At 43.2% G+C, this 57,671-nt stretch carries 46 protein-coding genes (2 of these 46 running past the window's edge); 28 read left to right on the top strand and 18 right to left on the bottom strand.

The features are described 5' to 3' along the window. The 3 genes from HRQ85_RS10665 to HRQ85_RS10655 all read right to left on the bottom strand — a co-directional run. Positions 1-872, bottom strand: partial view of an amino acid ABC transporter permease gene (locus tag HRQ85_RS10665; RefSeq protein WP_017066317.1) — the 5' portion only. 226 nt of this gene lie to the left of the window's left edge; 872 of the gene's 1,098 nt are visible here — the first part of the coding sequence; it begins with the start codon at positions 870-872; the stop codon falls past the left edge of the window. Between the two features lies 1 nt (position 873). After that, a complete protein-coding gene (locus HRQ85_RS10660) occupies positions 874-2,079 on the bottom strand; it encodes an amino acid ABC transporter permease (RefSeq protein ID WP_048612143.1) in 1,206 nt (401 codons plus the stop codon). 71 nt (positions 2,080-2,150) lie between these two features. Continuing rightward, positions 2,151-3,179, bottom strand: a complete 1,029-nt coding sequence (locus HRQ85_RS10655; protein WP_048610904.1) for an amino acid ABC transporter substrate-binding protein — start codon at positions 3,177-3,179, stop codon at positions 2,151-2,153. Between the two features lie 480 nt (positions 3,180-3,659). On the opposite strand from HRQ85_RS10655, the gene HRQ85_RS10650 reads away from it, so the two are divergent. Beyond that, positions 3,660-4,601, top strand: coding sequence for a precorrin-2 dehydrogenase/sirohydrochlorin ferrochelatase family protein (locus HRQ85_RS10650; protein WP_048610906.1), 942 nt, complete (start codon positions 3,660-3,662; stop codon positions 4,599-4,601). A 185-nt stretch (positions 4,602-4,786) separates the two neighbouring features. Here HRQ85_RS10650 and HRQ85_RS10645 read toward each other — a convergent pair whose 3' ends face one another. Together HRQ85_RS10645 and HRQ85_RS10640 are read right to left on the bottom strand one after the other, a co-directional pair. Beyond that, on the bottom strand, positions 4,787-5,269 hold the full coding sequence (locus tag HRQ85_RS10645; RefSeq protein ID WP_004733632.1) for a YajQ family cyclic di-GMP-binding protein: 483 nt from the start codon (positions 5,267-5,269) through the stop codon (positions 4,787-4,789). Positions 5,270-5,281: 12 nt separating this feature from the next. After that, positions 5,282-6,340, bottom strand: coding sequence for a 3-deoxy-7-phosphoheptulonate synthase (locus HRQ85_RS10640; RefSeq protein ID WP_172379575.1), 1,059 nt, complete (start codon positions 6,338-6,340; stop codon positions 5,282-5,284). Between the two features lie 207 nt (positions 6,341-6,547). Here HRQ85_RS10640 and HRQ85_RS10635 point away from each other — a divergent pair, with 207 nt between their 5' ends. Beyond that, positions 6,548-7,435 (top strand): putative PEP-binding protein, encoded by an 888-nt coding sequence (locus HRQ85_RS10635; protein WP_048612141.1) that lies wholly within the window; start codon positions 6,548-6,550, stop codon positions 7,433-7,435. A 176-nt stretch (positions 7,436-7,611) separates the two neighbouring features. Beyond that, positions 7,612-8,097 carry a PaaI family thioesterase gene (locus HRQ85_RS10630; RefSeq protein WP_172379574.1) on the top strand — a complete coding sequence of 162 codons (486 nt, stop codon included), beginning with the start codon at positions 7,612-7,614 and terminating at the stop codon, positions 8,095-8,097. Positions 8,098-8,198: 101 nt separating this feature from the next. Here HRQ85_RS10630 and HRQ85_RS10625 read toward each other — a convergent pair whose 3' ends face one another. Then, positions 8,199-9,554 (bottom strand): hypothetical protein, encoded by a 1,356-nt coding sequence (locus HRQ85_RS10625; RefSeq protein ID WP_172379573.1) that lies wholly within the window; start codon positions 9,552-9,554, stop codon positions 8,199-8,201. A gap of 28 nt (positions 9,555-9,582) precedes the next feature. Between HRQ85_RS10625 and HRQ85_RS10620 the strand changes: the two genes are divergently transcribed. Further along, entirely contained in the window at positions 9,583-10,491 is a 909-nt protein-coding gene (locus HRQ85_RS10620; RefSeq protein ID WP_172379572.1) for a CvfB family protein, read from the top strand. Between the two features lie 298 nt (positions 10,492-10,789). Here the strand turns inward: HRQ85_RS10620 and rsmF are convergent, their stop codons facing one another. The 4 genes from rsmF to HRQ85_RS10600 form a co-directional block, all read right to left on the bottom strand. Beyond that, complete coding sequence (rsmF, locus tag HRQ85_RS10615) at positions 10,790-12,211, bottom strand: 16S rRNA (cytosine(1407)-C(5))-methyltransferase RsmF (RefSeq protein WP_172379571.1); 1,422 nt, start codon at positions 12,209-12,211, stop codon at positions 10,790-10,792. Positions 12,212-12,360: 149 nt separating this feature from the next. Continuing rightward, positions 12,361-15,018 (bottom strand): MlaD family protein, encoded by a 2,658-nt coding sequence (locus HRQ85_RS10610; protein WP_172379570.1) that lies wholly within the window; start codon positions 15,016-15,018, stop codon positions 12,361-12,363. Beyond that, positions 15,005-16,288 (bottom strand): paraquat-inducible protein A, encoded by a 1,284-nt coding sequence (locus HRQ85_RS10605; protein ID WP_172379569.1) that lies wholly within the window; start codon positions 16,286-16,288, stop codon positions 15,005-15,007. Before HRQ85_RS10605 ends, HRQ85_RS10610 begins: the two co-directional genes overlap by 14 nt. A 54-nt stretch (positions 16,289-16,342) precedes the next feature. After that, positions 16,343-18,139 (bottom strand): ABC transporter ATP-binding protein, encoded by a 1,797-nt coding sequence (locus tag HRQ85_RS10600; RefSeq protein WP_172379568.1) that lies wholly within the window; start codon positions 18,137-18,139, stop codon positions 16,343-16,345. Between the two features lie 89 nt (positions 18,140-18,228). Between HRQ85_RS10600 and HRQ85_RS10595 the strand changes: the two genes are divergently transcribed. The 14 genes from HRQ85_RS10595 (at position 18,229) to rmf (ending at position 39,700) form a co-directional block, all read left to right on the top strand. Continuing rightward, a complete protein-coding gene (locus tag HRQ85_RS10595; RefSeq protein ID WP_017630025.1) occupies positions 18,229-18,720 on the top strand; it encodes a GAF domain-containing protein in 492 nt (163 codons plus the stop codon). A gap of 97 nt (positions 18,721-18,817) precedes the next feature. Further along, positions 18,818-19,441: an RNA chaperone ProQ gene (gene proQ / locus HRQ85_RS10590; protein ID WP_017057223.1), complete on the top strand. Its 624-nt coding sequence runs from the start codon at positions 18,818-18,820 to the stop codon at positions 19,439-19,441. A gap of 17 nt (positions 19,442-19,458) precedes the next feature. Next, on the top strand, positions 19,459-21,453 hold the full coding sequence (gene prc / locus HRQ85_RS10585; protein WP_048612134.1) for a carboxy terminal-processing peptidase: 1,995 nt from the start codon (positions 19,459-19,461) through the stop codon (positions 21,451-21,453). A 274-nt stretch (positions 21,454-21,727) separates the two neighbouring features. After that, positions 21,728-22,411, top strand: a complete 684-nt coding sequence (locus tag HRQ85_RS10580) for a hypothetical protein (protein WP_019823244.1) — start codon at positions 21,728-21,730, stop codon at positions 22,409-22,411. A 217-nt stretch (positions 22,412-22,628) separates the two neighbouring features. Then, on the top strand, positions 22,629-25,235 hold the full coding sequence (gene pepN, locus HRQ85_RS10575) for an aminopeptidase N (RefSeq protein WP_172379567.1): 2,607 nt from the start codon (positions 22,629-22,631) through the stop codon (positions 25,233-25,235). A 191-nt stretch (positions 25,236-25,426) separates the two neighbouring features. Further along, entirely contained in the window at positions 25,427-25,645 is a 219-nt protein-coding gene (locus HRQ85_RS10570; RefSeq protein WP_004733645.1) for a DUF2835 domain-containing protein, read from the top strand. Positions 25,646-25,873: 228 nt separating this feature from the next. Then, positions 25,874-30,715, top strand: coding sequence for an NAD-glutamate dehydrogenase (locus tag HRQ85_RS10565; protein ID WP_172379566.1), 4,842 nt, complete (start codon positions 25,874-25,876; stop codon positions 30,713-30,715). 330 nt (positions 30,716-31,045) lie between these two features. Next, positions 31,046-32,056, top strand: a complete 1,011-nt coding sequence (gene pyrD / locus HRQ85_RS10560) for a quinone-dependent dihydroorotate dehydrogenase (protein WP_017063847.1) — start codon at positions 31,046-31,048, stop codon at positions 32,054-32,056. Between the two features lie 205 nt (positions 32,057-32,261). Further along, entirely contained in the window at positions 32,262-32,810 is a 549-nt protein-coding gene (locus tag HRQ85_RS10555; protein ID WP_017059680.1) for a cell division protein ZapC, read from the top strand. Between the two features lie 508 nt (positions 32,811-33,318). Continuing rightward, positions 33,319-35,439: a bifunctional 23S rRNA (guanine(2069)-N(7))-methyltransferase RlmK/23S rRNA (guanine(2445)-N(2))-methyltransferase RlmL gene (gene rlmKL, locus HRQ85_RS10550; RefSeq protein ID WP_172379565.1), complete on the top strand. Its 2,121-nt coding sequence runs from the start codon at positions 33,319-33,321 to the stop codon at positions 35,437-35,439. Positions 35,440-35,464: 25 nt separating this feature from the next. Beyond that, entirely contained in the window at positions 35,465-35,725 is a 261-nt protein-coding gene (locus HRQ85_RS10545; protein WP_019823251.1) for a glutaredoxin family protein, read from the top strand. Next, a complete protein-coding gene (locus HRQ85_RS10540) occupies positions 35,703-37,619 on the top strand; it encodes an ABC transporter ATP-binding protein (RefSeq protein ID WP_172379564.1) in 1,917 nt (638 codons plus the stop codon). Before HRQ85_RS10545 ends, HRQ85_RS10540 begins: the two co-directional genes overlap by 23 nt. A gap of 9 nt (positions 37,620-37,628) precedes the next feature. Then, complete coding sequence (locus tag HRQ85_RS10535) at positions 37,629-39,365, top strand: DUF3466 family protein (RefSeq protein ID WP_172379563.1); 1,737 nt, start codon at positions 37,629-37,631, stop codon at positions 39,363-39,365. 161 nt (positions 39,366-39,526) lie between these two features. After that, positions 39,527-39,700, top strand: coding sequence for a ribosome modulation factor (rmf, locus tag HRQ85_RS10530; protein ID WP_017059676.1), 174 nt, complete (start codon positions 39,527-39,529; stop codon positions 39,698-39,700). A 253-nt stretch (positions 39,701-39,953) separates the two neighbouring features. On the opposite strand, the gene fabA is transcribed toward rmf, so the two are convergent. Continuing rightward, positions 39,954-40,469, bottom strand: a complete 516-nt coding sequence (gene fabA, locus HRQ85_RS10525) for a bifunctional 3-hydroxydecanoyl-ACP dehydratase/trans-2-decenoyl-ACP isomerase (protein ID WP_017059675.1) — start codon at positions 40,467-40,469, stop codon at positions 39,954-39,956. A gap of 70 nt (positions 40,470-40,539) precedes the next feature. Next, positions 40,540-42,192, bottom strand: coding sequence for an AAA family ATPase (locus HRQ85_RS10520; RefSeq protein WP_048615970.1), 1,653 nt, complete (start codon positions 42,190-42,192; stop codon positions 40,540-40,542). A 189-nt stretch (positions 42,193-42,381) separates the two neighbouring features. On the opposite strand from HRQ85_RS10520, the gene matP reads away from it, so the two are divergent. The 4 genes from matP to HRQ85_RS10500 all read left to right on the top strand — a co-directional run bounded on the left by matP (position 42,382) and on the right by HRQ85_RS10500 (position 44,951). Then, a complete protein-coding gene (gene matP / locus HRQ85_RS10515) occupies positions 42,382-42,837 on the top strand; it encodes a macrodomain Ter protein MatP (protein ID WP_017059673.1) in 456 nt (151 codons plus the stop codon). Positions 42,838-42,860: 23 nt separating this feature from the next. After that, positions 42,861-43,169 (top strand): DUF3634 family protein, encoded by a 309-nt coding sequence (locus HRQ85_RS10510; RefSeq protein ID WP_172379562.1) that lies wholly within the window; start codon positions 42,861-42,863, stop codon positions 43,167-43,169. A 105-nt stretch (positions 43,170-43,274) separates the two neighbouring features. After that, positions 43,275-43,586, top strand: a complete 312-nt coding sequence (locus HRQ85_RS10505) for a hypothetical protein (RefSeq protein WP_172379561.1) — start codon at positions 43,275-43,277, stop codon at positions 43,584-43,586. A 144-nt stretch (positions 43,587-43,730) separates the two neighbouring features. After that, positions 43,731-44,951: a hypothetical protein gene (locus HRQ85_RS10500; protein ID WP_172379560.1), complete on the top strand. Its 1,221-nt coding sequence runs from the start codon at positions 43,731-43,733 to the stop codon at positions 44,949-44,951. A 94-nt stretch (positions 44,952-45,045) separates the two neighbouring features. Here the strand turns inward: HRQ85_RS10500 and HRQ85_RS10495 are convergent, their stop codons facing one another. The 6 genes from HRQ85_RS10495 to HRQ85_RS10470 form a co-directional block, all read right to left on the bottom strand. Then, positions 45,046-45,648, bottom strand: a complete 603-nt coding sequence (locus HRQ85_RS10495; protein ID WP_172379559.1) for a DUF2971 domain-containing protein — start codon at positions 45,646-45,648, stop codon at positions 45,046-45,048. 345 nt (positions 45,649-45,993) lie between these two features. Continuing rightward, complete coding sequence (locus HRQ85_RS10490) at positions 45,994-46,596, bottom strand: porin family protein (protein WP_172379558.1); 603 nt, start codon at positions 46,594-46,596, stop codon at positions 45,994-45,996. 729 nt (positions 46,597-47,325) lie between these two features. Continuing rightward, a complete protein-coding gene (locus HRQ85_RS10485; RefSeq protein WP_172380054.1) occupies positions 47,326-48,672 on the bottom strand; it encodes an ISNCY family transposase in 1,347 nt (448 codons plus the stop codon). A gap of 282 nt (positions 48,673-48,954) precedes the next feature. After that, positions 48,955-50,676: an ATP-binding protein gene (locus HRQ85_RS10480; protein WP_050645569.1), complete on the bottom strand. Its 1,722-nt coding sequence runs from the start codon at positions 50,674-50,676 to the stop codon at positions 48,955-48,957. Further along, positions 50,676-51,860 carry an FIST signal transduction protein gene (locus tag HRQ85_RS10475; RefSeq protein ID WP_050645568.1) on the bottom strand — a complete coding sequence of 395 codons (1,185 nt, stop codon included), beginning with the start codon at positions 51,858-51,860 and terminating at the stop codon, positions 50,676-50,678. The genes HRQ85_RS10480 and HRQ85_RS10475 overlap by 1 nt, the downstream gene beginning before the upstream one ends. A 115-nt stretch (positions 51,861-51,975) precedes the next feature. Beyond that, positions 51,976-52,341, bottom strand: a complete 366-nt coding sequence (locus HRQ85_RS10470) for a hypothetical protein (protein WP_048610975.1) — start codon at positions 52,339-52,341, stop codon at positions 51,976-51,978. 252 nt (positions 52,342-52,593) lie between these two features. Here HRQ85_RS10470 and ccoN point away from each other — a divergent pair, with 252 nt between their 5' ends. The 6 genes from ccoN to HRQ85_RS10440 form a co-directional block, all read left to right on the top strand. Further along, positions 52,594-54,027: a cytochrome-c oxidase, cbb3-type subunit I gene (ccoN, locus tag HRQ85_RS10465; protein WP_009846707.1), complete on the top strand. Its 1,434-nt coding sequence runs from the start codon at positions 52,594-52,596 to the stop codon at positions 54,025-54,027. An 11-nt stretch (positions 54,028-54,038) separates the two neighbouring features. Continuing rightward, a complete protein-coding gene (ccoO, locus tag HRQ85_RS10460) occupies positions 54,039-54,659 on the top strand; it encodes a cytochrome-c oxidase, cbb3-type subunit II (protein WP_017059643.1) in 621 nt (206 codons plus the stop codon). 9 nt (positions 54,660-54,668) lie between these two features. Continuing rightward, positions 54,669-54,842, top strand: coding sequence for a CcoQ/FixQ family Cbb3-type cytochrome c oxidase assembly chaperone (locus HRQ85_RS10455; protein WP_004733679.1), 174 nt, complete (start codon positions 54,669-54,671; stop codon positions 54,840-54,842). Beyond that, the gene (gene ccoP / locus HRQ85_RS10450) at positions 54,842-55,816 is read left to right on the top strand and encodes a cytochrome-c oxidase, cbb3-type subunit III (RefSeq protein WP_017063857.1); all 975 of its coding nucleotides are present in this window, start codon (positions 54,842-54,844) and stop codon (positions 55,814-55,816) included. Before HRQ85_RS10455 ends, ccoP begins: the two co-directional genes overlap by 1 nt. 108 nt (positions 55,817-55,924) lie before the next feature. After that, positions 55,925-56,404 carry a FixH family protein gene (locus tag HRQ85_RS10445; RefSeq protein WP_017059641.1) on the top strand — a complete coding sequence of 160 codons (480 nt, stop codon included), beginning with the start codon at positions 55,925-55,927 and terminating at the stop codon, positions 56,402-56,404. Between the two features lie 5 nt (positions 56,405-56,409). After that, positions 56,410-57,671: the 5' portion of a heavy metal translocating P-type ATPase gene (locus HRQ85_RS10440; RefSeq protein ID WP_172379557.1), read on the top strand. The gene runs 1,111 nt beyond the window's last position; the window shows 1,262 of its 2,373 coding nt (coding positions 1-1,262); the start codon lies at positions 56,410-56,412; its stop codon lies off the right edge, out of view.

The following is a 57,671-nucleotide window of genomic DNA, read 5'->3' as shown; positions in this document are numbered from 1 at the left end:
ATTGAAGGAATCGTGATTTTAAGAGCTTGAGGTAGAATGATAAGCCCAGTCTTTTTCCAGTAGCTTAACCCCAGAGCATCAGCCGCTTCGTATTGGCCTTTTGGTATTGCTTGTAAACCACCACGAATTACTTCGGCCATGTAGGCTGCACTGAATAGTACTACCCCAACAAGTGCTCGAATCAGCTTATCGGTTTCTGTCCCTTCTGATAAAAAGAGTGGCAGCATTACTGAAGCCATGAATAGAACTGTAATGAGCGGTACGCCACGCCAAATTTCGATGTATACGGTACACATACTGCGAATGATCGGCATCTCTGAGCGACGCCCAAGAGCAAGTGCAACACCAATAGGGAGTGACACTACAATACCAACAAGTGCGATGACCAGTGTAACCAGTAGGCCGCCCCATTTATGGGTATCAACAACTTCTAGCCCAAAGACGCCACCGTATAGCAAGCCGGCAATGATAAATGGGTAGATGTTGACGAAGAACAACCAAATCCACGTGCGTTTAGGTGTTTTTTCATAAGCCAGTAAGGCTACAAAAATGGCCAACGTTGCGTAGAAGAGGCGAGGTCGCCACAGTTCAGCTTCTGGGTAGAAGCCATACATGAATTGGTCCCAACGAACGCTGATAAAAACCCAACAAGCGCCTTCGCTAGTACAGGCATCACGTGTAGTTCCTATCCAGTCGGCACTGATGAATGCCCAATCCGCTATTGCCCATAATAGGGTGAAAGCAAAGTAAGCAAGAATCACAGTGACGACGCTGTTAACAGGTCCATTAAATAGATTTTTTCTTAACCAACCGACTGGCCCAACGGTATTCGCTGGAGGCGGAAGATCAGGTTGAAATTGATGTGTACTCATCTTATCTCTCCACCAACGCTACTTTGCGGTTGTATATGTTCATTAGAGCGGACGTTAATAGGCTCAAGGTTAGGTAGACGCCCATTGTCATCGCGATTACTTCGATAGCTTGTCCAGTTTGGTTCAGTGTTGTTCCTGCAAATACAGAGACAAGATCAGGGTAACCAATGGCCATCGCAAGTGATGAGTTTTTAGTCAGGTTTAGGTACTGACTGGTTAGTGGTGGGATAATAATTCTTAATGCTTGTGGAATAATGACAAGCTTTAGAGTTCTAGAACGTGGGATGCCTAGAGACATCGCAGCCTCAGTTTGCCCATGGTTTACCGCGTTAATACCTGAACGAACAATCTCAGCAATGAACGCTGCTGTGTAGATACTTAAAGCGAGCATCAATGCAGCAAGCTCAGGGATTATGCTAACACCACCCTTGAAGTTAAACCCTTTCAACACAGGGTAATCTGCAGAGATAGGCATGCCCATAACAAAGTAAGTTACCAACGGTAAGCCTAAAATCAACGCAGCGGCAATTCGCAACATCGGTGTTTGTTGGCCGGTCAGTTTCTGTCTGTTCTTAGCCCAGATGTTGATAATAAACGTAGCGATAATACCGACAATCAATGATGCGATGACAATGCTACTGCCTTGCTCAAACACGGGTGCAGGGAAGTACAATCCACGTACGTTCAAGAAAATTGCTTCACCTAGACTCATACTTTGACGAGCAGAAGGCAAGGCTTGTAGAACGGCGAAGTACCAGAAAAAGATTTGTAATAGAAGAGGGATATTTCGGAATATCTCAATGTAGACAGCTGCAAATCGGCTAACTAGCCAGTTTGAAGAGAGTCTAGCGATACCCATACTAAAGCCCAGCACTGTCGCTAGCATGATGCCGAGTACTGAAACCAAAGCGGTATTGAGAAGACCGACAAAGAACGTACGACCGTATGAGAAGGTCTCGTCGTATTCAATCAGTGTTAAGCCGATACCAAAACCAGCTTCTTGGGAGAGAAAATCAAAACCAGTGGTGATACCACGGGAATCTAAGTTTGTGAGTGCATTATTTACAATCGTGTAAAAGAAAGCACAAAGCGCCCCGACGGCGATAATTTGGAAAATGATGGAGCGAAAAGTGGGGTTGTAAAATAAGTTGGCACTTTTGGGCTGTGGCTTTGCCTGAGCTGGAGAAATAGTTTCATTAGGTTTCATACTACTATAACCTCAAATCCATTTAATAAATAGGGCGGAAAACTCCGCCCTAATTGATGCTTGAAAATTTATTAACGGATTGGTGGAGCGTACATAAAGCCGCCCGCATTCCATAATGCATTTACACCACGAGAGATCTGAAGTGGAGAACCTGTACCAACAGTACGCTCAAAACTCTCACCGTAGTTACCAACTTGCTTAATTACTTGGTAACCCCAGTCGTCGCGAATGCCAAGACCTTTACCTTTAGGACCGTCTACACCAAGAATACGTTTGATGTTTGGATCTTTTGACTTAAGCATTTCGTCTGCATTTTTAGAAGAGATGCCGTATTCTTCCGCGTTAATCATTGCTGAAAGTGTCCACTTAGCAACGTTAAACCATTTATCATCATCTTGACGAACAACAGGGCCTAGAGGCTCTTTAGAGATGATTTCAGGAAGTACTTCTGCAGATTTAGGATCAGCTAGGTTTAGACGAAGTGCGTATAGACCAGATTGGTCAGTCGTTAGCACGTCACAACGACCAGCGTCGAAACCTTTAGATGTTTGTGCTGCCGTATCGAATACCACTGGCTTGTAAGACATGCCACTGTTACGGAAGTAATCGGCTAGGTTAAGTTCAGTTGTTGTACCTGATTGAACACATACAGAAGCGCCATCAAGCTCTTGAGCACTTGTTAGGCCAAGTTCTTTCTTAACCATGAAGCCTTGACCATCGTAGTAGTTAACGCCTACGAAGTTCAGACCTAGAGCAGTGTCACGATGTAATGTCCATGTTGTGTTACGAGATAGTACGTCGATTTCGCCAGATTGAAGCGCAGTAAAACGCTCTTTTGCTGTTAGAGGTACATACTTAACTTTAGTCTTGTCACCGAGTACAGCCGCTGCAAGAGCTTGACAATACTCAACATCAATTCCTTCCCATTCACCTTTTGAGTTAGGGTTAGAGAACCCTGGAAGACCGGTACTTACACCACAAGTTAGAAAACCTTGAGATGTGACTTTGTCCAGAGTGCTTTCTGCCGCTGATGCCGATGTTGCCATCATCGCAGTTGATGCAGCTACTACTGAAGCAAGAAGTGTTAGTTTATTTGTCATTTGTATCCTTCCTTGTTAACCAGGTGACACCTGATACTCGTGCTCGTTTGAGTTTCTCTTATGTGTTGCGTTTTCTATGACCTTGTTGTTCAAATTAAACGAGTTGCATTTTGCAAATGAAACTGTGTGCGATTTAAACAACTGTTTATAAGGTTAGGAAAGGATCCGTAGTTTCACAAATGTATAATTTAAAAAGAATTTTGAATGAAATCACAAATCCGAACACAATTAGAATGACCAAATGTTAAGTGAATGTAAATAGTGCAACGGTTCACACTGTTGGTGCAACGAGATTTAGATTTTTATATTGATAATCGACTAGATAAATATTCTGAATCAATATCACAATGATGAAATATTAAACTTAAGAAATGTTGAAATTTGGTCAATAAATATTTTTATTACACTTCGATAGTTATGAATATGCTCCAAATTTGGTAGCATGGCTGAATAGTTATTGAAGTCGTCTCAAGGAAGAACATGCGTTATTTCCCAATGTTTTTGGATGTAGAAAATAAGCCAATCTTAGTGGTTGGTGGGGGTGAGGTTGCTTGCCGTAAAGTCGATAGCTTACTACGAGCTGGGGCGGATGTGACGTTGGTGTCTCCCAAGGTAGCGCCTTACTTAAAGCAGCTTGTCGACGAGAACAAACTTCACTGGGTTCAAAACTTTTATTCGTCACAGATCATATCGAAAAATTACTTGCAGGTTTGGGCCACAACAGACAACCCGAGTTTGAATCACCAAGTGTATAATGATGCGAAAAAACTGGGTATTTTAGTCAATGTGGTTGACGATCTTCCTTACTGCGATTTCATCACACCTTCGATGATAAATCGCGGCAGAATCCAAATTGCCATCTCTAGTGGCGGTGCATCACCTGTTTTAGTAAGAAATATCAGAGAAAAACTCGAAACCGTATTACCACAAAACATAGGTTTGATAGCAGACTTCGGTGCATCAAAACGCAATTCAATCAAAGAGTCATTCCCAACCGTCGACGAGCGTCGTAAGTTTTGGGAGCGATTCTTGTCATCCAGCTTTATTGAGCAGGTGACTGACAGAGAGCAGTTAGAGTCTTACTACCAGCAAGCGTTAACCGAAGGCATTGATAGCGAAGGGCAGGTCACTTGGATTGAATTTGAGCAAGACGTCGAGTTGTTGTCTATGAAGGCTTTACGTTTGATGCAAGAGGCTGAACTCGTACTTTCACCGAGCGATTGTCCATTTGAATTTATAGACCTGTGCCGCCGAGATGCAGAAAGAGAGAGCTACGCCAACAGTGGAGAGCTATCAACCAAGCTTGAGCAAGCAAGAGCAGAGAAATTACGAGTGTGTGTGTTTATTCCACCAGCAAGCGTAGAATTTAACCTGTTGGTCGGCAAAGATCTAAAATTGTCAGCAGCCCAAGTACTCAGTTAAGGTAGTTGCTTCTAGTTGAAATGAGAGCTTTCTGGTTGTTTGAAATCGGCTAGAGGCTCGGAATAAAACTAAAGCTGGACCAGATAATTAAAAAGCCACTTCAAAAAGTGGCTTTTTGCTATTTCAAACACGACATCGTGCTGATGAGTGAGCTACCCAAATAGGCGGTCGCTCAAACTCAATAATTAGTCGCGGAAGTTGTCAAACTGGAAAGGTTGACCAAGTTCACCGCTGCGAACTAGAGCCATAACAGCTTGTAGGTCATCACGCTTCTTACCAGTAACACGAACTTTGTCGCCTTGGATAGAAGCTTGAACTTTAACTTTGTTGTCTTTGATTAGCTTAACGATCTTCTTAGCGACATCAGTTTCAATGCCTTGCTTAAAGATAACCGTTTGGTGCCAAGTGCGACCTGTTTGGTCTGCGGCTTTCGCTTCCATCGCGTTAGGATCAACATTACGCTTCGTTAGGTTGCTGCGAAGGATATCGCGCATTTGCTTCAGTTGAAAATCGTCTTGAGCAGTCAATTTTACTGATTCATCTTTGTAATCAAAGCTTGCTTCAACGCCGCGGAAATCGAAACGAGTCGATAGCTCACGGTTTGCGTTGTCTACTGCGTTACGCAGTTCTACTGCTTCTACTTCAGAGATAATGTCAAATGATGGCATTGTGTTGTTTCCTTAAGCTAAGTTTCTATCTTTAATTGCTGTTGCAAGCATGTCTAGCATTGTTGCAGTATCTTCCCAGCTTAGGCATGGGTCAGTAATCGACTTGCCATATTCTAGGTTGTTGATATCTGTCATTGGCTGGTTGCCTTCAATAATGAAGCTCTCTGCCATAATGCCTGCAATTTGGTTCTTGTTAGATTTAATTTGCTCACAAATGTCTTGTGCAACTTCCAACTGCTTACGGTGCTGTTTCTGACAGTTAGCGTGGCTAAAGTCTACAACCAAACGTTGAGGTAGGTCGAATTCAGCCAGTTGCTTACATGCAGTATCTACAGATTCAGTGTCGAAGTTAGGGCCTTTATCACCACCACGTAGAATAACGTGACCGTATGGGTTGCCAGAAGTACGGTAAACCGTCATGCGGCCGTTCTTATCTGGAGAGTAGAAGTAGTGTGAAGCATGTGCTGCACGAATTGCATCGATAGCAATCTTGATGTTGCCGTTGGTCGCGTTCTTGAAGCCAACTGGGCAAGACAGTGCAGAAGCCATTTCACGGTGAATCTGAGATTCAGTCGTACGAGCGCCAATCGCGCCCCAAGTGATAAGGTCCGCAATGTACTGACCTGTGATCATATCAAGGAATTCAGTCGCGGTAGCTAGGCCAAGCTTGTTGATATCGAGCAGAAGCTTACGAGCTTTGTTCAAGCCTGTTTCAAGTGCGTAAGAACCATCAAGGTTAGGATCGGTAATCAAACCCTTCCAACCTACAACAGTACGAGGTTTCTCGAAGTAGGTTCTCATTACAACGAACAGTTCATCTTTGTACTGGTCTTGAATTTTGCTTAGGCGCTCAGCGTAATCAAGTGCCGCATCTGTATCGTGAACAGAGCAAGGGCCTACGATAACCAATAGGCGGTTATCACGACCAGTTAGGATATCTTCGATTTGGCGGCGAGAATTTTTAATGCGCTCAGCAACGTCGTCAGTAATAGGGTGTGCATTGCCTAGCTCGGCAGGAGTTGGCATAGGACCCAGAGCTTGGGTTCTCAACTCATCAGTTTTTAATGGCATGTGATGGCTTTTTTATTCTATTGCGAAGTGGTTAAGATAACGGAATTGAACAGAGGAATAAACTCTATTGAGTCAAAGTTATCTCAGTTATTGCTAATATTCTTATTTTTATCAGCAGGCCAGCGTCAAATAAGGGATTTTCACTTGTATTAACAGGCAGCTATCGGTATTTTCGTTTGAACACAACATAAAAATGCTGGAGCAGCAATGACTCAAGAAAATCAAAGCACTTTGCACCCAGAACTTGTCTTAGGTGATGTGCTGCCTTCTTATAACGATAATAATAATTCCAACCACTTATACGTTTCATTATCAGAATTAGTGATGGATCGTGTCTTCTACCACCCAAGTATCGAAAGTCACTTAGATACACTGACTGATATTGAAAAAACGTCTTTAGATGCGATCCTTGGCGATAAAACAGTCGATGAGCATTTTGTTTCGACCTTAGTGATTGCCATCCAAGCTGCCGTTCAACCAAATCACACTTCTGTTCGTATCGCATTAAGTAGTGCAGACAGCTATGGCTTCCGTTCGCTACTTGGCGGGAACTGTGAAGCTGAAGAGATTAACCCAGCACTAGGCGTTCGTGGCGTTGCTCGCTATGCAACACCAGAATACAGCAAGGCTTTCGCTTTAGAGTGTCAGGTCATTAAAACATTGCGTGAGCAGGGTATTAACGTTGAAGTGGTTGTGCCTTATGTACGAGCATTAAGCGATGCCGCTAAGATTATTGATTTGCTAGCCGAGCAAGGGCTACCACGTGGCCTTAATGGTTTGAAAGTACTGTTCTCGTGCGATGTGCCGTCTGCAGTGCTACTGAGCGAACGTTTACTGCATTACTTCGATGGTGTTGTTGTGAATGTAGATAGTTTAGCGTCTTTCACTTTAGGCGTAGATAAGCACAATGAAGCTCAGCAACACGCTTTTGATCCACAAAACGAAGCGGTTATTACCTTGTTGGATATGATTGTTAAAGCAACCCTGAACGCGAAGAAGCCAGTGTTGCTAGTAACTCAGGGCTTAGTGGATTACCCGCGTCTACAAGGTTACATAGCTGATCTTGAAGGCGTAGAAACGGTCGTGACTGCATAAATCGGTTTGTTGTCTTAATAAATCAACTGGCTGTATCCGTTTATTTGAAGCGCTAAAGCTTTGAGAATGAAAGAGATATCATTATGCGATGATATCTCTTTTTTGTAACATTTTTTTGACATCTCTATCGCTAATCGATTAACTGGTCTGATGACTGATTTGACTAGGTAATTCGAATGTTGACCCCTCTACAAAAAGCAAATTTCTACTTGAGCATGTTTGGTTTTTTCAAAGTGCCTCTGATTTGGTTATGCAGACCAAAATTGCTCGCACTGGACAACCAACATGTTGAGGTCAAAATCCCTCTTAAAAGGCGAACGAAGAACCACCTTAATAGTATGTACTTTGGCGTTTTGGCTGTCGGTGCGGATGTGGCGGGTGGCTTTCTTGCGATGAGCAAATCTCAGCAGCAAGGTGAAAAGATTTCGCTGGCATTTAAAGAGGTGACGGGCAACTTCTTAAAGCGTCCAGAAGGCGATGTACACTTCACTTGTAATGATGGTGAGTTGATCAACACTATGCTAGAAGAAACTATGTCTACTGGGGAGCGTGTAAACCAACCTGTAACCATTATCGCGACTTGCCCATCTTTGCATGGCGACGAGCCAATGGCCGAGTTCACGCTAACGCTTTCGATTAAGAAAGTCCCGTCTAAGAAATAGCTTGGAAGTAGATGGAAGCTTGAATAAGTGAATAAGTGAATAAGTGGAAGAGCGGTATGTGAATTGATTATCCACATACCGTGCCGCAAACCGTAGAAAAGTTAAGATTCTTGAGTGATTTGCTCGATGTCGACGATCTTTGAACGGTTCATTACGATTTTCCAACGGTAATAGGTCGGTTCGTTATCGTGATTGTTCTCTTTAATGATCAGGTTGAGCAAGTGGCGCTTTTCTACCGATTCACGGCTAACTTGCCCTTCATTCAAGCGATACACCTTATTTGACCCCTTATCCATCAATCGTGTCAGCGCTCTTAGGCTGATGGATAACGTTTCACGAGTCTCTTCATAACCACTCATGAACGTCGATGTCGACATCTCAGTGTGCGAACGATAGTGCAGGATCTGCTCTTCACGTTGAACGACACGCTTCTTACGAATTGATTGAATACGATCTGCTAACTTAGAGAAATTCGCATAGTCCAGCCACTCAAGCTTGTGACCGACAGATTTATTAGTCGTCGGGTCGAAGTAACGACGCTTCCATTTCGGTTTGCCTTTACGCAGCCAGCGCCAAAGGATGTCTCTCAAATCATCTTTGAAGATTTCGCGTAATGCATAGATGAATGACATCGCCACGATGAAGGAAGCGGTAATCTCACCAAGAAAGTCACGAGCCAAGATCACAGTAGTAGTCACGACAACCATCACCAAACCGGTCGCAATGCCTTTCACGGCACGCTTAACGTTCTTACCCATGGAGGTGGTCTTCTCCTTGAGTACGATAGGGTGTTCAATCAAACGTCTCAGCAGTCGCATCTTGTTACTCAGGCGGGTGACGTCTTCACGTACCTTAGCTGAGTTGTAACGGTTGAGCTTGCGGTGAGCGGTTTCTTTATCACAAAGCGTTAAGAGTCGTTCTTTGATGGTGGAGTACTCGCTGCCACGTGGCATGTGTGAAACCAGCGATAAGAACTTTTGCTCTGTGTACCATGAAAGATAGTTATCAATGTTTGCGTAGTAGCGCTTAAGGTTCTCTTCATAAGGAATACTACGACGAAGCTTCTTGAGGATATCTAAAGCCAGTTCAATAACTTCATCTACTTCATCAGCCGTTACGTCGTCACTATCATTCTTATTCAGGCTACTTACTGCTTTATCTAACGCGATAACATATTGGTAGGCGAACAAACTCAAACTGACACGATACTGCGTAATCGACAATCGTCCACGCTTAGCTAAGCGACTGTGTACCAAAGGTAAAAGTGTCTTGTCACTGTAGTAGGCACGTTTTTGAGTGATTGAGCTGTAGAAAAAGGCACTTTCAGAAAGCACTTCAGGAGTCAGTCCAAGTTCACCGGGAATGAATAGATAAACGTCCATGTCGAGCTTTTTTGTCTTAGCCATGGCATGGTTAATTTTAAGTGTTATCGCATCTTGTTTATCAACGGTGATCAACGATGTCTCCTAGAATGTAAAAATATGAATGAAACTAGCGAAAGCATATCAGAGATCACGTATAATCTCCGCCAAATTTAAAGTAGAGACAATCTTGATGATTAATATTGGTCAAATAAACAACTTAGAAGTAGTAAAACAAGCAGACTTCGGTGTATTCCTTGACGCTAGCGACTATGGAACCGTGTTGCTGCCGAAACGATTTACTCCTGAAGGTGTTGAAATTGGTCAAAAGCTAGATGTTTTCTTATACATTGATTCTGACAACCAGATCGCTGCAACCTCTGAAAAACCGATCGCTCAAGTAGGCCAGTTTGGTTTGATGACGGTTGAAGGTGTTAACAGCACTGGTGCATTCATGAGCTGGGGCGTGAAAGGCAAAGACCTTCTTGTTCCTTTCAGCGAGCAGCGTGGCCGTTTAAACGAAGGCCAGTCAATCTTAGTATATGTGTATATCGATAAAGCATCGAGCCGTATCGTTGGTACAACGAAGTTCAACAAATGGTTAGACAACACGCCTGCGACTTATAAGCAAAATGAGCAAGTTGATCTCATTATCGCTGAGCGCAGCCAATTGGGTTACAAAGCGATCGTGAACGGTGAACACTGGGGTATGATTTTCCCATCTGACATCATCGGTAAGCTGTTCATTGGTAAAACACTAAAAGGCTACATTAAAAACGTTCGTGAAGAAGACGGTAAGATTGATTTGTCTCTTCAGAAAGTTGGTGTCGCTAAGATGGATGACCTAAGCACTAAGGTTCTTGATCTGCTTGAGAAGAAAGGCGGTTACTTGCCTTTGAATGATAAGTCTTCTCCTGAAGTTATTTTCTCTGCATTCAGAACCAGCAAAGGTACGTTCAAGAAGACAATTGGTGGTCTGTACAAATCTGGCAAGATCACTATCGACAAAGAAGGTATCAGCTTAGTTAAATAAGCGATCCTCTCGGTCAAAAAAAAGCCCAAACCTTCCTGTTTGGGCTTAGGGGAAAGGGCTCCGAAGAGCCTACGCTAATCGTTTTAATCTTTTGACTATTAGATTGAAGTCTAGTTTAGATTCCCTAAAGTGCGATTTTTCTTTTTGGAAATAGTGACTTGAATTGATATTTATGTAATTAGTTGTTGATTTACAAGCGCTCGCACACTGAGTTACATGGCCGATAGAATAGAAAAAGCCCAAACAATTAACGTTGTTTGGGCTTTTTGTTTATCTAGCTGTATACAGGGAGAAAGCTTTAGAATAGGTTCTTATCGCGCACTAACTCGCGTGGTAAACCGTTCTTCACTCGGTTGCCAACCCACTTACCAAGGCCGATGATTGCACCGTTGTACTTCACTAGTACTTCACCTTTGCCAGACAAGCCTTCAGGGCGAACATCGCGTCCCATGAACCATTCACGAGCATCTTCAATGCTTAGCTCGACAACATTAGCTTCATTACCTGTTGCGAGCGTTGTCGCCACTTGGTGCTGCCAGCGGTAACCTTTTTTATGGGTTTCGGCGATCTTGATTCCCATGCGAGAGAAACGGAATTCACCAATCATAGGTTCTAGCGCTTCTGGGAATAGCCAGACATCTTTGTCACGAATCCAAACCTGAGTATCGCTTGGCAATTCGATATCGAGAGTATCCATTAATTGTTCAGCAACTTCTTGCTGAGATTTCTTTGAGGCTTTTTCAAATGGGAATTTACCCATACGCTTTTTAACTTCTGGTGGAGTCACAGATGCTAGCTTGCGAATACGAGCAACGAAGAAGCCTTCAGAGTCATAAACTTGAGGGAAGATGTGTAGAAAGCCTTCTTCTGTCGTGGTTGCTTTTGCGTTGTCGAATAGTGATTCCAGAGATTCGAATTCAACCGCATCACCAAAGGTTTCTTTTAAGTGATGGCACACTTGTTGGTTCTCTTCAGTGCTAAGCGTACACGTTGAGTAAACCAAAACACCATTAGGTTTAAGAGCATGGAATGCACTTTCAATCAGATCTTTTTGCGTATCGGCAATGTCGACCACAGATTGATACGTCCAGTTCTTCATCGCATCAGCGTCTTTGCGAATGGTACCTTCGCCAGAGCAGGGCGCGTCTAGCAACACTGCATCAAACTGTTCTGGTAACCAACCACCGAAAACTCGACCGTCAAAGTTACTTAGAGCGGCATTACGAACACCACAACGTTCGATGTTAGCGTGTAGGACTTTCACACGGCTTGCAGCGTACTCATTGGCAACCAATACACCGCGATTATTCATTAGTGCAGCGATTTGCGTTGTTTTAGAGCCGGGTGCAGCCGCAGTGTCTAACACCGCTTGGTAATCAGCTTCACCTTGGAAAAGTGCCGAGGGTGGCATCATCGAGCTGGCTTCTTGGATGTAGAAAAGACCAGACATGTGTTCTGCCGTATTACCTAGTGGCGCTTCACTTTCATCAGCTGTAATCCAAAAGCCCGTTCCACACCAAGGTACAGGTTCCAGTTCCCAGCCTTTCTCTTTTGCTCGTACTAGGAAGTCTTCAACACTGATTTTCAATGTGTTGACTCGAATACTTTTACGAAGTGGTTTTTGGCATGACGCAACAAAAGAAGCCATATCTAGATGACTAGGCATGATTGCTTCGATGTGCGTTAGGAATTCTTCAGGAATATATACGTTAGCGTGCAAAAGAGTATCTCGATTTATTGCATTAATGCGGGGAGTTTAAAGCAAAATGAGGCCGCCCTAAACCATATTTATAGCAAACAACAAAAATGCAGCCGAATGGCTGCATTTTGATGAAGAATTAATCTTCCGGAAACGTCAGGGGGTTCACTCTATGGGCGAGGAATTGCGGTTCTCCATGATTTCCACTCATCTTCGGCTTTAGGATAGAGATAGAAAGACTGATCTTCGTTTGCCACTGGCTGAAGTTCATTAGTCGGCGGTGTTGAGAATGTAATTCCGCCTCTTAACAAGCTGTCTACCGTACCGGCTTTGATGTTTGCGCCAGACAGGCCGATAGAGACATCGACGCCCGACACGTTCCAGAACACGGTGTTTGCGCGGATTAGATACGCGTAATCAGGTTCTATTTGAATCGTAGAGATGATGCGGTCAGCAAACTCGCCCAGCTGAACATCGATAACACTGCCGATTTCTAGCTCACGGAATAGGATAGGCGTGCCTTCAGATACCGAGCCTCGCGTTTCGCTTTGCAGTTGGAATATCTTGCCTTCAGGCTGCACGGGTCCTTTGCTAAGCTCAAATTTCGTGTTTCTTTCACCTTTCCCCGGATCTACGTTGATGTGCTTAGAGAGCAGCGCAGAGACGTTTTTGATGCCGTTAAGGCCAATCTCAGGTTCTGCCAACCAGAAGTGGCTGTTTGCCACGGCAATCTTGTCGACGTATTCAGGTAAAATTCGCGCAGTAATTTCAATACCGCCCTTGTTGAAGTTCGGAATCACCAAAGTAACCTCACCAACAGTGACACCTTGATATTTGATCGCCATGCCTTTGCTGACTTCTTGATCGCCAGAAGAGGTGATGGTAATCGCGCGGCCAAATTTTCGAGCGGATTTCGAATCTTTATATAGCTTCCACACATCGCCGAGTTTGTTGTCGATTCCCGGCAGAGAGTCAAAAGCAATACCGCCTTGGATAAGGGTTTTAACTGGTGCCGCTTTAATGCTGATACCCGATAGCGATGCATCAACCTCAACGCCTGAACGGTTCCAGAAAACAGTGTGCTTGTTGAGTAAGTGCGTGTAACGATTTTCGATTGTGACTTTGATTCTTACGCCACCGTCGGCAAGCTGAAAATCAGAAATACTACCCACTTGTAGGTTACGGTAGAGGAGTGGGCTGCCTTTAGAAATTGAAGGTAACTCACTCGCAAACAAAGAAAGTGTCTTTGAACCCGACTGATTAAACTTAGCAATTTCTGCTAACGACTTACTTTGGAAAAGTTGATAGTCCGTTCGAGCTTCAGATTTACCTACACTTACAAAGCTAATCGAGCCAGTAAGAAGCTGTTTTGCTGGTGGGACCGTAACACTCAAGCCTGATTCGGTTAGCTCTGCGGTCGCACTGCCTGTCACGAAGAAACGGTTGTGACTTTTGATAAGATGCGCGTACTCGTTGTCGATAAGCGCATCCATGAAGACTTCGTGTTTCTCAGAGCCCGTACCAACACCATCAACTAATCCCACATGGATGATAGAACCAACGGCAATGCCTTTGTAGAGAAGTTGTGTACCGACATCTAAACCGAACGAATTGTTTGACGTTAAGCGAATCGCAACGGATTTCTCTTGTTGCTGACTGAATTCATTTTTGCGGATCGCAGTAAATCGACGTGCTTTTTCACCTTCGCCCGGTACCAAGGTTAAAAAGTTACCTGTCACTAAATTGGCAATGTTTTTCATGCCAGTAAGCGACAGTTCAGCCTCTTCTAAAACGAATTTACTCCCACTATTTAAAAAGTCACTGAATGCCGGTTGAATAGCAGCAGATGCGACGACGTTTTCACGCCCTTCACTTAGCGATAAATCAGTGATTTGACCGATTTCGATGCCGCGATACATGATCGGAGCACCCGTTGCACTGATCTTGTTGTCATCTGGTACGGCGATCTTGATAGAGATACCTCGACCCGCTGTTTTCAGATCTGGGTAGAGTTTGAACTTAGTATTCATCTCAACCGGTTGGCCTTCTCCCGGAGAGTCAACCGCAATTGAACCGCCAAGTAATGCACTTAGGCTCTCTAGGCGAACATCAACACCAGAAAAACCAATACTGGCACCTAAACCACTGACATTCCAAAAACGGCTTTGGTCGGTGATTATATGGCTGTACTCATCTTTAATTGACGCTTGAATCGTAACGGATTTAGCGTTGTCGTTTAACTGGTAGTTGTAAACCTCACCAATTGGGATTTTACGGTAAACGATTTGAGAACCAACAGACACACCGCCCAGATCTTTGGTCGTCAGTGAAATATTCAAACCTTCAGAAGCCAGTAAGTCAGAAGGGGATGATTCTAAGGCTTGGAAAACGGTTTCTGGGTCTTGTTTGGTTTCGCTCGGGTGGATAGCAATATAGTTACCTGAAACAAGTGCGTCTAATCCTGAGATACCCGACAAACTTGCTGTCGGTTTTACAAGCCAGAAACGAGTGCCTTTTGAGAGTAGCTTCTTCGCTTCTGGGTAGATGTCAGCATCGACATAGATACTCGATAGATCTTTGGATAAAGTGATGTCGCGCACCATACCCACCTCTAAGCCTTGGTAACGAATCGTTGTTCGACCTGCGACTAAACCTGCGGCATCTGAGAAGTATATTTGCACACGTTGCCCAGCATCGTGTATCGATTTCATGACCAACCAACCGGCTAAGGCGACGGTTAATATCGGCAGAATCCACAAAGGTGAGATGCCTTTGTTTTTCCTTACTTCTGGTGAATATGACGTTTGTGATTGGTTATCGTTGTTCATTCACTGACTCATCTTTAGAGGTGTAGTTATCCCAAATTAGCCTAGGATCTAAGCTTTCCGCTGCTAGCATCGTGAGAACAACTACGACGCCAAAAGCGACTGCACCATAACCTGGTGTAAAGTTTAAAATTTGTCCACGGTCGACCAAGGTCATCATGATCGAAATAACGAACAGATCCATTACCGACCATTTCCCCACCCATTTTACGATGAAATAGATGGTCATACGTTGCCTGTGGTAAACGGCACGCTTCATCTTGATACAGATTAAGATGTACGCGAGGCCCAGTATTTTCGCGACTGGCACGACGATACTGGCAATGAAAATGATCGCAGCGATGCCATACATATCGCTATTAATCAGCGAAGCGACACCGGAAATAATGGTGTCTTCTAGCCTTTGACCGTTGGTAATAAGAATAGAAATAGGAATGACATTGGCTGGCACGATAGCCACGGATGCGGCAAATAGCAGAGCCCAAGTCTTCTGTATAGAGTAGGGCTTGCGGTGATATAAGTCATGGTGACAACGCACACAAGTATGACCGTCAGGCTGAGATAGGTGACAGTTTTGACAGTGTACGTTCTTAGTTTCAGCAAAAGAGTATTCAGATTCTTTTGCCCAAGCTTCCCAGTAGCGACGCACACTGATACGGCTTACCAGTAATACGCTGAAAAGCTGCAGAAGAATCAGGCCAATCAAACCAGGGCCGACGAAAATGTCTGAATAATCTTGCAGTTTAAAACACGAGACCGCCAAACTTACCAGAAACACATCCAACATCATCCAATGTTTGAGAGTCTGAATAATGGCTAATGAATAACGAAAGGGTGTGAAGATCTTAAAACGCAGTGAAGCATGAGTGATGAGTACCGAGGTACAGACCAGCAACGGAGCGATCGAACTGCAGAACAGGATCAGCAAACCAAGTAGAGGAAAGCCTTCGCCCATTAAGGTAAAAACACCCGATGGTAACGTCGCGGGTATCATGACGCCAATCAGGCGAATACTGATGAATTCAAAAAAGTGAGATGGAATAAACAGCAATAAGCAGGTAATTGCAATTGCTAGGTTTCCAGAGAGGCTAGGGGTACCGCCTCTATAAAGCTGAGTTCCGCATCTTGGGCAGTAAGCGGATTTCCCTAAAGGGATGTCCATTTTATCTACGGGAAGTTCGCAGCCCTGGCAAAGACGCACTGAGCTGCTGTCGCATTGGTGTTTTGTTGATAAAGGGTTGGTTACGGATGGGGAGGTCACGCGACCTCCCAAATTGAAACGTAAGTTAGGTGAGCAACCCGACTTAAAGACTCAGAGCCACAAACATCAGGCGTGCGATTGCACACTGCCGTAGAGTGTTTGATAGAGTCCTTGTTGTTCAACCAATTCACCATGTGTTCCCGTCTGTGTGACTTGTCCATCTTCTAAAACATAGATTAGATCGGCTTGTTTCACCGCTGATAATCGATGAGCCACTATCAAAGTTGTGCGATCTTTCAAAAACTCGCTCAACGCTTTATGCAGCGCTGACTCTGTTGCTGTATCGAGTGCAGATGTCGCTTCATCAAGAATAACAAACTTAGGATTGCTCAGCACCATACGAGCTATTGCTAAGCGTTGTCGTTGACCACCAGACAGTCGAACGCCGTTCCTACCAATTTGTGTATCTAAGCCATTACTCAGTTGCTTGATGACATCTTGCATTTGAGCGACTTCAAGCGCGCGCCACAACGACATTTCATCGTATTCAGCACCAAGGGTCAGATTATGCCTTAATGTATCGTTAAAGAGTATAGGTTGTTGTAAAACCACGGCAATTTGATTGCGTATTACATCAAAGCTGATGTCATCGGTTGTTTCACCGTTATAGCGAATGCAACCCGAGTCTGCTTGGTAAACCCCAATCAGCAACTGGATTAACGTAGATTTACCACCGCCACTTGCGCCCACCAAAGCGACTTTCTTACCTGCAGGGATGTGCAGCGATAGCCTATTTAAAACAGTGTTTTCCAATGTGTAAGAGAATGTAACGTCTTCGATGTCGACTGTCACTTCTTGATCTTCAGTGAATGGGTTTACTTTACTAATAGGACGCTTCTCTTCTTCTAACTGAAGAAGATCGTTGATGCGTTGCAGGGCAGCTTTCGCGCTATACCAAGAGAATTGAATCCCTAGCAGCTCTTGAACTGGGCCTAACATGAACCACAAGTAACCAAATACCGCAAAAATCTGACCAATGGTTAAGTCACTGAATAACACCATTAGCATAGCGACGGCACGGAAAAGCTCGAAACCTAATAAGAAGAGTAGAAACGAAACACGGCCAGCAGCTTCAGATTGCCAAGCGTATTTGTCGGCATCGATTCTTACTTGGTTTGCTTGAACCTTAAGTTCATCGAGAAAGATACGTTCTTTATTCGCCGCACGCAGTTGGTAAATGCCGTCTAAGGTTTCCACCAAGCGATTCTGAAAGCGTTCGAAAGATTGGTTCTCGTACTTTTTAAGGTGCTTAACCTTGCTGCCTAGTTTACGAGAGAAATAAATAACAACAGGATTGACCAGTAGAATGAACAGTCCTAAACGCCACTCTAACCATAACAGCACGATTGCGGTACCGAACACAGTTAAGAAGCTGATGAGGAACTTAGAGAGCGTTGAGCCAATGAACTTATCGATTGTCTCTATGTCTGTTATTAGGTGAGCATTAATACCGCCGCTGCCTTTAGTCTCGTATTGTCTAATACTGATACGGCCAAGCTTATCTATCATCTTGCTACGCATTTGATAGGTGATTGTTTTGGAGACGAGTGTAAATTGACGCCCTTGTAGAATGTTCAGCGCTTGGCTAACCGATCGCATGATAATCACTAACAACAAGGTTAGTGCTATGTAGCCAGTCGGTGTTTGTAATGAAGATGGAAGTAGATGGTTCATCATATCTAAGCCAGAAGCGGGCTTATCAAGTAATACTTCATCAACCATTAATGGCATGAGCAACGGGATAGGGACACTAATGAGAGTTGCAAATATGGCAATAATGTTAGCAAACAGTAATTTGGACTTGTGTTTTTTTACTTGAGTTATTAACCAAGAACGGCTAATAGTGTCTTCTGAATTGTTCATTGTAATGAGAATAAGTCCTATTTAGTTTGATGGCCGCATTCTACTGCGTTCTCTTGATAATGGAAGTCTCAATTTAATTGGAAGTTAATATGAAAATAGAACATTACCAACGCTTAACCAAACAAGCCGTTGCATTAATTGAATCAGAAACCGATCTAACTGCTAATCTTGCTAATATCAGTTCTTTATTATTCATGGAATTGGATGATTTGAATTGGGCGGGTTTCTATTTAATGAAGCAGGACCAAGCTAAGGAAAAAGACGAACTTGTACTGGGTCCTTTCCAAGGTCAACCTGCTTGTGTGCGAATTCCGGTAGGGCGTGGAGTGTGTGGAACTGCGGTTGCGACGAATACAGTTCAGCGCATTCATGATGTTCATGAGTTCGAAGGTCACATCGCTTGTGACGCTGCAAGTAACTCAGAAATCGTTATTCCGTTCTCGATTGGCGGAAAAATCGCGGGTGTTCTTGATATCGATAGCCCAAATGTTGGCCGTTTTTCTCAAATTGACGAGGACGGATTAACATTTTTCATGGCAGAAGTGGAAAAGCTGCTTAATTCGCACGCGAACAAGGCATAAATTATTCTCTTACTGTGGTTTTTCCCAAGCATCTCTCTATAATACGTAAAAATATTTTCTTAATGCTCGCGGAAAACCGCAAAAACCAGGAACCCACATGGAAAACACTGAAAAGTTAAAAAACAGCAAAGAAGTTATCGCATATATTGCTGAATGTTTCCCTAAATGCTTTACTCTAGAAGGTGAAGCGAAGCCACTTAAAATTGGTATTTTTCAAGATCTTGCTGAACGTCTAAATGAAGACGAAAAAGTAAGTAAGACTCAGCTTCGTGCAGCGTTAAGACAGTACACATCATCATGGCGTTACCTGCACGGCGTAAAAGCTGGCGCAGAACGTGTTGACCTAGACGGCAACGCGTGTGGCACACTAGAAGAAGAGCACGTTGAACACGCTAAAGCTACACTTGCAGAAAGCAAAGCGAAAGTTCAGGCTCGTCGTAAAGAACAAGCACAAAAAGCTCGTGAAGAAGGCAAAGCAAAACCTAAGGCGAAGAAAGCTCAACAGCCTCGTCGTCAAGCGCCTAAAGCACCAAAAGTAGAAAAGCCTGTAGAAACACGCGCTTTGAACGCTGACGAATTCATCGCTGGCAAAGAAGTAAATGTGAACATGGGTAAAGGAAACATGGCTGCGACCATTGTTGAAATCAATAAGGAAGATGTGCGTGTTCAGTTAGCAAACGGCCTACAAATGGTTGTTAAAGCGGAGCACTTGCGCGCTTAAAGGAGATACTCCTACGCATGAAATGCCGTTCAAAATTGACACTGATTGCTGCTAGCTTTTGGCTAGCAGCTTCAGCTCAGGCTCTTGAAGCCAAATTAGATCAGGACGATTTACCTCTACTCGCTCCTGAGGTCCAACACGAAACTGCTAGTAAACGTGTTACTTCTCGATTTACTCGTTCTCACTATAAACACTTCAATCTCAACGATGATTTCTCTCAAGCTATCTTTAATCGTTACTTAGAGATGCTGGATTATAATCGTAATATCTTCACTCAAGCTGATATTGACTCTTTCGCTGCGTCATCTACACAAATTGATGATCAACTGAAAGCAGGCAATAACCAGATTGCATTCGATGTTTATAATTTGTCTATGCAGAAGCGTTTTGAACGTTTTCAATATGCATTGTCTTTGCTAGATACAGAGATTAAGTTTGATACTGATGAAAGTATTGAGCTCAATCGTAGTGAAGCAGAGTGGCCAAAAGATATCGCTGAAGTGAATGAGCTTTGGAGAAAACGCGTTAAATACGATGCGTTGAATCTAAAACTTACTGGCAAAGAGTGGCCAGAGATTCAAGAAGTTTTGGAAAAGCGTTACAACAATGCGATGAAGCGTATTACGCAATCGCATAATGAAGATGCTTTCCAAATCTACATGAACGCATTTGCGCGTGAAGTTGATCCTCACACCAGTTACCTTTCTCCAAGAAACGCAGAGCAATTCCAATCAGAGATGAATCTATCTCTAGAAGGTATTGGTGCTGTACTTCAGATGACAGACGACTACACCGTTATTCGATCTTTAGTTGCTGGTGGCCCTGCGTCAAATAGCAAACAATTGAGCGATGGCGACCGTATTGTTGGCGTTGGTCAAGATGGCGAAGAGATTGTTGATGTTATCGGCTGGCGTTTAGATGATGTAGTGCAATTAATTAAAGGACCGAAAGGGACTAAAGTTAAGCTACAAATCTTGCCAGATGGTAAAGATGCAAAAAGTCACGTTGTCACAATTGTCCGCGACAAGATTCGTCTAGAAGACCGCGCTGTTAAGTCAGAAGTTATCGAGAAAGATGGCAAGAAGATTGGTGTACTAGAAGTGCCTAGTTTCTATGTTGGTCTTTCTAAAGATACCGATAAACTGATCACCGAGCTTAAAGAGCAAGGTGTTGAAGGTATTATTGTTGATCTGCGAAACAACGGTGGTGGTGCACTAACGGAAGCAACCGAACTCTCTGGTTTGTTTATCAAAGAGGGGCCTGTTGTTCAGGTTCGTGATAGTTACGGTCGTGTCAAAGTGAACAGTGATACTGATGGTGAAATCAGTTACCAAGGCCCGTTAACGGTATTGGTGAATCGCTACAGTGCTTCGGCATCTGAGATCTTTGCAGCAGCGATGCAGGATTACGGTCGTGCAATCATCCTAGGTGAAAACTCTTTCGGTAAAGGTACGGTACAACAGCATCGTTCTTTGAATCATATTTATGATTTGTTCGACAAAGAGTTGGGCTATGTTCAATACACAATCCAGAAATTCTATCGAATCAATGGTGGCAGTACACAAAACAAAGGTGTAGTACCTGATATTGCTTACCCAACGCCAATTGACCCGGCAGATACTGGTGAAAGTGTTGAAGACAATGCTCTACCTTGGGACAGCATTGATAAAGCAAACTACTCAGTGTTACAGCGTAACGATGAGCAAATTGCTGCTTTAACGGCTCAACACCAAGCTCGTATTGCGACAGATATGGAATTTGGCTTTATCGCGCAAGATATTGAAAAATATAAGGCAGATAAAGACGATAACGACCTTTCTTTGAATGAAAAGGTACGTCAGCAAGAGAGTGATGATGCGGATGCGCTTCGTCTAGATCGTATTAATCAACGTCAAAAAGCCGCTAAGTTAGAGGCGTTTAAAACGTTGGATGATATTCCTAAAGACTATGAAGCCCCGGATGCTTATCTTGATGAGTCTGTTGCCATCATGCTGGATATGATCAAGAAATAGAGCAAACGCCTGTTATAAGGTGATTGTTTAAAGATACGCAATTAAAAAGCGAGCCTAGGCTCGCTTTTTTTGTGTCTATGTTTTGACAAGAATATCTGATTGTAACCGTTGAGATTGTCGCAAAGAACACTCAATATTCAGGGTGATTTAGCTCCATTTTGCGTTGGATAATGACACTTAAGTTACTTCGCACTTAAAATTTAGTGACTTGGATCATATTTTTTCGCTTTCTAATCATTACGTGCCTAAGCTTAAAGAAAATGAGGGGGCGCGTATGAAATGGATTCTACTAATTTTATCTTGTTTAAGTTTTGTTGCTTTTGGGAGCGAGGTCGCTTCGAGCAGCCAACAATCAAAAAGTGATAGTAATCTATCTCATTTTGACCTTCCTCTGCTGCTTGGTGATTGGTATTTGATGAATCCAGATCCTGAGCAAGGTACTGAAAACTTTAGAGCAATCAAACTCACTCTCGATTCAAATTACTCATTCACTATCGATATCCAAAAGAAAGACTACAGTGTGGATCATTGGGAAGGTTTGTATAACGCCAATGAAGACACCATTATTTTAGGTTTGAATACTTCTGAGCCTCAGGTTTACGCATACAGCAGTAACCATAATATGCTGAATCTTAACGGTGTTATGTTCACCAAAGCCTTGCCCAACGCCCTGGCTGGAATATGGTCAAGCGCCGAACTGTCTGGAAGCGACTTGCGAGCCAGCAACATTCAAAAAATGGATTTAGTGCTTCAACCTGATTTTATCTTCATGTTCCGAGTGTCCGATGAAGAAGGGGGTGAAGTCATTCGTCGTGGTGTGTATTACACCGAGGGCGACCAATTAGTGCTGCTTTATGAGAACGGTGAGCACGGCACTCGTTACACATTGAATAGTGATGTTTTGACGCTTCAAGGTGAAGAGGGAGACATGTTCGCGGTGCTTAATCGTATACGTTAAGGACGAGTTTTAGCCATAAAATCGGTTCGTTGAAAATATGGCACACAGTTCATTTCTTAGCCGTTCCTTTCTGATTTGATTGATAAAATAGCAAAACATGGAGGCATTTTCCTACAATGCCTCCTTTTTTTAATATTCCCCTTGTGTTCTTGGCGCTCAACCTTTAGATATATACAGTTAACAAATAATTACGTATAACGATCAAAAGGAACCCGTCATGGCACATACACCTCAAGCCAAGTATCGTAAAGATTATCAATCACCATCTCACACTATTTCTGAAATCGATCTTACCTTCGATTTGTACGATTCAGCATCTATCATTACGGCGGTGTCTAGTGTTAAGCAAGAGAAAGATAGCTCGACCTTAGTACTTGATGGTGAAGGCTTGAAGCTGGTTTCTGTTTTGGTAGAAGGTAAAGAGTGGACTCAATATGAACAGTCTGAAACTCAACTGACACTGAACGATTTACCACAAGAATTCACATTAACGATCGTGACTGAAGTTGATCCTGAAGGGAACAGTGCACTTGAAGGCCTGTACAAATCAGGTGGTGCTTTCTGTACGCAATGTGAAGCAGAAGGTTTCCGTCGTATCACTTACTACATGGATCGCCCAGACGTCTTGGCAAAATTCACCACCACGGTTATCGCCGACAAAGCAGAAAATCCATTCTTGTTAAGTAATGGTAACCGTGTTGATGAAGGTGAAGCTGAAAATGGACGTCACTGGGTGAAGTGGCAAGATCCACATCCAAAACCAGCATACCTATTTGCTTTGGTTGCGGGTGACTTTGATGTACTTCGTGATGCTTACACTACGCAATCAGGCCGCAAAGTTGATCTAGAAATCTTTGTCGACAAAGGCAACCTAGACAGAGCTAACCACGCGATGGTTTCTTTGATTAACTCAATGAAGTGGGACGAAGAGCGTTTCAACTTAGAGTACGACTTAGACATCTACATGATTGTAGCCGTTGATTTCTTCAATATGGGTGCGATGGAAAACAAAGGTCTGAACGTATTCAACTCTAAGTTTGTTCTCGCGAACGACCAAACTGCTACGGATACCGATTACCTAGGCATCGAAGCGGTAATCGGTCATGAATATTTCCATAACTGGACCGGTAACCGAGTGACTTGTCGTGATTGGTTTCAACTAAGCTTGAAAGAAGGCTTAACCGTATTCCGTGACCAAGAGTTCTCATCTGATCTTGGCTCTCGCGCAGTAAACCGCATCAACAATGTTCGTATTATTCGCGGGCCGCAATTCGCTGAAGACGCAAGTCCAATGTCTCACCCAATTCGTCCAGAAAAAGTGATAGAAATGAATAACTTCTACACATTGACTGTGTACGAAAAGGGCAGTGAAGTGATCCGAATGATCCACACATTGTTGGGTGAAGATGGTTTCCAAAAAGGAATGAAGCTTTACTTTGAACGTCACGATGGTACGGCTGCAACATGTGAAGACTTCGTCGCGGCAATGGAAGATGCGTCGGGCGTCGACCTATCTCAGTTCCGTTTATGGTACAGCCAGTCTGGCACACCGACGCTGTCTGTTAAAAGCCACTACAACGCAGAGAAGAAACAATACACGTTAACAACTCGCCAAGTAACAGCGCCAACTCATGAGCAAACGGAAAAGCAGGCTCTGCATATTCCTCTTGATATCGAGTTATACACGGCTACGGGTGAAGTTGTTGAGTTACAATGTAACGGAAAGCTGGTTCATAACGTGTTAGATGTGAAAGAAGCAGAGCAAACATTCGTGTTTGAGAACGTTTCTGAGCAACCGATCCCATCATTACTTCGTGAATTTTCTGCGCCAGTGAAACTGGAGTACAACTATTCAGATGAAGAGCTTATCTTCCTAATGGTAAATGCACGCAATGAATTCTCTCGTTGGGATGCGGGTCAAATGCTTTTAGCGAAGTACATCCGCAGTAACGTTGAGAAGGTTCAACAGGGTCAAGCGTTTGAGCTTTCTGATTCTGTTGTTGATGCATTCCGTGGCGTACTGTTGAGTGATTCACTAGAGCCTGCGTTTATTGCAGAAATGCTTTCACTGCCAAGCCACAATGAAGTATCGGGTTGGTATGAGCGTGTTGATATTGATGCGGTCGCATTAGTTCTCAACTCAATGAAAGTCACACTAGCTGCAGAACTTGAAGATGAGTTAGCGGCGGTTTATCACAGCCACGCACTAGCGGAATACACGATCGATCACGATTCGATTGGTAAGCGTACTCTACGTAGAGTTTGCCTAAGTTACTTAGCTCATACTGAGCAGGGCAATGACTTGGTTGTTGCGATGTACCAGCAAGCAAACAACATGACAGACACCATGGCAGCAATGGGCGCGGCAAACAGTGCACAACTCGCGTGTCGTGAAACCTTGATGGCGGACTACAGTGACAAGTGGAAACACGATGGTCTTGTTATGGATAAGTGGTTTGCATTGCAAGGTACAAACCCAAGTTCAAACGCACTTGAAGTGATCAAAGCGTCTATGTCACATCAAGCGTTCAGTTTGAAAAACCCGAACCGTACCCGTAACTTGGTCGGTTCATTCTTAAACATGAACCCGGTTCAATTCCACGACAAGTCTGGTCAAGGCTATGCATTTTCTGGCGAGATCTTACGTGAGCTAAACAGCAGCAACCCGCAAGTGGCTTCACGTTTGATTGACCCGCTACTTAAGTTCCGTAAGTACGACGATGTTCGTCAAGCTCTTATCAAGCAGGAACTAGAGACGTTAAAGAACATGGACAACCTAGCAAAAGACTTGTTTGAGAAAGTGACTAAAGCACTAGAAGCTTAAGTTAAACGCTCAATAAGATAAGCTGTTTGCTATAACGAAAGGCCATCAGTGGTAGAGAATATCTGCCACTGATTTTTTGTTTCTGGTTCGTCGAATTTTCGATAAGCTAGAGCAGTTTCAAGTTCAGTTTCACCGTCAGACATATAAAAGTGCCAAAAAACACCGGCACTGTATATTTATACAGGCATCGTATGAATCGCTATATTTTCCAACTTAACATCTCATATCAGCAGTTTTTGGCCAGCTATTCTGGCGCCGCAAGTAAAGTTCAAGTGATAACCACAACAGGTTTACGTTTACAGTTACCTGCAACTCGGTTCAGACCATTTCTTACACAAATAGGGGTTAGAGGGCAGTTTAGGCTGACAACTGACCAAAAAAATAAGTTTATTAAGTTAGAAGCTCTGTAAACCTTGGCGTGCCTAGTGAGTTAAAAGGAATCTTAATCACATAATCAAACATTTCACCTCTTACCACCTCCAAAACAATTAACTATTTTTCAATAATGCTTTTACAATAAATGAATGCATTACCTTTGCTTAACTCGTTAGTAGAAAAGCGCTCAACGGCACGTTTCAAACACCAGATTAAGTGATCCCCCTAATAATAAAATATAATTCTAATTGTGGAGTGTGACTATGACCGCACGTGAAACTGTGGTTCCAGTTTTACTTGAAAAAGTTTACAAGCTGATTCAAGACAAACTTGACCTTGCTCATCGACCTCTCGTAACTCAACTTGCTCAACACTTGTTTAGTAACGTTTCTCACGACGATCTGACTCAGAGAAACGAATCCGATTTATATGGTGCTGTAGTTAGCTTATGGCATCACATCAATGAAAAGAAAGCCAACGAAATCTCTGTACGCGTTTTCAACCCGACGGTAAGTCGTCAAGGCTGGCAGTCTACTCACACTATCGTTGAGATAGTCGTTCCAGACAGCCCATTCCTTGTTGATTCCGTAAAAATGGCATTGACTCGCCTAGACCTTTCTTCTCACCTTATGCTTCATAACCCAACACAAATCTCTCGCTCAGATAAGGGCAGTGTTGTCGGTGTAAGCAATAACGAAGGTGCATTCCAATCGCTTTTCCATATCGAGGTTGACCGTCTTAGCAGTAAAGCTGAAATGACAGCTCTTAAAACGGAGCTACTGGATATCTTTACCGATACTAGCTTAGTTGTGAACGATTGGTTGAAGATGGTAGAACGACTTGAAGAAGTAACCAATCAAGTAGAAAAGCAGAAAGAGAGCATTCCTGTAGATGGCCAACGTTTTGATGAAACGTTGGCGTTTCTTCGTTGGTTAGGTGAACACAACTTTACATTCATGGGTTATAAGGAATATGACCTAGTTTCAGTTAACGGCGACACTGAACTGCAACCGACCAAGGAGCAAGGTCTTGGTTTGTTTGCGAACTCAGATCGTGTACGTAACGTTAAGCTATCTGAGTTTTCTGATTCGGCACGTCTTGAAGCGAAAAAGCCTTATGTGCTTATCGTAACCAAGGGCAACACGGCTTCACGCATTCACCGCCCAGCTTACAACGATTACATTGGTATTAAGAAGTTCGATAAGAACGGTAAGGTCATTGGTGAGCACCGCTTTACTGGTCTTTACACATCTGCCGTTTATAACCAAACCGTTGAAACGATTCCTCTTGTTCGCGAGAAAGTAGAACGTATTTTGGATGCGAGTGGTTACCGTGAAGGTTCATACTCTTACAAAGCGCTGCACAACATTCTTGAAAACTACCCACGTGATGAACTGCTGCAAGCTCGAGAAGAAGAGCTACTAGAAGTCGGTACGGGCGTAGTACAAATGCAAGATCGTGATCTTCTGCGTTTGTTTGTTCGCAAAGACCCGTTTGGTCGTTTCTTTAGCTGCATGGTTTACGTAACAAAAGATCGTTACAACACAGAGCTTCGTCGCCAAACACAGCGCATCTTGAAACAGTACTTTGGTTGTGAAGAAGAGGTTGAATTTACAACGTACTTCTCTGAAAGCCCGCTAGCAAGAACACACTATATTGTTCGTGTTGATAACAACAACATGGATGTGGACGTGAAAACAATTGAGCAAAATTTAATGGAAGTATCGTCTACGTGGGATGACCGTCTGTCTGAGTCAATCATTGCAAACTTCGGTGAAAGCAAAGGTCTTCCATTATCGAAAGAGTACATGCGTGCATTCCCACGTTCGTACAAAGAAGACATGATGCCAGGTTCAGCTGTTGCTGACATCGAACGTTTAGAAGCGCTAAGTGAAGACAACAAACTGGGTATGCTTTTCTACCGTCCTCAAGAAGAAGCGGCAGATTCAAAAGCCGTTCGTTTGAAGTTGTTCTACCACAGCGATGAGCCAATTCACCTTTCTGATGTTATGCCAATGCTTGAAAACTTTGGCCTACGCGTTATCGGTGAATCTCCATATGAAGTGCGTAAAACCAACGGTGTGACATATTGGATCCTAGATTTCTCTATGCTGCACAAGAGCGATAAGACTATTGATCTTCGTGAAGCTCGCGATCTTTTCCAACAAGCCTTTGCGGCAATTTGGGCGGGTGAGTTAGATAGCGATGGTTTCAACCGCTTAGTGCTTGGCGCTGGTCTTTCTGGCCGTGAAATCTCAATCTTACGTGCTTATGCTCGTTACATGCGTCAAGTCGGTTTCCCATTCAGCCAACAATACATTGAAGACACACTGTCTCATTACCCAGAATTAGCGAAAGGGTTAGTGAGCCTATTCGGCAAGCGTTTTGACCCGAAACTGAAAGGCAGCGCAAAAGGCCAACAAGATCTTATTAAGAAGATCACTGAACAGTTGGATCATGTAGAAAGCTTGGATGATGATCGTATCATTCGTCGCTACATGGAAATGATCACTGCAACGCTTCGTACTAACTACTACCAAGTAGACGAAAACAAGCAGTCTAAACCTTGGTTGGCTCTGAAAATGAGACCAAGCGAGATTCCAGATATCCCAGCGCCAGTTCCTGCGTTTGAGATCTTCGTTTACGCACCAGACATTGAAGGTGTGCATCTACGTGGCGGTAAAGTAGCACGTGGTGGTTTACGTTGGTCAGACCGTCAAGAGGACTTCCGTACTGAGATTCTAGGCCTAGTTAAAGCGCAACAAGTTAAGAACACGGTTATCGTACCGGTTGGCGCTAAAGGTGGTTTCGTTTGTAAGCGTCAACACATGATGTCTGGCCGAGACGAAATCTTCGCTGAAGGTCAACGCTGTTACAAGCGCTTCATCCGTGCACTACTAGACGTATCAGACAACATCATTGAAGGTGAGGTTATCCCACCTAAGAGCGTTGTTCGTCACGATGAGGATGACCCTTACTTGGTTGTTGCTGCCGATAAAGGCACCGCGACATTCTCAGATCTAGCGAACTCAGTAGCGGAAGAGTACAACTTCTGGCTAGGTGATGCGTTTGCATCGGGTGGTTCTAACGGTTACGACCACAAAGCCATGGGTATCACGGCGAAAGGTGGCTGGGAATCGGTTAAACGTCACTTCCGCGAAATGGGTATCAACTGTCAGAGCACAGACTTCACTGCCATTGGTGTGGGTGATATGGCGGGTGACGTATTTGGTAACGGTATGTTGCTATCTAAGCACATTCGCTTACAAGCTGCGTTTAACCACATGCATATCTTCATTGACCCGAATCCAGAGTCGGCATCAAGCTGGGTAGAGCGTGACCGTCTGTTTAATCTGCCTCGTTCAAGCTGGGAAGATTACAACAAAGACCTGATTTCTCAAGGTGGTGGCATCTTCTCTCGCCGAGCGAAGTCTATCTCTCTGACACCTGAAATTCAGAAAATGCTGGGCACTAAGAAAGCATCAATGGCACCCAATGACTTGATCAAAGCGATCTTGTCTATGAAGGTTGATCTACTTTGGAACGGCGGTATTGGTACTTACGTTAAGTCTTCTAGCGAGACTCATACTGATGTGGGTGACCGTGCCAATGACGTGCTACGTATCGACGGCCGTGACCTGAAAGCTAAGGTTGTTGGTGAAGGCGGTAACTTGGGTATGACTCAATTAGGTCGTATTGAATATGCTCTAACGGGCGGTCGAGTTAATACTGATTTTGTTGATAACGTTGGCGGTGTAGATTGCTCGGATAACGAAGTTAACATTAAGATCTTCTTGAATGGTTTGGTGTCTAATGGTGATCTAACCGTTAAGCAACGTAACCAAGTTCTTGAATCTATGGAAGACGAAGTAGGCGAAATCGTACTAGACGACGCTTACTGCCAAGCTGAGTCTATCTCTGTTACTGAGCATCAAGGTGTTGGCTTAGTGAAAGAGCAGATCCGCTTTATCCACACTATGGAAAAAGCAGGGTACTTAGACCGTGGTTTGGAATACATCCCAGATGACGAAACGCTGCTAGAGCGTGAGAAGCAAGGCCAAGCACTAACAAGACCAGAGCTATCAGTATTGATCGCTTACGGTAAAATGGTTCTAAAAGAAGATCTTGTGAGTGATGATATTGCGAATGATGAGTTCCATGCTCAACAACTGATGCAATACTTCCCAACAGAGTTACGCCGTAACTACTCTCAGCACATGGATAACCATCCACTTCGTGCAGAGATCATTGCGACTGCGCTTGCTAACCAAATGGTTAACGAGATGGGCTGTAACTTCGTGACTCGCTTGCAAGAAGAGACGGGCGCAAACATTGTTGATATTGCGAATGCTTACGCGGCATCACGTGAAATCTACGGTTTGGGTAAGGTATTGAAGAGCATCCGTGAACTGGACAACATTTCAAGTTCTGAAGCTCAATACGAATTGCTTTACCATGTACGTCGTACACTTCGCCGTCTAGCACGCTGGTTGCTAAGAAACCGTACCGGTAAACAGTCAGTGAATGCATTGATTGAGCTTTACCAAGGTGATGTCGTTGCGATTACTGAGAAGCTGGATGAAAACTTAGTGGCTTCAGAAGTCGAAGAGCATCAAGCAATGGCTCAAGTTTGGATTGACCAAGGTGTAAACGCTGAGCTGGCTAATTCAGTGGCTCGTTTGTCTAGCTTGTACTCTGCACTGGATATATCCACAGTAGCTCGTGAAACAGGTAAAACAGTACAGCAAGCGTCTAAGCTTTACTTCAACCTAGGCGACCGTTTGTCACTGCACTGGTTCTTGAAGCAAATCAATGGCCAAGCTGTAGATAACAACTGGCAAGCACTGGCGCGTGCAGCATTCAGAGAAGATCTGGATTGGCAGCAACGTCAGTTAACTGGCCAAGTACTTAACTGTGGTTGTGCTTCAGACATCGATGTAATTAAAGCGCTTGATGACTGGATGGAAAGTAACTCTGTTTCTCTACATCGTTGGGAAAGCATCCTAAACGAATTCAAAGTAGGTTCTGTTCACGAGTTTGCTAAGTTCTCAGTAGCACTGCGTGAATTGATGCTGTTGAATCTAAACTGCATGTCGAAAGACTAGTCACTAGATAAGATGAAAAAGTATAAGGGCAGGCCACAAGGTCTGCCTTTTTCGTTTCAGTAAAGTGGGATCAATAGACCTCACGATTTTTGAAGGACCAACTTAGATGGACACGTTGTTTTTTGTTAAGTGAGCTGGTGGCTGTACTAAGGTTGAGATTAGAAATGGCTTAATAACCTGAAGAAACGATAACGTTTGCTTAATAATGAACCTCATTCGTTAGCAAACTCGATTATCTTACCCTTACAGACAGTAATAGATTGAATAGTTGGGTAAATAAGTAAATAATATCGCCCCGTTTACACGGGGCTTTTTTCTATCGGAGGCACAATGCTTTACCGTCTAGCCAGAACTGGCTTTTTCCAACTTGATGCCGAAAAGGCACATGATCTTGCAATTCAAAATTTCAAGCGCTTCACAGGCACACCTATTGATCTTTTGTATCGCCAACAATTACCTCACCGACCTGTAGAGTGCATGGGTCTTACTTTTAAAAACCCAGTTGGCTTAGCTGCCGGGCTAGATAAAAACGGCGAATGTATTGATGCATTTGGCGCAATGGGTTTTGGTTTCGTAGAAGTAGGAACAGTGACTCCACGTCCGCAAGCGGGTAACGACAAACCTCGTTTATTCCGTCTTGTTGAAGCTGAAGGTATCATCAACCGCATGGGCTTTAACAACCTAGGCGTCGACAACCTTGTTGAGAATGTTAAGAAGTCGAACTACGATGGCATCTTAGGCATTAACATCGGTAAGAACAAAGACACACCAATTGAAAAGGGCGCTGAAGATTACTTGATCTGTATGGAGAAGGTATATCAATACGCTGGTTACATTGCTGTGAACATCTCTTCACCAAACACTCCGGGACTTCGTTCTCTACAATACGGCGAAGCTCTAGACGATCTATTGTCTGAACTTAAAACGAAACAATCTGAGCTGGAAGAGAAGCATGGTAAATATGTGCCTCTTGCTCTTAAGATTGCTCCGGATCTAAGCGACGACGAAATTCGCCAAATTTGTGAATCATTGATCAAAAATAAGATCGATGGTGTGATCGCAACAAACACAACATTGGATCGTTCAATCGTTGAAGGCATGAAACATTGCGATGAAGCGGGTGGCCTAAGTGGACGTCCTGTTCAATCTCGTAGTACTGAAGTAGTTCGTAAACTTCACGAAGAGCTTGGTGACAAACTGCCGATCATTGGAGTAGGTGGTGTTGACTCGTATGTTGCTGCAAAAGAGAAAATGATGGCGGGCGCGAAGCTTGTACAGGTTTACTCTGGTTTCATCTACAAAGGCCCAGGCCTAGTTGGCGACATCGTTAAAAATCTATAAGCTGAAATTGCTTTTATTTTTGAAAAGCGACAATCTGGCATCGTCTTACTAAAAGAGACACTGTAACTCACTGAGTTGTAGAGAAAAGCGATAAGAAAGAGGAATTCATTTCCTCTTTTTTTTTGCCTATTGCTCAGTAAAATTACTGTAATTGAAGGTAATTTTGCGTTTTACCTAATGGAATGGTTCAACAGTGTGAGACGAAATGATGCTTAAACCTAGCGATACATGGAGTTGGTATTACGATGAGCAGCAATGTTCATTAATGCTAAACCTCGGAGAGGATATGATTTTCAAAACGAATCTGGTCCGCAATAAGCTGGTGGATTGCGCGTTTAGAGATAATGAATTCACCGTTGATGACGCATCTTCATACCAAACCTTCAAAGAACAAATTTCTGGCTTAGAACTGTCTGAGCCTCGCCAAGCTGAACTCGCGCTTTATTGCGTGGCAGCAAAGCGCTTCCACAAGCCTGTACAGCCTAAGAGTTGGTTCTTCGACTCACAGGGTGCTGGCCACGAATACCCTCAAGAAGGGGATATCGTACAAATGAATAACGAGCATAGCTTAGGGTATTTCATTGTATTAGAAGTGGGAGAGTGTGCGAGCCTATGTGCATTTGTCGACCTAGAAGAGTTTTTGCTTACACCTTCAAAAGGGTTACGCTTTGGCGACTCGATTAAGGTCATGCACGATAGAATGATAGACGCGAACGCTATTCTTCATCAAACGCACATCGCGATGGTCGGTTAGCCTTCAATCTAGTCCATCATTTCTCACACACATCGCAACGCATCAACCTGTCAAACCTTCCCCAAAATCGGCTCATTAGCCGATTTTTTTGTGCCTAAAAAACCTCACCCTGATAAATACATCACTGCTTAACCATTTAAATAGTGAACTTACGACTACTTTTTCACCTTAATTTCTGCCTGTTTTTATCGCCAGAAGTGTAATTTACCTATCTTTATTCCCTGTTTTTTCCCTTTTGTAGCTAACTTTCACCCTGAACTCCTGATTGGTATATACCAAATTTATGGTGAATATAAATTCACATCGTCGCTTTGACGGGGATTTGCTCATGAATCGTGTTGGTTTGATAAGTCTTATGTTCTAAGGGGATGTGGGTAAGCGATCGCTTCAACACTGTGCGTTTGCTAGCCAGTTAGAAGAAAGATTCAATGAAAAGACGAGTTTAGTGTGATGCTCTAGTAACAAATTCAGGTATAATCGAGCTCATTTTTATCAATAAAAGAACACTATGAATCAATATCTAGCGGTTACCTCAAATGGCCTTGAGAATTTATTAGTTGAAGAACTAACCCAACTAGGGATTACAAACGCAAAACCTGTTCAAGCAGGTGTTAAATTCAAAGCTACCAATGAGCAAATTTATCGTTGTTGTTTGTGGAGCCGTTTGGCTTCTCGATTTGTACGTGTCCTTTCTGAATTCACTTGTATGGACGACATGGATTTGTACCTATCAACCACTGCGGTTAACTGGGTAAATCAATTCCATAGCTCTAAGCGTTTTGTTGTTGACTTCAATGGTACGAACAACGAAATCCGCAATAGCCAATACGGTGCGATGAAAGTAAAAGATGCCGTTGTTGATTGCTTCGAGAAGAAGTCTCTACCTCGTCCTTCTATCAGCAAAGAGAACCCAGACATTCGCATTCACGTTCGTCTACACCGTGATAAAGCGATTCTTGGTGTTGATATGGTGGGCAGCGGTCTTCATCAACGTGGTTACCGTCCAGAATCAGGTCGCGCACCTCTGCGTGAAACGCTTGCTGCAGCGATTCTTCTTCGTAGTGGTTGGGATGCGAATAAGCCTTTCCTAGATCCTATGTGTGGTTCAGGTACGTTGGTGATTGAAGCGGCAATGATGGCTGCAAACATGGCTCCAGGTGTTAAACGCCAGAAGTGGTGTTTCGAATCATTAGAAGATTTCGAACCAGAGCTTTGGGCTGAAGTGAAAGCTGAAGCGAACGTTCAAGGTCGTCGTGGCGTTAAGAAAGTAGAATGTAAGTTCTATGGCTATGACAATGACGAACGCATGATCAAAACAGCGCGTGACAATGCTCGTCGTGCTGGTGTTGAAGAGTTGATTGAATTCGAAGTAGGTGATGCTGCAAAACTTAAGCGTCCTACCGAGTTTACTGATGGTGTGATTGTTTCTAACCCACCTTATGGTGAGCGCCTAGGTACAGAGCCGGGTCTTATTGCACTATACACGGCGTTCGGCGCGCAGCTTAAAGCGGAATTTGGCGGTTGTAACGCGTCTATCTTCTCTAGTTCAGACGAACTACTGAGCTGCCTACGCATGCGTGCAGACAAACAGTTCAAATTGAACAATGGTGCGTTACCGTGTCACCAAAAGAACTACTCAATTTCAGATCGTCCGATGTCCGAACGTCCAACGGGCGAACAAGAACAACTGATTGCGCCAGACTTCGCAAACCGTCTTAAAAAGAATATCGGTAAAATTGGCAAGTGGGCTAAGAAAGAGCAACTAGATTGTTACCGTATCTACGATGCTGACTTACCAGAATACAATGTAGCGATTGACGTATACCCAGGTCACCTTGTGATTCAAGAATACGCAGCGCCTAAAGATGTACCGGAAGAAAAGGCGAAACGTCGTCTGACCGATATTATCCGTGCTTCTATTCAAGTAACAGGCGTTGAAGCAAACAACGTGGTTCTCAAGGTTCGTCAGAAGCAGAAAGGTCGTTCTCAATACCAGAAGATGGCTCAAGACTCATCTAACCTAGAAGTGAACGAATACGGCGTTAAGCTGATTGTTAATCTTCATGATTACCTAGATACAGGCTTGTTCCTAGATCATAAGATCACTCGTCGTCGTATTGGTGAGATGGCTGCTGGCAAAGATTTCCTAAACCTGTTCGCTTACACTGGCAGTGCATCTGTTCATGCTGCAGTCGGTGGCGCACGCTCTACAACAACGGTTGATATGTCTAATACCTACCTTGAGTGGGCAAAACAGAACATGGAGCTTAATGGCCGTGTTGGTCGTCAACATCAGTTTGTTCAAGCTGACTGCTTACAGTGGTTGGTTAAAGAGCAGGGTTCTTACGACCTGATCTTTATTGATCCACCTACGTTCTCTAACTCTAAGCGTATGGATCAATCTTTCGATGTTCAACGTGATCACATTCAGTTGATGGAAAACCTTAAGCGTCTTCTTCGTGAAGAAGGCACGATTGTGTTCTCTAACAACAAACGTCACTTCAAAATGGATCTAGAAGGTCTAGAAGCGTTAGGTCTTAAAGCTCAGAACATTTCTGCTAAGACGCTTCCATTGGACTTCTCTCGTAATAAGCACATTCATAACTGCTGGTTGATTACACATAAGTAGTTAAGAGATTGTATAAGGATATATAGTGCTGACTCTCTACAGTACAGAAGGGTGCCATCTATGTGAGATGGCATTCCAACTCACGGAACAGTTAAACATTAGCCATCACGTCAACGTTGTCGACATTGCATTTGATGATGAGCTCTTTTCCCGTTACGGGGTCACTATTCCGGTGCTCAAATTTGAAAGCTCTGATCTTTCTCAAAGCTCAGAGCTTAACTGGCCATTTGGCTTGTTAGAACTTAATGATTGGTTAAAGAAGAATGGCATTACTTACAATTCATAATGGGCAATTAGCGTTTGGCGATCACCCGTTATTAGATCGTGCAGACTTTGCACTGCAAGAAAACGAACGTGTGTGTTTAGTAGGGCGCAATGGTGCTGGTAAGTCTACATTGATGAAAATCCTGTCTGGGAACATCATCATGGACGACGGCAAGATGCAAATCACACAAGATGTGGTTGTATCTCGCCTTGAGCAAGATCCACCGCGTAATGAAGAAGGCACCGTTTATGATTACGTTGCTGGTGGTCTAGCGGAAATCGGCGAACAGCTGAAGATCTACCATGATCTTTTGGATCTCATTGGTACTGACCCGAGTGAAAAGAACCTAAACCGTCTTACTCGCGTTCAAGAGCAGTTGGATCATGCGAATGCATGGCGTTTCGAAGATCGCGTAAGTAACGTAATGGCTGCGCTTAAACTCACTGCTGAAACAAAACTGACTGATTTATCTGGTGGTTGGCAACGTAAAGCGGCACTTGCTCGTGCGCTTGTATGTGACCCAGACGTGCTTCTACTCGACGAACCGACTAACCACTTGGATGTTGCGACAATCGAATGGTTAGAAAGCTTCCTGAAAGACTTCCGTGGTTCAATCATCTTTATCTCGCATGACCGTGCTTTCATCAAATCGATGGCAACACGCATTGTTGATCTTGATCGTGGTAAGTTGAGCTCGTTCCCTGGCGATTACGAAAACTACCTATTAGATAAAGAAGAAGCGTTACGTGTCGAAGAGATGCAAAATGCTGAATTTGATAAGAAGCTTGCTCAAGAAGAAGTATGGATTCGTCAGGGCATTAAAGCTCGTAGAACTCGTAACGAAGGCCGCGTACGTGCGCTTAAGAAGCTACGTGAAGAGCGTTTGAATCGTCGTGAAGTGCAGGGCAAAGCGATTATCCAAATCGACGATGGTCAGCGTTCAGGCAAGATTGTATTTGAAGCTGAGAACATTAACTTTGGTTTTGAAGGCAAAGAGATTGTTAAAGACTTCAGTTTCAACATTATGCGTGGTGATCGCATCGCTCTGATTGGTCCTAACGGTTGTGGTAAGAGTACAGTACTTAAACTACTTCTTGACCAGCTTAAGCCTGATTCAGGTCGTCTGCATTGCGGTACTAAACTTGAAGTGGCTTACTTCGACCAATACCGTGAAATCCTAGATCCTGAGAAGTCTGTAATTGATAACCTAGCGGATGGTAAGCAAGAAGTCACTGTAGGCGGCCGTGAGCGTCATGCACTTAGCTACTTACAAGATTTCTTATTCTCACCTAAACGTGCTCGTACTCCTGTTAAAGCGCTGTCTGGAGGTGAGAAAAACCGTCTGTTATTAGCTCGTATCTTCCTTAAGTCGAACAACTTATTGATTCTCGATGAGCCAACCAACGATCTAGATATCGAAACTTTGGAACTTTTAGAAGATTTGCTTGCCAACTATCAGGGTACGCTTCTTTTAGTGAGTCACGATCGTCAGTTTGTTGATAACACGGTTATGACAAGTTGGATCTTCGAAGGTAACGGTGTGATTGAAGAATTTGTTGGTGGCTATCACGATGCTCAGCAGCAAAGAAAGCAAGCATTAGAGTACCGACAGGTTGAAAAGCCATCAAAGCCTGAAAAAGTAGTTGAGGAAACTCCCAAAACTGCGCCAGTTAAGGCTAAACCTAAGAAGTTATCGTATAAGCTACAACGAGAACTAGAAGCGCTACCAATGCGTTTAGAAGAATTGGAAACTCAAATTGAAACTCTTCAGGAAGAAGTCAACGATCCAAGCTTCTTTTCAAAATCTGTAGAGCAGACACAACCAGTATTAGATAAGCTATCTGCAGCAGAGCAGGAGCTTGAAGTTGCTTTTGAGCGCTGGGAAGAGCTCGAGGCACTACAACAGGAAAGTTAAGAAGTAATAATGACTTGTACTAAATTTAAATTAACAACAGTTGCAGCATTAGTTTTTGCTGCAACTAACGCGAATGCTGCGCTTTATAAGGTAGTTGAAGTCACTCCTTCGATTACAGGCGCGTCTGAGATCTTTGGTGTTGCGATTCAGCCAGCGACTGTTTCTGGAACAGAGAGTTGTTTTACTACTGGTACTGTCGGTGGAGTGGCATGTGACAGCTTTAAATTAGCTGGTGAAACTCGCAATACGGTCGAGGCTGTAAGTTATCGCGAAGAAGTGCCTTTTGCTATGGATGCTCCGTTCCAATACATTCAAGAGTTCGAGGATTTCGAAAACTATTGTTATCGAGAGTTGCGATACTCTACGTGTGAAAGTTGGGCAGAAAACCGCTGGAATGACACTTGGAGTAAAGAAAGAAATGACCTTACTTACGTCAATGCTAAAGCTTTTGTTGAAGGTGGCGCTACATTTGACAGTCGTAATACGGTAATTAACTCTCTAGATGACAATGCTCAACCATTAGGTGTTAAATCTGAAGGTACTATCCGTAATAACGCATTGTTTACTACGGCGACTGGGCCTACGGGAACTTCGGAAACTCGTGCATGGAAAGCTATAACGGCAAGTAACGGTACTGTTTATAATGTAGGTAGTGTATCTGAGGAGTTTGCTCCGACCGAAACTTCTGAACCAGATAAGGCTTTTGCTTCTAAAGCGGCTATTTGGGATGCGTCATATACTAACGAGCTTGATTGGGGACCAAGTGTTTCTGCGAGAGAAGATGATTTCTTTTCACAAGGGAGCATGAGGGGGGTTGTAGAGGTAAACAATCGCTTTTATGGCGTTGGTTACAACACAGTTAACGGAAATGGTGACTTGCGTGATATGAACGCGGTTGTTTTTACAAGTAGCCAAATAGACTTCGCGAGTAATGTTGATCTATCAACCGTCACTTGGGAAAATAAGTTTATTAGCGGCGCAGAAGTTAATTCAGGCTCAAATAACGACGATGCTAGATACAGTAACTCTGTAGCGACTGATATTAACGATAACTTATTTGCTGTGGGCTACTCTAAGCGTAATGGTTATGTACCAGAGAGCGGTAGTGCAGGTAACAAAATTTTCGTTGTTACTGATGCATCTGCAACGACTCCGACGGCAACATACCTGTCCGGTGGTATTTTCTTTGGTGGTTCAAGTGGTGAAGCTAAAGCGGTAAACAATTTCAATGAGTTTGTTGGCCAGATTGACGCTGAGACGACTCGTGAAGTAGATGGCAGCGAGCGTAGACACCGTGGTTTTATTTACCCTTATGCTGTTGAGGCTCCAAATAATGTGAGAGTTGACGCAGTATTTAACAATCAGGCTTGGTGGCTAGATGATCTGACCAATGGTGCAAATGCTGATGGTCAAGACTACTCTGATGCTAATAACTATTTCCGAATTATTGATGCAACAGATATTAATGATGCAGGTGTTATCTCTGGTACTGCTATAAAATGTACCGTGGGTGGCAAGGCACAAGCGTATGATACAACATCACACAACTCTTACTGTGGTGGCGCTTCGTCTAACGCAGTAGAAGAGGTTGTAGCCGTTAAACTGGTTCCAATTGCTGGTGCCACTAAAGATGATATTCAAACTCGTAGCGCAGATACCGAGAAAGTAGATCGCCAAGGTGGTAGCCTAGGTTGGTTAACTTTGACTGTGCTTGGTCTGTTGGGGTTCCGCAGAAAATTTAAATAATTTTATCTCTTGAGCCCGAGTTCACAATTCTGAACTCGGGCTTTTTTTCGCCTTGAGAAAAGTGAAAATTTGATCGATTCTTAAAGTTGGAGTCACAAAAACTCCGCAAAGTTGTAATCATTGTATGTTAGTAAATGGAACACCCGTATGAGGACTGCACTATGAAGAGACAAAAGCGTGATCGACTAGAACGAGCACAATCTCAAGGTTACAAGGCTGGTTTAAATGGACGGTCGCAAGAAGCTTGCCCATATAGCCAAATGGATTCTCGATCTTATTGGTTAGGTGGATGGCGTGACGCCAAAGATGACAAGCAATCAGGTCTCTATAAGTAGAATAGGGCACAAAGAATTAAAGGTCAGGGCTCCATTGTCTGTTGATTATAACGGCTGGAGCCTTGTTAGTTTCAGAAGAGTGCTAATCCCCAAAGTATAAAGTTATTATAATCTCGCTATCATAAGAGCGTCTTGCTGGTGGATTTAACCTATTTCACGCTTAGGTCTGAATACCTTGATGCACTATAACTAAATTTATTGAAATGAAAATAAAGCAGCCATGGGCTGCTTTATTAAAAATCTAACTATTAGATTAGAATGCTGACGTATCTTGGAAAAGGCCAACTTTCAGATCTTTAGCAACATAGATCTCTTTACCATCAACAAGTACGCGACCATCCGCAAGGCCCATAACTAGGCGACGGTTAACAACACGCTTCATGTGGATCTCGTAAGTTACTTTTTTCGCTGTAGGTAGAATTTGACCTGTGAATTTCACTTCGCCAACACCCAGAGCACGACCTTTACCTTCGCCGCCAACCCAACCAAGATAGAAGCCAACTAGCTGCCACATTGCGTCAAGGCCTAGACAACCAGGCATTACTGGGTCACCCGGGAAGTGACAATCGAAGAACCATAGGTCAGGAGTAATATCCAGCTCAGCAAGAACTAAACCTTTACCGTAATCACCTTCAGTTTCAGACATCTTAGTGATGCGATCCATCATTAGCATGTTCGGTGCTGGTAGTTGAGGGCCTTGTGGCCATAGTTCGCCTTGGCTTGATGCTAGAAGCTCTTCGCGAGTGTAAGAATCACGTTTGTTTTGCATTATCAATTACTCCGATTTTTGATAGGTGCATATTAGTGAACAGGTGTACGCTAAACAAGTCCGATCAGTACTAGACAAACCAGTTTTTAATGCGTCCAACGATTCCAATAGGGTGCTCATGTCTTTCAAAGTTTTCAATACGTTCCGCGATTTTGCTCAGAACGCTTTCTTGTTCATCGTCTCTAAATGGTTTGTTCATAATGAGAGGAATTGCTTCGTCTACATTAGACACAGACCAAATATGGAATTCTTCATTCTTAATGCTTTCAATAAGGTCAGGCTTTAGTGCAAGGTGTCTTAAGTTCGACCTTGGAAGGATCACACCTTGTTCGCCTGTTAAGCCGTTGTGCTTACACACATGGTAGAAGCCTTCGATTTTCTCGTTTAGCCCGCCAACAGCTTGCACACGTCCAAATTGGTCAACTGCACCTGTAACCGCAATTTGTTGATTGATAGGATATTCAGACAAAGCACTCACCAGAGAGCACAGTTCCGCTAGAGAAGCACTATCGCCATCGACTTCGCAATACGATTGCTCAAACACAACAGAAGCAGCGTATGGCAACGGATCTTCAAGGTTTAGTGCGCTGCTCACAAATGCTTGCATGATCATCATACCTTTAGCATGAAGATTACCACCCAACTCGGCTTTGCGCTCAACGTCGGCAATATCACCATCACCAAAGTGAATAACGCAGGAAATTCGTGCAGGTTCACCATAAGAGATCGGGTGTCCTGGAACATCGATAACCGTCAGACCATTAACTTGACCAACTTGTTCGCCCTCGGTTTCGATAATGACTTGGCCATCTCGAATATCATCAAGGGCACGTTCTGGTAGGTAAGATTCACGGTTATATTTGTGCTGTTGAGCTTGTTGGATATGGTGAATATCAATCTCACCATTGTCGGCTTCAATCAGAGCTTCGTTCAATAACGCATTGTGCCAAATAGGGCATAATGGAATATAACTTTGATCTTCAGTCTCTCTTGCTCCGGCCGTGAGAATGCCCGTCAACGCTTGTTGCGTGATGGTTGGCAATTCATAGCGTTGTTGAAGCCACTTAAGGTAACCAAGATATTGAGTCAAAGTTTCTTCAGAGAGCTTGATATCTTGTTCAATTTCGCTAAATAGGCAAAAACCGGTTTGAATATCGCTGTCTAGGTAATCAAGGTCACCTAGTTGAGCTCTGTCTCCAACCACAATCAACTTAATGTTGTAAGTCAAAGGCAAAGTCGGGGATTGGTTCAGGTGTTCTGGATTGCTGCTGATAGGCTCTACAGCTTCACCAAGCAGTGCTGATTTAAGCAATAACCAGCTTCCTGGGTTGGCCAAGATCAAGTTTGCTGAAACGATTAGATAGCCGTTGTTTGCTCTAGCCAGTAAGCCGGGCTTTGTCGCTACAACCTTACCGTCTTTTGACTGAACTTGGTCAAACAGAGAGACAGCATTTAAAGACTCAGTTTTTATAACCGGTAGAGTGTGATCATCTAAAGCAGTGACTAGAGATTCAACAATCATTTGACGGTAGATCGAATTGTCTGGAGCGTTTACAAGTAAAACACGCGAAAGGTTAGACAAACGGACAAAGCGGGTTAGCGCATCTTTGAATCTATGTTGAATATCTGAGAACGGGAAAGGCGAGATGTCAGGGAATTGCTCTAATTGAGCGCTATATTCGTCGTACTGAGGCGTAACATGTCGCCAATCTACTTGAGTCATTTAAGTTTCTGATTATGATAATGAGGTAGGGAGTATATAGAAAAACCGATCTCGCTTGTAGCTCTATGTTGTAGTTACTAATCACTAAGCTAATATAAGTATGATCTTGGTCTATTCTTTCAAGACAATAATTGTTAAATAGCCTATTTTGGGTTACGCTGTCACTAGGATTAACTCTCGAGATTAGACATGAAATATCAGCAACTTGAAAACTTGGAATGTGGTTGGAAATGGAACTATCTGGTCAAAAAATGGAAAGAAGGCGAGTCGATCACCTGCCACATTGATTCAAGTGAAGCTGACGTTGCTGTTAAAGCCTTATTGAAGCTTGAACACCAACCTACAGGTGTCCTTGAATGGATATCTAACAACATGTCTCCTGAGCTCGATAACAAGCTTAAACAAGCGATCAGAGCTAAGAGAAAACGCCACTTCAATGCTGAACAAGTTCATACTAAGAAGAAATCAATCGACCTTGATTACCGTGTATGGGAAAAGCTATCTCAACGCGCGAACGAGCTAGGCTGCACGCTCTCAGATGCCATCGAGTATTTGGTTAGCGAAGCGTCCCGTAGTGAACAGGCGAGCAAAACAGTAACCAGTCTCAAAGAAGACTTAAGCAAGCTTCTTTCTGACGATAAATAATCATCAACAGTAGTGGTGACATTATGATGTACGTGATCTTAATCGGTGCGGCGTTGGTCTTTTGGTTAGTTGCTGTTGATCGGCCGGTATTAAAAATCAAATTTAGCGATGGGGAGATCGAACAAGTTAAAGGTCATCTTCCACCGAGCTTTAAGCACAACCTTCAAGAAATTGGTCACAACAACGCCTTTAAAGGTGAGTTAAAAGTGTATGCGAAACGCTCTGGCTACAATCTCAAGTTCACTAAAGATGTGCCTAAAAACGTACAACAACGTATTCGTAACGTGTTCCCGCATAATGGGTTTAAGTCTAAAGGCTCAAAGAAAGCGTAATCGTTGAGAGTTACGTGTTAGCTGGTCAATCCTCATACTAAGTTAATCCTTCATTTTCTTTTAATCTCCGCATACTGTTCTCACCTTCAACAAAGAGAGAGCAGTATGAGATATCTAGTATTCCTATTGTGTTTTTTATCCCCAGTTGCTTTTGCCGACGATGCATTGGTTAATCCCGTAGCTAAAAAAATCAAAGTCACCGTCATGAAAGGGCTCAACAAGAGCAATGTTGATTTCGCTGGTTATTGCGATCTTATGATTGAGATGAAGCACTCTAAAGGTTACGCAAGAATTAAAAGGGTGAGAACGTCTGGTGATAGTAGCGTTTGCAAGCAGGCGAAAAAGTACTTGCCGAAGAAGAAAAGGTTCAAATACAGCTTTCCAGAAAAGTATATCCGGCTACATATCATGTACTAGACGCTTCCAATGCACTATAACTAAACGGTCTTAATTTTATTGAAACAATTTCGTGAACCAATCTCTAATTTCTATTAATATTAGTTTTGTTATAAAGGCAGGATATGCCGACGCAAGAGCATTTACGGCAAAGGAAAGTCACGGTTGTTGTTAGCAAATAAAAGTTATACCCCTGAAGTGATTGAGATCTCTAGGAAGGTCTCAATCAACGTTGAAGCTCGCTTTAATCGATGGTTAATCTCACCTGAATATAAGCTTGCACAATCTACAGTAGACACGTTACTAAGTTTAGAAAATAGGTATTGTGATAGCGTCATATTTGATGAGTCTGACCGCATATCTCATAACCAACGTATTCTACTGCGCTGTGAACAAGATAGAGTTAATGCTCATCGTGAAAAAGTCAACGCGAAGCAACAAACCTTACGATACGTTATCGATGATGTTAGCAATGCAGCCTCGGCTCTAATGCTTGAGAAGCTTCAAGGCACATTAATAAGTTCGTTGTTTTCAGACTTACCCGATTACAATCAGTTCGCTAGTATTGCGTATTCACCATCTTTAAACTTTTCAAAACTTCACGAAATATCTGCGAAAAGCAGGCCATTGAGCTCTAGCTTAATCGAGTTTGTTTCCAACCAAGAGTTTGCAGATAAGTATGGAAAGAAATCTAAGGTAGTTCTTGATCCTAAAGTTGCATCACGACAAATAGGAATAGAAAATTGTCGTTTATTGTTCCCATTGTTAATGAGTCAGCAGCTGATTAAGTGGAATGATGGCAACATTAAACACATCACACCTAAGGTTTGGCAACACTTGGTCGTGACGTCAAATGCGACTCGAATTCGACTTCAAGAAACGTCGGTTAAAGATCCTAACGTAGGCATTTTACTTGGCGTGTTGAGAGTTCTGCCTTTGTTTTTAATTTGTAACCACTTTTCTTCAACGTTTGAAGACGCATTGGTAAAAACGATGCTTGGTTATCGTGAAGCAAGTGACAAGCATGACGAATATTATGCTTGTACTGAGGTGATGCCAAACACACAGTTTCTCGAATCAATGGTCGAGCAGCTAGAGCTTAAGCTACTAAAAAATCTCGTTGAATTTATAGATTGGAGCCCCGGGAACCAGTTCATCAAGAGGGCACTTCTAGAGGAAGTGAATGACATCCCAGTACTTGAGCGAACAGTTTATGGTGCAGCTTTGGCTCAAGGTAGAAAATATTCTGTTTTCGAGGCGTTAGATAATAGTGAACTATTTAACGTTAAGCACCGACCTTATTGGTTTTCAACTGTTCAAATGTCTATCGCGACCATTGAGCAGATGCAAGATAAAGTGCCTGGAAAACTGACGACGAACATGTAGAAAAGGGAGCCACATTTAATGTGGCTCTCTTTTTTTGTTGCGCTGTAACTTTATGTAAGTGACTAACTTGTAGATATAATCTTGCTTATTTCGTTTAACAGACCACTTCGAAGGTAAACGACTCTTGCTTTGCTATTGCGTGTTTAACAGGGATACCAAGGCGCTGGCAAGTCATCAGAACTTTTAACTTCCTGTCGGCAGGAGCGTGCTCTGACAGAATCACCGAGCTTAGGCACTCTCTATTAAGGTAGAGTTTATTTCCGATCATCTCATCATTAGGTAATACCCAACGGTATTCCTTTTCATAGCGCCAATTAGAATGCTTAATTTTGAATATCTCAGGTCCCAGTCTTGTTGTTTGTAAACCACTTAGCGATGCCGGGAGGAACATACTAGGTTCGTCTTCATACTGGACTTCAAAACAGTTGAGATTGGCCTCGCCGTTATAGCAGTTGAGATCATACTCGATACACATGCCTTTAAAGTTGTCACCATACTGCGACCATAGTATTGGGTGGTCACTCGACTGAGAGAAACACATGATCTTAAAGTTTTCTTGAAGTTCTTTGTTGAATACTTGGTTAGATTCAAAAGGGTTATTAAAAGTTTTAGCGTAGTCAAACCACAACGAACACTCGGAAATAGATTGTATGTTTCTGTCGTGGAGCGATCTGAACTTATAAAGTTTAGGCAACATATCAAACACCTAGTTTACAAAATTGCCTGATGTTAACACTTTAATTTAATTTTAAAGATTGAATGCATAGCATTTGATTGCTTAATCACCAAATTTATTCATATAACTGTTTGATAGATCAAAATTTAAACACGAAATAGTAGCCTGTTAAAGTGGTTTATTTTGCGTTAAGGTTAATTTTTCAAGTTGTAACTTTTTACATAAGATACAACGTAACTTTATTTATGGTTGAATTGTCTTGTTAAAGTAAAGGTCGAGTAGGGAAAGGGAAAATAGGTGATCAAAATTAAAGCCGAACTTCAAAAAGACGGCTTTAATTGTATTTAGCCTAAGGGTGAATAGAGTTTAGAAGTGGTACCTTGCACCTAGGTAAGCGGTTTGGGGTGATACATCGATGGATTCTATTTCAACGTTTGCATAGCGGTAACCAATATGGATGTCGATGTTGTCTGTTACTATAGCACCAAGCTCAGCACCAACTTGGTAGGCTGCTTCAGACTTAGAGCCTGATACTCCAAAAGCTTTCGCTTCCATATCCATAGAGCCAACACCGGCTAACAAAGATACATACAGATCTAAGACGTCACCTTTAACAATAAATTTTGGTTTAATGTTTACGAAGAAAGCTTGGCCTTCAATATCCATTAAGTCGTTATAGTTAACTTTTCCGATTTTTCGGTACTCTGCCTCTAGTCCCAGTTTGACTAAGTCATGTGTATTGAACTCGTAGCCTCCAACCAAGTTATAGCTAAAGTCTGATAGATCAGATGAATCTTCAATGGCGTTGCCACGATATTCTAATTCAGTTTCATTATAAAAGCCGATATCAACCCCAGCATAAAAATGACCATGCTCTCTGGGTGAGTTTTCGTTTTCACTAGCAAGCGCCTGCGAGCTGATGCTAAAAAAAGCGGTGAATAGCGATAGGGCGATTGTACTGATTTTCATGTAAAGCCTTCTAAGATAATAAGTTATTCAGTTCCAGAATATGTTAACAAACAAAAGATACTCTAACTAATTGAGAACTAGCCTAAACATCTGATTTTAAAGACTTGTTGGTAATAGAAGTATCATTATCGCAGTTATGAGACAAGGTAATACAGTCTAGACAGAGGTTAATAGAATTTATGTTGCACTGTAACTTACTATCAGCTAAGTCGTTTAGATAGGTTCGTTTTGGATGGCAACGCAGTTTGGTCACAATGACCGTTGGGCATCAGAAAATTCAAAGTCAGTGGTTTGAAAAACGAGTACGGATGTTACTGATGGCGTTGATAGTTGATTCAATTTGGTGAAGAACAAGCCAACATAGATAAACAAGTGGTAGTACGGACAATAGACCGAGAGTTAGTGGAAGCGTTAATCATCTAGGTTCTTTCGGGAAACAAAATCAGCGTAATAGTTTTTAATTCTCAACCAGCAGAGACTCTGGACTAACTTTGGAGAAGCATGCGTAATTAGAAGTCTTAATTAAGTTTGAGCAGACATGTGATAAAGCCATCACGATTTAATTCAATTAACGCAGAGTCAAAGCCATAAAGTAAATAGATAGATTCATGCGGCGCTGTACGTGAAATCTACTGGTAATAAGGCTACGAACACTCACAGATCTTAATCTCCATTTGTCAATCCCACTTTAAAATGTCCTCATTTGTCCCAAATAGAAATGTCCCCTTGTTAGGTCTTTCGACTGGAAGCTTTGAATGGTTCGGTGAGGACAGGGTTGATGGCTCGAGGCGCTGTTTGAAGGGCTCTTTGTTGTGCACGGCGCTTGGGGGCTTTCTTACTGCGGGTTCGTTGCTGTTGTTGTTCGAATTCTTCTTGTTGTTGCTGAGCAAATTTTAAAACTTGGCCGAGGCGTTTGTTGTCGACGATTTGGGTTTGTTGAACGTGCTCGAGTTTGTCGAAGGTTTTGAATTCGAGTTTTCGATGCCCGTATTGGATGGCGATTTCACCGTTTGGGTAGTCGAGTATCTTGACATGTTCGTGCGCTAGTCGGCTGTTTTCTTCAGTAGGTTCAATGAGATAAATCACTTTATCGTATTGAAATGTCAGCGACTTTGAGAGCTTGCGGGTTTCTTGCCAACTGAAAATATCGTCGAGTTCTTGCTTGGACTCTCGAACCGGGCGATGCATGTCTTTTGGGTATTGAGCGGGCTTAGCAAAGCGATGGTTAAAATCGGCGATGAAGTAGGGAAGCCAGGCGTTGGCTTGTTCGATGGTGTCGATACCTTGTAAGCGCATCTCTTTAACCAGTCGGTCTTGCAGCGTGAGGTTGGCTCGCTCAACGCGGCCTTTGGCTTGGGAGCTGTTGGCACAGATGAGTTCTATGGCCAGTTCTTTCAGCACGCGCCTGTATTGAGTTTGGCCAACTTGTTTGTGTTTCTCCTGATTCACTCGAAAAATTGAGTGCTTGTCACTGTAAAATGCGATGGGTTTACCGTGCTCATTGAGGTATTCACGCGTGGTCAACATGTAGTCAAATGCGGATTCTGTCTCGCTGAATCTTAGGTTCATCAAACGGCCAGTCGCATCATCAATGAACACCAATAGGCAGCATTTGTCGCTGCGGCCTTCAAACCAGTCATGATGGGAGCCGTCAATTTGGATAAGTTCACCCAAGCAATCACGACGGTAACGAGGCTGATAGACTCGAGGTTTGCGTTGTGAATGTGGAAGCCACAGTCCGTCGGCGATCATCCATTGACGGAGTGTTTCTTTAGAGACGGATAGATTGTGTCGTTCAGTCAGTTTTTCCAGAGCGAACGTTGGTGAGAAGTCAGAGTAATGCTCACGGATAAGTTTCAGTATTTCAATTCTGAAATGTTCTGAGTAGCGTCGATTACTTGGGCGTCCACGCGCTGCGTGTGTAAGACTTTGAGCACCAAGAGAGACCAGTTTGTTCACCAAACGTCGGATATGGCGCGCAGACAGATTCAAAATTATAGCGGCGTCAACTTGGCGTAGTCGTTTTTCACGTACGTCAGTAAGCACCTTGAATCGATGAATATCTTTTTCACTCATAGTAATAAGCATCCGGATAACTCCTAAGCAGACCAATATAGGTAAGCTTAGGAGGACATTTTAAAATGGCTCAAACCGGACATTACTAAATTGCTCTAACACCATTACTGCGCATTATGTATATTATGTTAAATTGGTTTTGGTGTTTATAAGGCAGGTATCTCTGTGTGATGCCCTGCCTCTTGTTTATCTATCAAATCGACGTTCTATTTAACAGTAAGGCTATTTACCATAAAATACCTAATAAACATATTTCCTAATCTTCGATTAAGAATACGTTTATTAGACTTCAAGCATTAATCGATCAATGGCTTCTGTGATCTCTTTGGTTCTTACTGGCTTGGTCACGAAATCATTCATGCCGACATCCAAGCACGAACATTTGTCTTCTACTGATGTGTGTGCTGTTAGTGCGACGATTGGTGTTTTGATGTTCGCGTCTCTCATGTATTTGGTTGTGGTTAATCCATCCATGACCGGCATCGACACATCCATTAAGATAATGTCTATCGAGTCATTGGCTCTTTCCACAAAACCAATCGCTTCCTCACCGTTGCTTGCGATGAAAACTTCGTGGCCTTGTCGCGTTAGGATTAATTTGATCACCATTTGATTCGTTGGATTGTCTTCGACAACTAACACTGAATATCGGCTTCTCAACTCTCGTGAAGATTCATCTTCGTTGTTAGCCAGATTATTCGTAACTCTAGTAAGCACTGGTAGCTGTACTTCAAATTTGGAACCTTTTCCAGGCTCACTCTCTACCGATATGCGCCCGCGCATTAGCTCAACCAGTCTTTTAGTGATAGCCAAGCCTAAACCGGTGCCACCAAATCTGCGTGTGATTGTGCTATCAGCTTGTACAAATGGACTGAACAGCGACGAAAGTTGTTGCGAGCTAATGCCAATCCCTGTGTCTTCCACCGTTATATAGAAAGAGCTCTGCTGGTACTTGATAGAAACATGCACATGCCCATGTTCAGTGAACTTAATCGCGTTACCAATCAGGTTAAATAGGATCTGTGCTAATCGGCTTGGGTCGATGTAATGCAGTTCACCCTCAGGGATATCGCTGGTTACTGTTAGCGCCAAACCTTTATCGTCTGCTGTCTTCTTTTGTTCAGATAATACAAAAGTTACAGTGTCTCTTACATTGCTCCATTGAGGAGCTAATGAGAAACATCCAGATTCAATCTTAGAAAAATCCAATACGTCACTGATAATTGCCAATAAAAGCTCAGATGATGTACTCATATTAAGCAGTATAGACTGTTGTTCTTCGTTCAATGATGTGGATTTTAGGGTGTCTATTAGGCCAATGATGGCATTTAGCGGAGTTCTTAATTCATGACTCATCATCGCGAGGAATTCAGACTTGGCCTTGTTGGCTCTTTCTGCGTCTTTTCTTGCTGTGACAAGCTCTGCTGTACGTTCTCGAACGGTTGCTTCAAGCTTTTCTTTGTTCTCAATATCGAAAACAGCACGCTCTATCAACGGTCGGAAACGGTTTAGTGTGGCCTTGGTTTCAATACTAAAGTGCTTGGTATTTGAGTGGATAAATATGATGACGGATTGTGTTAGTCCGCTATCTATACCCGTAATAAGAACGGAGTTGATTTGGTCGAGAACAATGGGATGCAGAGAGTTGAATTCCCCAAGAGACTTGGGTTCGAAAAGGATGGCGCATTCACCATTGATGACTCGCGATAGCTTGCCACAATCGCTCCAATTCATCTGTTCGAAGACTTTGTTATTGCTTAGCAGGGTTTTGAAACTGCCTTCGTTCCCTACCCTTGATACCACGATAAAATCATCAAACTTAATGTACTTTTTGAGCACGAACTCAAGACTGGAGAATATCTCAGATATGTTACTCGCCTTACTGATCGCAGAGATGGTTGATAAGATCACCCTGTTCTCTTCAGCCAGTTTTCGCTCACGGGCTTTTAGTTTTTGCAGTTCAATACGTGCTTCTTGCAGCGCTTCTTGACCTTCAGAACCCATTACTTTTTCAACCTATAAAACGTTGCAGACGATACCATTAAATTCCCGTGTGCATTCTCACCACCAGAGAGCCTGCCTTGTTCACCAAACGTAAATGGACATATGTATGGAAGCCCATTAAGTGCTTGATTTATTTGGTCACAAACCTCATCCATATCTTGTTTAAGGTTCAACATTGGACCGGCACAAAAGATATTGATCGCCCCTAGTTTCTCTTCAAGATCCATGTCGTTGTAGTATGAGGAGTGAATGATATTCGCGGCCCGGCTAATCAACTGCTGCTTAGACCCTTGCATCAGGTAGATGGTGTCGCCTTCACTGATGTCTGTGAACAGCTCAATCCCATTACACTCCGTCTCTCTGATCGAATGAGACAATTTGAAATATGGGTAATCGTAAGAAGAGCCAACTTTCCTGCCTAATGGGTAGACTGACGACTTTTCGAAGATATAACCATCATCACTGCCACCTAAGTGGAAATTAGTCCATTCGTTATAAACGGTGACGGCTGGCCTGTGGTCTATCTCCAACAATATTCGGTTTCTTACTTTTGTCACGGTGCCTGAATAGCGCGTGGGTGTATGACCGGCGCTGAAAGAGGAATAGATGGACTGAGACGCAAACACCACCGTTAAAGATACGCCATTTATAGACAGCGACTCTTCGGTGAAGATACTCCAGTTTCCTGAAACCTGATTGTCTGCAGCACTGCCACCAATAATTGGCACTTCAGTACCAAATTTCTTATCGATAGCCGCCATCACCTTTTCTTCGTTACCCGGTGTGGAATGCAACAAGATAAGATCAGGGATTTCACCTTCTCGGTTGGCGCTCTTGAGTGCTTTGTCTATCGCGTTGAAGGTACTGCGGCCTATGGAGTCGCTGAAATGTTCGATTCCCGTACCATAGGCGTTGATCCCCGAGTCATAAATAATGAGGACGCCAATGACTGGACCAGAATGAAAACCAGTTTCGGTCATAATGCCGTGACAAGTAGTACAGCCATGTATGGGAGTGTTAGGGAGAGCATCTACGAAATATCTCTGCACAGCGAGTGTCGAATACTCTTCTGTGCAGTAGCAAATAAGACAAGCAATATCGTCAGGGTTTTCCACCCCGCAGAGCAACTCATCTACTGCGATTTTATCGTCTAGGGAGTAAGAGACTTTTGATAGAAATTTCATAGATTCTGGGTAACTTTATTAATGCTCTCTTTATAACACTTTAATGCATTGTGTTTCACTGATTTGGTACATATTTCTATCAAAAGACCCGAGGCGTGCCCCAGTTTTATCTCTGTTACTCTTTGGACAAGTTTACAGAAAACGTGCTCACCTGTTGTGGAAATGTAACCGTTATTGAGGAGGTCTTATCATTAGTTTGTAACAGCCAATTTGATGGCCCTTTTTCTTCCAGAATTCCGCTTTCATTATAGCTAATGATAAATTTGCCAGTTTTAGATGTTTCGATCGAATACCCTAGGTTATCGCCCGAAATTAAAACATTATGATTATCAATACCAAATTCACAAGGTTTTGAAACTATACAGTTTACTGTTTCGTTATTATCGTATGTTACTGTTCTCCAAGTAAATGCAGCTATTAAAATAACCAACATGACGATAATTTGAACAAGCCTGCCTTTTGTTAGCTTTTGTGCCGCCATTATAATCTTTACTCCTTGTTACAAAGTTCAAAGTTTTTAAATAAAAATCCAATTCCAGACCAAGCGTAAGGTTACTACTCTGTCATTGATTTGTTAATTCAAGTATAGTGTCGCGTTGAAAATGCCACTTTTTTTTAAAATCAGCAAGTGGAAATAAAGCCCTGAATAGGCTGAATTTCCTTTTCTAATTTGGGTGGCATTACGACGTGAGTCGTGTTGGAAGTAAAGTGTAGTAAATAAGAAATTGGAAGCATGCAAATGAGCCAAGAAAAGCAGCTTGAACAAAACTACAACTATACGGTCGTCCGTCAATTTACCCTAGTTACAATTTTGTGGGGTATTGTCGGTATGGGCGTTGGTGTTTTGATTGCCGCTCAATTAGTTTGGCCACAGCTAAACTTTGATACGCCGTGGTTGACGTACAGTCGTTTACGTCCCCTGCATACTAATGCGGTTATTTTTGCGTTCGGTACAAGTGCGCTGTTTGCAACATCATATTATGTTGTACAACGTACCTGTCAGACGCGTCTCTTTGGTGGCCCTCTCGTAGCCTTTACCTTTTGGGGTTGGCAAGCGATTATCCTGTCCGCTGCAATTACTTTACCGTTAGGTTTAACCTCTGGTAAAGAATACGCAGAACTTGAATGGCCAATCGATATTGCTATTACTCTTGTGTGGGTAGCTTATGCGGTCGTGTTCTTCGGAACCATGATTAAACGTAAGACATCGCACATTTACGTAGCAAACTGGTTCTTCGGAGCCTTCATCATCACGGTTGCCGTGTTGCACATCGTTAACAGCCTAGCTGTTCCTGTCTCCGCGTTTAAATCGTACTCGATTTATTCCGGTGCGATCGATGCAATGGTGCAATGGTGGTACGGACATAATGCGGTAGGCTTCCTATTGACAGCTGGTTTCCTAGGTATGATGTACTACTTCGTTCCTAAACAAGCTGGTCGCCCTGTTTACTCTTACCGTTTGTCGATTGTTCACTTCTGGGCTCTCGTGTCTCTGTATATCTGGGCTGGTCCTCACCACCTACACTACACTGCACTTCCTGACTGGACTCAATCTCTAGGTATGGTTATGTCTTTGGTTCTGTTTGCTCCATCTTGGGGTGGCATGATTAACGGTATTATGACTCTATCTGGTGCGTGGCATAAGCTTCGCTACGACCCAATCCTACGTTTCCTAATCGTTTCTCTATCATTCTACGGCATGTCGACTTTCGAAGGCCCAATGATGGCAATCAAAACGGTTAACGCACTATCTCACTACACGGACTGGACTATCGGTCACGTACACTCTGGTGCGTTAGGTTGGGTTGCAATGGTTTCTATCGGTTCGGTTTACCACTTAGTTCCTAAACTATTTGGTCAAGAGCGTATGTACTCTGTATCTCTAATCAATGTTCACTTCTGGTTGGCAACGATTGGTACGGTTTTCTACATTGTTGCAATGTGGATCTCTGGTGTGATGCAAGGTCTGATGTGGCGTGCAGTTAACTCTGACGGTACATTAACTTACAGCTTTGTTGAATCTGTAGAAGCGTCTTACCCGTTCTACTTTGTACGTTTCTTAGGTGGTTTCATCTTCCTATCAGGTATGTTCTTAATGGCATACAACACGTACAAAACTGTTTCTGCACCTAAAGATAGCCTTAAAGCTATCCCTCAACCGGCTTAAGGAGATTTAGAATGAGCTCAAATTCAAATAATCGCCATGAGTTGGTAGAGAAGAACGTTGGCCTACTAGCGATTCTTATCGTTATTGCTATCAGTTTTGGTGCTTTAGTAGAAATTACCCCACTTATTTTCCAAAAGCAGACTACTGAACCTGTAGAAAATCTACGTGTTTACTCTGCTCTGGAAATGGAAGGTCGTGATATCTACATTCGCGAAGGTTGTAACGTATGTCACAGCCAAATGATTCGTCCTTTCCGCTCTGAAACTGAACGTTATGGTCACTACTCTGTAGCTGGCGAAAGTGTTTGGGAACACCCATTCCTATGGGGTTCTAAGCGTACTGGTCCTGATCTAGCGCGTGTTGGTGATCGTTACTCTGATGAGTGGCACCGTGTTCACCTTATCGACCCTCGTGAACTTGTTCCTGAATCAAACATGCCTGGTTTCCCATGGCTTGCTGAGAATGTACTTGATGGCAAATTGACTAAACAGAAGCTTGAAATCTTCCGTAATCAATTTGGTGTTCCTTACACAGACGAACAAATTGCTAACGCTAAACAAGATGTTGAAGGAAAAACAGAGATGGATGCAATCATCGCTTACCTTCAATCGCTTGGCCACGCAATGAAATAAGGAATAATTATGGACATTATTACATTTCAAAGTGTTTGGACTGTTACTGTTTTTGCTTGTTTCATCGGCATCGTTTGGTGGGCTTTCGGTAAAAATCGTAAGTCGCGCTTCGACGAAGATGCAAACCTAGTGTTCGCTGATGAAGCACCTGCGAAAGATAAAAATCAAGGAGTGACGAAGTAATGAGTACATTCTGGAGTATTTGGGTAACAGTAATCACAATCGGCACGTTGATTGGCTGTGCAGCCTTACTTCGTTGGTGTTCCAACGATAAAACAGGTGTAGAAGAAGGTCAGGACATGGGTCATGAATACGATGGTATTCGTGAGCTTAATAACCCGCTACCTAAATGGTGGACATACCTTTTCGTTAGCACAATTGTGTTTGCAGCTGTTTATCTAGCTCTATACCCAGGCCTTGGCAACTTTAAAGGTCTACTAGGTTGGACGAGTTCAAACCAAACAGTTCGTAGCGTAGAAGAGTCTCGCTCTGCAATCGCTGCTGCGCAAGCAAACAAACAGTTAGACGCATACGCGAAAGAGCTTGATGATGCAGACACCTACTTTGGTGAAGCATTCAGAAAGCTAGCTCACGACGAAAATGGTCTACGTTCTGTCCCTGACATTGCATCAGATGCTGATGCAATCAAAGTGGGCCAACGTTTGTTCCTACAAAACTGTTCTCAGTGTCACGGCTCTGATGCACGTGGTCAGAAAGGTTTCCCGAACCTGACTGATGACGCATGGCTATATGGTGGTGAACCACAAGCTATCGTTACTACCATCATGCATGGTCGTGTCGGTCAAATGCCAGGTTGGAAAGACGCTCTTGGCGAAGAAGGCGTAAAAGAAGTAGTTAGCTACACGCTTAGTCTTTCTGGTCGTAGCGTAAACGCACGTGAAGCAGAAGCTGGTAAAGCGCGCTTTGTAGTGTGTGCAGCGTGTCACGGTACTGATGGTAAGGGTAACCCTGCTGTTGGCGCCCCTGACCTGACTGACCGTGACTGGCTATTCGGCGATTCTCGCGCTGATGTGACGGAAACAGTCATGTACGGACGTTCTGGTGTAATGCCGGCTTGGAAGGACATCCTCGGTGAGGATAAGGTTCAGCTCGTCTCTGCCTATGTCTGGAGCCTCAGCAACTCAGATAAAGAGTAACATAATAATAACAGCCCCTTCTTAAGGGGCTGTCTTTCTTTTACAGTTATAACCTTAAGTGTTTGTAAAAATTAGTTTTATTTCATTGTATATATTGAGAATAATAATATGGAACAACCTTGGTATAAGCAGTTTTGGCCGTGGTTTTTGATCTTCCTAACCGTTGGCGTTTCTATGCTAACATTGGTTCGAGTCGCGATACTTACCAACCATTCAGTTAACGTTGTCACTGAAGATTACTATAAAAAAGGTAAAGGTATTAATGTCGACATTTCGAAAGTAAATGTTGCTAAAGAGCTTGGCCTATCAGCTTCAGTTAGCGAGAAAGGTAACTCAGTTATCATTACCCTAGACAAAGGCAAGCTAGACCACTTCCCTGCTATTAGCGCAATGTTCGTGCACCGAACGCTGCCTGATCGTGATTTTACTCAGCTACTGACCGCTGATGCGAGAGGCAACTACACGTTGACTCTGGACCATGAAATGCAAGGTCCATGGTTTATCGAGCTTTCTCCGCATGATTCTGAATGGTTAGTGCAAGGTCGCATGAACTTCCCTATTGATACTCCTACTCAACTAACGAACTAAAGCTTATGTGTGAATCCTGTTATCACTGCGGTGAAGATGTACCAGCGGAAACGGATTTTAAAGTAGAAATCTTAGGATCGGTGCGACTTATGTGTTGTCCGGGTTGCGAAACCGTAGCCCAGACAATCGTTGATAGCGGTTTGGTCTCTTACTACCAATATCGTACCGCTCCAGCTGAAAAAGCAGATCTAGTGCCAGAGCAACTTCTGGCACTCAGTCATTACGACAACGAAGATGTTCAATTGGAGTTCGTCCGTAACTCTGAAAACACCTCTGAAGTGACATTGTCACTAGAAGGTGTCTCTTGTGCTGCTTGTGCATGGCTTATTGAGAAGCAAGTCTCTTCAAAGTTAGGGGTTGTTAGTATTCGTGTTAATACCACGACTAACCGCGCCCTGCTCAGTTGGGACAACACTCAGACAAAACTGAGCGAGCTGTTGTCTGCAATCCATACCTTAGGCTACAAAGCCGCACCATTCGAGGCTGATCAACAAGAAGCCGCCTATCATCGTTCGATGAAGAATTATCTCTATCGTCTTGGTATTGCTGGTTTAGCAACCATGCAGGTCATGATGCTGGCTGTGGCGCTTTATCTTGAAGTCTTTGGTAACCTTGAACCCGAATTCAAAAGCTACTTCCGTTGGGTGAGCTTAATCTTTGCAACACCGGTTCTGCTCTACTCTGCATTGCCTTTCTATATCAATGCGTGGCGTAGCCTTAAAGGTCGAACATTGGGTATGGATGTGCCTGTGTCGATTGCTCTGTTGTTTGCCTATGTTGCAAGTTTGGTCGCAACGGTGACAGAGAAAGGTGAAGTATTCTTCGAATCTATCTCGATGTTTACCTTCTTCTTACTGCTTGGTCGTTTCCTTGAAATGCGCGCTCGTCGTAAAGCAGCTGCTGCTAGTGGTAACCTGCTTAAGCTCGTTCCTGCTATGGCAACAACGTTAGATGGCGAACAAGTTCCGGTAAAAACCTTAAAAGTTGGCGACCAAATTCGCGTTCTTCCGGGTGAACACATTCCTGCCGATGGCAAAGTACTGTCTGGTCGAGTTCATATTGATGAATCGATGCTGACTGGTGAATCTATCCACGTAGTAAAAAACGAGGGTGATACTGTCTTCGCTGGTACATTGAATGGTGACGAGTCGTTTGAACTGGAAGTGATGACATCAAAAGCGGATTCTGTGATTTCCAATATCGTTCGCCTGCAAGATGAAGCGCAACTTTCTAAGCCTAGAATTGCTGAAATTGCCGATGTAGTAGC

The sequence above is a fragment of the Vibrio sp. Vb339 genome (assembly GCF_902751245.1).
Classification (GTDB): domain Bacteria; phylum Pseudomonadota; class Gammaproteobacteria; order Enterobacterales; family Vibrionaceae; genus Vibrio; species Vibrio coralliirubri.
The sequence above is the reverse complement of the archived record's forward strand: the minus strand, read 5'-3'. Positions and strand labels throughout refer to the sequence as shown.

Coding starts and splice junctions, on each gene's coding strand:
- HRQ85_RS10580 (WP_019823244.1), top strand. CDS start 21,728: ATGAAATGGATTCTACTAATTTTATCTTGTTTAAGTTTTGTTGCTTTT.
- HRQ85_RS10660 (WP_048612143.1), bottom strand. CDS start 2,079: ATGAAACCTAATGAAACTATTTCTCCAGCTCAGGCAAAGCCACAGCCC.
- HRQ85_RS10565 (WP_172379566.1), top strand. CDS start 25,874: ATGACCGCACGTGAAACTGTGGTTCCAGTTTTACTTGAAAAAGTTTAC.
- HRQ85_RS10650 (WP_048610906.1), top strand. CDS start 3,660: ATGCGTTATTTCCCAATGTTTTTGGATGTAGAAAATAAGCCAATCTTA.
- HRQ85_RS10635 (WP_048612141.1), top strand. CDS start 6,548: ATGACTCAAGAAAATCAAAGCACTTTGCACCCAGAACTTGTCTTAGGT.
- HRQ85_RS10485 (WP_172380054.1), bottom strand. CDS start 48,672: ATGAGTGAAAAAGATATTCATCGATTCAAGGTGCTTACTGACGTACGT.
- HRQ85_RS10470 (WP_048610975.1), bottom strand. CDS start 52,341: ATGGCGGCACAAAAGCTAACAAAAGGCAGGCTTGTTCAAATTATCGTC.
- HRQ85_RS10490 (WP_172379558.1), bottom strand. CDS start 46,596: ATGAAAATCAGTACAATCGCCCTATCGCTATTCACCGCTTTTTTTAGC.
- HRQ85_RS10475 (WP_050645568.1), bottom strand. CDS start 51,860: ATGAAATTTCTATCAAAAGTCTCTTACTCCCTAGACGATAAAATCGCA.
- HRQ85_RS10620 (WP_172379572.1), top strand. CDS start 9,583: ATGAAACTAGCGAAAGCATATCAGAGATCACGTATAATCTCCGCCAAA.
- HRQ85_RS10540 (WP_172379564.1), top strand. CDS start 35,703: ATGGCATTACTTACAATTCATAATGGGCAATTAGCGTTTGGCGATCAC.
- HRQ85_RS10535 (WP_172379563.1), top strand. CDS start 37,629: ATGACTTGTACTAAATTTAAATTAACAACAGTTGCAGCATTAGTTTTT.
- HRQ85_RS10630 (WP_172379574.1), top strand. CDS start 7,612: ATGTTGACCCCTCTACAAAAAGCAAATTTCTACTTGAGCATGTTTGGT.
- HRQ85_RS10495 (WP_172379559.1), bottom strand. CDS start 45,648: ATGTTGCCTAAACTTTATAAGTTCAGATCGCTCCACGACAGAAACATA.
- HRQ85_RS10645 (WP_004733632.1), bottom strand. CDS start 5,269: ATGCCATCATTTGACATTATCTCTGAAGTAGAAGCAGTAGAACTGCGT.
- ccoP (WP_017063857.1), top strand. CDS start 54,842: ATGAGTACATTCTGGAGTATTTGGGTAACAGTAATCACAATCGGCACG.
- ccoN (WP_009846707.1), top strand. CDS start 52,594: ATGCAAATGAGCCAAGAAAAGCAGCTTGAACAAAACTACAACTATACG.
- HRQ85_RS10505 (WP_172379561.1), top strand. CDS start 43,275: ATGAGATATCTAGTATTCCTATTGTGTTTTTTATCCCCAGTTGCTTTT.
- HRQ85_RS10555 (WP_017059680.1), top strand. CDS start 32,262: ATGATGCTTAAACCTAGCGATACATGGAGTTGGTATTACGATGAGCAG.
- HRQ85_RS10510 (WP_172379562.1), top strand. CDS start 42,861: ATGATGTACGTGATCTTAATCGGTGCGGCGTTGGTCTTTTGGTTAGTT.
- HRQ85_RS10640 (WP_172379575.1), bottom strand. CDS start 6,340: ATGCCATTAAAAACTGATGAGTTGAGAACCCAAGCTCTGGGTCCTATG.
- HRQ85_RS10595 (WP_017630025.1), top strand. CDS start 18,229: ATGAAAATAGAACATTACCAACGCTTAACCAAACAAGCCGTTGCATTA.
- HRQ85_RS10570 (WP_004733645.1), top strand. CDS start 25,427: ATGAATCGCTATATTTTCCAACTTAACATCTCATATCAGCAGTTTTTG.
- ccoO (WP_017059643.1), top strand. CDS start 54,039: ATGAGCTCAAATTCAAATAATCGCCATGAGTTGGTAGAGAAGAACGTT.
- pepN (WP_172379567.1), top strand. CDS start 22,629: ATGGCACATACACCTCAAGCCAAGTATCGTAAAGATTATCAATCACCA.
- prc (WP_048612134.1), top strand. CDS start 19,459: ATGAAATGCCGTTCAAAATTGACACTGATTGCTGCTAGCTTTTGGCTA.
- HRQ85_RS10480 (WP_050645569.1), bottom strand. CDS start 50,676: ATGGGTTCTGAAGGTCAAGAAGCGCTGCAAGAAGCACGTATTGAACTG.
- HRQ85_RS10445 (WP_017059641.1), top strand. CDS start 55,925: ATGGAACAACCTTGGTATAAGCAGTTTTGGCCGTGGTTTTTGATCTTC.
- HRQ85_RS10455 (WP_004733679.1), top strand. CDS start 54,669: ATGGACATTATTACATTTCAAAGTGTTTGGACTGTTACTGTTTTTGCT.
- fabA (WP_017059675.1), bottom strand. CDS start 40,469: ATGCAAAACAAACGTGATTCTTACACTCGCGAAGAGCTTCTAGCATCA.
- HRQ85_RS10520 (WP_048615970.1), bottom strand. CDS start 42,192: ATGACTCAAGTAGATTGGCGACATGTTACGCCTCAGTACGACGAATAT.
- rmf (WP_017059676.1), top strand. CDS start 39,527: ATGAAGAGACAAAAGCGTGATCGACTAGAACGAGCACAATCTCAAGGT.
- proQ (WP_017057223.1), top strand. CDS start 18,818: ATGGAAAACACTGAAAAGTTAAAAAACAGCAAAGAAGTTATCGCATAT.
- matP (WP_017059673.1), top strand. CDS start 42,382: ATGAAATATCAGCAACTTGAAAACTTGGAATGTGGTTGGAAATGGAAC.
- rlmKL (WP_172379565.1), top strand. CDS start 33,319: ATGAATCAATATCTAGCGGTTACCTCAAATGGCCTTGAGAATTTATTA.
- HRQ85_RS10655 (WP_048610904.1), bottom strand. CDS start 3,179: ATGACAAATAAACTAACACTTCTTGCTTCAGTAGTAGCTGCATCAACT.
- HRQ85_RS10600 (WP_172379568.1), bottom strand. CDS start 18,139: ATGAACAATTCAGAAGACACTATTAGCCGTTCTTGGTTAATAACTCAA.
- HRQ85_RS10610 (WP_172379570.1), bottom strand. CDS start 15,018: ATGAACAACGATAACCAATCACAAACGTCATATTCACCAGAAGTAAGG.
- pyrD (WP_017063847.1), top strand. CDS start 31,046: ATGCTTTACCGTCTAGCCAGAACTGGCTTTTTCCAACTTGATGCCGAA.